This window comes from Terricaulis silvestris, assembly GCF_009792355.1.
In the GTDB taxonomy this organism is placed as follows: domain Bacteria; phylum Pseudomonadota; class Alphaproteobacteria; order Caulobacterales; family Aquidulcibacteraceae; genus Vitreimonas; species Vitreimonas silvestris.
In genome coordinates, this window is sequence record NZ_CP047045.1 from 3,005,702 (window position 1) to 3,060,835 (window position 55,134).

The 55,134-nt window shown below is 63.8% G+C and carries 56 protein-coding genes (2 of these 56 only partly in view); 33 read left to right on the plus strand and 23 right to left on the minus strand.

Features of this window, described 5'->3' with window-relative positions:
* The 4 genes from DSM104635_RS15370 to DSM104635_RS15385 all read left to right on the plus strand — a co-directional run.
* A protein-coding gene (locus DSM104635_RS15370) for an efflux RND transporter periplasmic adaptor subunit (protein ID WP_158767051.1) crosses the window boundary here: on the plus strand, positions 1-661 show its 3' portion. It extends 458 nt beyond the left edge of the window; only the last 661 of its 1,119 coding nucleotides appear in the window; its start codon lies off the left edge, out of view; it ends in the stop codon at positions 659-661.
* Positions 661-3,831: an efflux RND transporter permease subunit gene (locus DSM104635_RS15375; protein WP_158767052.1), complete on the plus strand. Its 3,171-nt coding sequence runs from the start codon at positions 661-663 to the stop codon at positions 3,829-3,831. Before DSM104635_RS15370 ends, DSM104635_RS15375 begins: the two co-directional genes overlap by 1 nt.
* Positions 3,828-5,216, plus strand: coding sequence for an efflux transporter outer membrane subunit (locus DSM104635_RS15380; protein WP_158767053.1), 1,389 nt, complete (start codon positions 3,828-3,830; stop codon positions 5,214-5,216). The genes DSM104635_RS15375 and DSM104635_RS15380 overlap by 4 nt, the downstream gene beginning before the upstream one ends.
* A 176-nt stretch (positions 5,217-5,392) precedes the next feature.
* Positions 5,393-6,160, plus strand: coding sequence for a sterol desaturase family protein (locus DSM104635_RS15385; protein WP_158767054.1), 768 nt, complete (start codon positions 5,393-5,395; stop codon positions 6,158-6,160).
* A gap of 12 nt (positions 6,161-6,172) precedes the next feature.
* Here DSM104635_RS15385 and DSM104635_RS15390 read toward each other — a convergent pair whose 3' ends face one another.
* Together DSM104635_RS15390 and DSM104635_RS15395 are read right to left on the minus strand one after the other, a co-directional pair.
* The gene (locus tag DSM104635_RS15390) at positions 6,173-6,943 is read right to left on the minus strand and encodes a hypothetical protein (protein ID WP_158767055.1); all 771 of its coding nucleotides are present in this window, start codon (positions 6,941-6,943) and stop codon (positions 6,173-6,175) included.
* Positions 6,944-8,431, minus strand: a complete 1,488-nt coding sequence (locus DSM104635_RS15395; RefSeq protein ID WP_158767056.1) for a hypothetical protein — start codon at positions 8,429-8,431, stop codon at positions 6,944-6,946. It lies immediately after the preceding gene.
* Positions 8,432-8,640: 209 nt separating this feature from the next.
* On the opposite strand from DSM104635_RS15395, the gene DSM104635_RS15400 reads away from it, so the two are divergent.
* Positions 8,641-8,808, plus strand: coding sequence for a hypothetical protein (locus DSM104635_RS15400; RefSeq protein WP_158767057.1), 168 nt, complete (start codon positions 8,641-8,643; stop codon positions 8,806-8,808).
* Position 8,809: 1 nt separating this feature from the next.
* A complete protein-coding gene (msrC, locus tag DSM104635_RS15405) occupies positions 8,810-9,310 on the plus strand; it encodes a free L-methionine (R)-S-oxide reductase MsrC (RefSeq protein ID WP_158767058.1) in 501 nt (166 codons plus the stop codon).
* Here the strand turns inward: msrC and DSM104635_RS15410 are convergent, their stop codons facing one another.
* Entirely contained in the window at positions 9,311-11,530 is a 2,220-nt protein-coding gene (locus DSM104635_RS15410; RefSeq protein ID WP_158767059.1) for a prolyl oligopeptidase family serine peptidase, read from the minus strand.
* 161 nt (positions 11,531-11,691) lie between these two features.
* On the opposite strand from DSM104635_RS15410, the gene carA reads away from it, so the two are divergent.
* The 3 genes from carA to DSM104635_RS15425 all read left to right on the plus strand — a co-directional run bounded on the left by carA (position 11,692) and on the right by DSM104635_RS15425 (position 14,226).
* Positions 11,692-12,870, plus strand: a complete 1,179-nt coding sequence (gene carA, locus DSM104635_RS15415) for a glutamine-hydrolyzing carbamoyl-phosphate synthase small subunit (RefSeq protein ID WP_158767060.1) — start codon at positions 11,692-11,694, stop codon at positions 12,868-12,870.
* 158 nt (positions 12,871-13,028) lie between these two features.
* Positions 13,029-13,931: a 2-hydroxyacid dehydrogenase gene (locus DSM104635_RS15420; RefSeq protein WP_158767061.1), complete on the plus strand. Its 903-nt coding sequence runs from the start codon at positions 13,029-13,031 to the stop codon at positions 13,929-13,931.
* Between the two features lie 67 nt (positions 13,932-13,998).
* A complete protein-coding gene (locus tag DSM104635_RS15425; protein ID WP_158767062.1) occupies positions 13,999-14,226 on the plus strand; it encodes a hypothetical protein in 228 nt (75 codons plus the stop codon).
* Positions 14,227-14,264: 38 nt separating this feature from the next.
* On the opposite strand, the gene DSM104635_RS15430 is transcribed toward DSM104635_RS15425, so the two are convergent.
* Both DSM104635_RS15430 and DSM104635_RS15435 read right to left on the minus strand, forming a co-directional pair.
* Positions 14,265-14,999 (minus strand): SIMPL domain-containing protein, encoded by a 735-nt coding sequence (locus DSM104635_RS15430; protein ID WP_158767063.1) that lies wholly within the window; start codon positions 14,997-14,999, stop codon positions 14,265-14,267.
* A gap of 154 nt (positions 15,000-15,153) precedes the next feature.
* Positions 15,154-15,876, minus strand: a complete 723-nt coding sequence (locus DSM104635_RS15435) for an SIMPL domain-containing protein (RefSeq protein WP_158767064.1) — start codon at positions 15,874-15,876, stop codon at positions 15,154-15,156.
* Positions 15,877-16,031: 155 nt separating this feature from the next.
* Here DSM104635_RS15435 and DSM104635_RS15440 point away from each other — a divergent pair, with 155 nt between their 5' ends.
* Entirely contained in the window at positions 16,032-16,205 is a 174-nt protein-coding gene (locus tag DSM104635_RS15440; protein ID WP_158767065.1) for a hypothetical protein, read from the plus strand.
* Between the two features lie 14 nt (positions 16,206-16,219).
* Here the strand turns inward: DSM104635_RS15440 and DSM104635_RS15445 are convergent, their stop codons facing one another.
* A complete protein-coding gene (locus tag DSM104635_RS15445) occupies positions 16,220-16,486 on the minus strand; it encodes a hypothetical protein (RefSeq protein ID WP_228445719.1) in 267 nt (88 codons plus the stop codon).
* A gap of 352 nt (positions 16,487-16,838) precedes the next feature.
* Between DSM104635_RS15445 and dnaG the strand changes: the two genes are divergently transcribed.
* The 7 genes from dnaG (at position 16,839) to DSM104635_RS15485 (ending at position 24,393) form a co-directional block, all read left to right on the plus strand.
* The gene (gene dnaG / locus DSM104635_RS15455) at positions 16,839-18,743 is read left to right on the plus strand and encodes a DNA primase (RefSeq protein ID WP_158767068.1); all 1,905 of its coding nucleotides are present in this window, start codon (positions 16,839-16,841) and stop codon (positions 18,741-18,743) included.
* A gap of 18 nt (positions 18,744-18,761) precedes the next feature.
* On the plus strand, positions 18,762-20,852 hold the full coding sequence (gene rpoD, locus DSM104635_RS15460) for an RNA polymerase sigma factor RpoD (protein ID WP_407703493.1): 2,091 nt from the start codon (positions 18,762-18,764) through the stop codon (positions 20,850-20,852).
* Between the two features lie 5 nt (positions 20,853-20,857).
* Positions 20,858-22,297, plus strand: coding sequence for an ATP-binding protein (locus tag DSM104635_RS15465; protein ID WP_158767069.1), 1,440 nt, complete (start codon positions 20,858-20,860; stop codon positions 22,295-22,297).
* 52 nt (positions 22,298-22,349) lie between these two features.
* Positions 22,350-22,643 carry a hypothetical protein gene (locus DSM104635_RS15470; RefSeq protein ID WP_158767070.1) on the plus strand — a complete coding sequence of 98 codons (294 nt, stop codon included), beginning with the start codon at positions 22,350-22,352 and terminating at the stop codon, positions 22,641-22,643.
* Positions 22,644-22,649: 6 nt separating this feature from the next.
* On the plus strand, positions 22,650-22,931 hold the full coding sequence (locus DSM104635_RS15475) for a type II toxin-antitoxin system RelE/ParE family toxin (RefSeq protein WP_158767071.1): 282 nt from the start codon (positions 22,650-22,652) through the stop codon (positions 22,929-22,931).
* A 76-nt stretch (positions 22,932-23,007) separates the two neighbouring features.
* On the plus strand, positions 23,008-23,658 hold the full coding sequence (locus DSM104635_RS15480; RefSeq protein WP_158767072.1) for a hypothetical protein: 651 nt from the start codon (positions 23,008-23,010) through the stop codon (positions 23,656-23,658).
* A 48-nt stretch (positions 23,659-23,706) separates the two neighbouring features.
* Positions 23,707-24,393, plus strand: a complete 687-nt coding sequence (locus DSM104635_RS15485; protein WP_158767073.1) for a hypothetical protein — start codon at positions 23,707-23,709, stop codon at positions 24,391-24,393.
* On the opposite strand, the gene DSM104635_RS15490 is transcribed toward DSM104635_RS15485, so the two are convergent.
* On the minus strand, positions 24,394-24,645 hold the full coding sequence (locus tag DSM104635_RS15490; protein ID WP_158767074.1) for a hypothetical protein: 252 nt from the start codon (positions 24,643-24,645) through the stop codon (positions 24,394-24,396).
* Positions 24,646-24,730: 85 nt separating this feature from the next.
* Between DSM104635_RS15490 and DSM104635_RS15495 the strand changes: the two genes are divergently transcribed.
* The gene (locus DSM104635_RS15495) at positions 24,731-24,931 is read left to right on the plus strand and encodes a DUF2905 domain-containing protein (protein ID WP_158767075.1); all 201 of its coding nucleotides are present in this window, start codon (positions 24,731-24,733) and stop codon (positions 24,929-24,931) included.
* Here the strand turns inward: DSM104635_RS15495 and DSM104635_RS15500 are convergent.
* Positions 24,928-25,527 carry a TIGR02466 family protein gene (locus tag DSM104635_RS15500; protein ID WP_158767076.1) on the minus strand — a complete coding sequence of 200 codons (600 nt, stop codon included), beginning with the start codon at positions 25,525-25,527 and terminating at the stop codon, positions 24,928-24,930. The two genes, DSM104635_RS15495 and DSM104635_RS15500, sit on opposite strands and share 4 nt — an antisense overlap.
* 132 nt (positions 25,528-25,659) lie before the next feature.
* Positions 25,660-25,977: a hypothetical protein gene (locus DSM104635_RS15505; protein ID WP_158767077.1), complete on the minus strand. Its 318-nt coding sequence runs from the start codon at positions 25,975-25,977 to the stop codon at positions 25,660-25,662.
* Between the two features lie 102 nt (positions 25,978-26,079).
* Between DSM104635_RS15505 and DSM104635_RS15510 the strand changes: the two genes are divergently transcribed.
* The gene (locus DSM104635_RS15510) at positions 26,080-26,661 is read left to right on the plus strand and encodes a TetR/AcrR family transcriptional regulator (RefSeq protein ID WP_158767078.1); all 582 of its coding nucleotides are present in this window, start codon (positions 26,080-26,082) and stop codon (positions 26,659-26,661) included.
* Here the strand turns inward: DSM104635_RS15510 and DSM104635_RS15515 are convergent.
* Positions 26,658-27,122 (minus strand): DUF1203 domain-containing protein, encoded by a 465-nt coding sequence (locus DSM104635_RS15515; RefSeq protein ID WP_158767079.1) that lies wholly within the window; start codon positions 27,120-27,122, stop codon positions 26,658-26,660. The genes DSM104635_RS15510 and DSM104635_RS15515 overlap by 4 nt on opposite strands.
* A gap of 69 nt (positions 27,123-27,191) precedes the next feature.
* On the opposite strand from DSM104635_RS15515, the gene DSM104635_RS15520 reads away from it, so the two are divergent.
* Positions 27,192-27,827, plus strand: coding sequence for a VOC family protein (locus tag DSM104635_RS15520; protein ID WP_228445720.1), 636 nt, complete (start codon positions 27,192-27,194; stop codon positions 27,825-27,827).
* Here DSM104635_RS15520 and DSM104635_RS15525 read toward each other — a convergent pair.
* Together DSM104635_RS15525 and DSM104635_RS15530 are read right to left on the minus strand one after the other, a co-directional pair.
* Complete coding sequence (locus DSM104635_RS15525; protein ID WP_158767081.1) at positions 27,824-28,306, minus strand: hypothetical protein; 483 nt, start codon at positions 28,304-28,306, stop codon at positions 27,824-27,826. The genes DSM104635_RS15520 and DSM104635_RS15525 overlap by 4 nt on opposite strands.
* Positions 28,307-28,326: 20 nt before the next feature.
* Positions 28,327-29,502, minus strand: coding sequence for a hypothetical protein (locus DSM104635_RS15530; protein WP_158767082.1), 1,176 nt, complete (start codon positions 29,500-29,502; stop codon positions 28,327-28,329).
* 110 nt (positions 29,503-29,612) lie between these two features.
* Here DSM104635_RS15530 and DSM104635_RS15535 point away from each other — a divergent pair, with 110 nt between their 5' ends.
* Both DSM104635_RS15535 and DSM104635_RS15540 read left to right on the plus strand, forming a co-directional pair.
* The gene (locus tag DSM104635_RS15535; protein WP_158767083.1) at positions 29,613-30,221 is read left to right on the plus strand and encodes a carbonic anhydrase; all 609 of its coding nucleotides are present in this window, start codon (positions 29,613-29,615) and stop codon (positions 30,219-30,221) included.
* Between the two features lie 105 nt (positions 30,222-30,326).
* Positions 30,327-31,943 carry a hypothetical protein gene (locus tag DSM104635_RS15540; protein WP_158767084.1) on the plus strand — a complete coding sequence of 539 codons (1,617 nt, stop codon included), beginning with the start codon at positions 30,327-30,329 and terminating at the stop codon, positions 31,941-31,943.
* A gap of 16 nt (positions 31,944-31,959) precedes the next feature.
* On the opposite strand, the gene DSM104635_RS15545 is transcribed toward DSM104635_RS15540, so the two are convergent.
* Positions 31,960-33,801: a TadE/TadG family type IV pilus assembly protein gene (locus tag DSM104635_RS15545; protein ID WP_158767085.1), complete on the minus strand. Its 1,842-nt coding sequence runs from the start codon at positions 33,799-33,801 to the stop codon at positions 31,960-31,962.
* A gap of 156 nt (positions 33,802-33,957) precedes the next feature.
* Here DSM104635_RS15545 and DSM104635_RS15550 point away from each other — a divergent pair, with 156 nt between their 5' ends.
* From DSM104635_RS15550 to DSM104635_RS15570, 5 genes are all read left to right on the plus strand, one after another.
* Positions 33,958-34,848, plus strand: coding sequence for an SPFH domain-containing protein (locus DSM104635_RS15550; RefSeq protein WP_158767086.1), 891 nt, complete (start codon positions 33,958-33,960; stop codon positions 34,846-34,848).
* 6 nt (positions 34,849-34,854) lie between these two features.
* A complete protein-coding gene (locus DSM104635_RS15555; protein WP_158767087.1) occupies positions 34,855-35,043 on the plus strand; it encodes a type II toxin-antitoxin system antitoxin in 189 nt (62 codons plus the stop codon).
* Positions 35,044-35,169: 126 nt separating this feature from the next.
* A complete protein-coding gene (gene carB / locus DSM104635_RS15560; RefSeq protein WP_158767088.1) occupies positions 35,170-38,463 on the plus strand; it encodes a carbamoyl-phosphate synthase large subunit in 3,294 nt (1,097 codons plus the stop codon).
* Between the two features lie 206 nt (positions 38,464-38,669).
* Positions 38,670-39,143 carry a transcription elongation factor GreA gene (greA, locus tag DSM104635_RS15565; RefSeq protein ID WP_158767089.1) on the plus strand — a complete coding sequence of 158 codons (474 nt, stop codon included), beginning with the start codon at positions 38,670-38,672 and terminating at the stop codon, positions 39,141-39,143.
* A gap of 22 nt (positions 39,144-39,165) precedes the next feature.
* Positions 39,166-40,170: a mitochondrial fission ELM1 family protein gene (locus DSM104635_RS15570; RefSeq protein ID WP_158767090.1), complete on the plus strand. Its 1,005-nt coding sequence runs from the start codon at positions 39,166-39,168 to the stop codon at positions 40,168-40,170.
* Here the strand turns inward: DSM104635_RS15570 and DSM104635_RS15575 are convergent.
* Positions 40,167-40,526: a response regulator gene (locus DSM104635_RS15575; protein WP_158767091.1), complete on the minus strand. Its 360-nt coding sequence runs from the start codon at positions 40,524-40,526 to the stop codon at positions 40,167-40,169. The two genes, DSM104635_RS15570 and DSM104635_RS15575, sit on opposite strands and share 4 nt — an antisense overlap.
* A gap of 156 nt (positions 40,527-40,682) precedes the next feature.
* Here DSM104635_RS15575 and trxB point away from each other — a divergent pair, with 156 nt between their 5' ends.
* Positions 40,683-41,669, plus strand: a complete 987-nt coding sequence (gene trxB, locus DSM104635_RS15580) for a thioredoxin-disulfide reductase (RefSeq protein ID WP_158767092.1) — start codon at positions 40,683-40,685, stop codon at positions 41,667-41,669.
* Here the strand turns inward: trxB and DSM104635_RS15585 are convergent.
* Positions 41,666-42,688 (minus strand): mechanosensitive ion channel family protein, encoded by a 1,023-nt coding sequence (locus DSM104635_RS15585; RefSeq protein WP_158767093.1) that lies wholly within the window; start codon positions 42,686-42,688, stop codon positions 41,666-41,668. The genes trxB and DSM104635_RS15585 overlap by 4 nt on opposite strands.
* Before the next feature lie 101 nt (positions 42,689-42,789).
* Between DSM104635_RS15585 and DSM104635_RS15590 the strand changes: the two genes are divergently transcribed.
* Positions 42,790-43,680, plus strand: coding sequence for a LysR family transcriptional regulator (locus DSM104635_RS15590; protein ID WP_158767094.1), 891 nt, complete (start codon positions 42,790-42,792; stop codon positions 43,678-43,680).
* Positions 43,681-43,707: 27 nt separating this feature from the next.
* On the opposite strand, the gene DSM104635_RS15595 is transcribed toward DSM104635_RS15590, so the two are convergent.
* From DSM104635_RS15595 to DSM104635_RS15615, 5 genes are all read right to left on the minus strand, one after another.
* Positions 43,708-44,088 (minus strand): four helix bundle protein, encoded by a 381-nt coding sequence (locus tag DSM104635_RS15595; RefSeq protein WP_158767095.1) that lies wholly within the window; start codon positions 44,086-44,088, stop codon positions 43,708-43,710.
* Between the two features lie 33 nt (positions 44,089-44,121).
* Positions 44,122-45,027, minus strand: coding sequence for a KPN_02809 family neutral zinc metallopeptidase (gene ypfJ / locus DSM104635_RS15600; protein ID WP_158767096.1), 906 nt, complete (start codon positions 45,025-45,027; stop codon positions 44,122-44,124).
* A 29-nt stretch (positions 45,028-45,056) separates the two neighbouring features.
* Positions 45,057-46,304, minus strand: a complete 1,248-nt coding sequence (locus DSM104635_RS15605; RefSeq protein ID WP_158767097.1) for a TCR/Tet family MFS transporter — start codon at positions 46,302-46,304, stop codon at positions 45,057-45,059.
* Positions 46,305-46,348: 44 nt separating this feature from the next.
* On the minus strand, positions 46,349-46,654 hold the full coding sequence (locus DSM104635_RS15610; protein WP_407703494.1) for a four helix bundle protein: 306 nt from the start codon (positions 46,652-46,654) through the stop codon (positions 46,349-46,351).
* 65 nt (positions 46,655-46,719) lie between these two features.
* On the minus strand, positions 46,720-47,889 hold the full coding sequence (locus DSM104635_RS15615) for a PA0069 family radical SAM protein (RefSeq protein ID WP_158767099.1): 1,170 nt from the start codon (positions 47,887-47,889) through the stop codon (positions 46,720-46,722).
* A gap of 564 nt (positions 47,890-48,453) precedes the next feature.
* On the opposite strand from DSM104635_RS15615, the gene DSM104635_RS15620 reads away from it, so the two are divergent.
* Together DSM104635_RS15620 and DSM104635_RS15625 are read left to right on the plus strand one after the other, a co-directional pair.
* A complete protein-coding gene (locus DSM104635_RS15620; protein ID WP_158767100.1) occupies positions 48,454-48,834 on the plus strand; it encodes a dihydroneopterin aldolase in 381 nt (126 codons plus the stop codon).
* Positions 48,831-49,580, plus strand: a complete 750-nt coding sequence (locus DSM104635_RS15625; protein ID WP_158767101.1) for an SDR family oxidoreductase — start codon at positions 48,831-48,833, stop codon at positions 49,578-49,580. The genes DSM104635_RS15620 and DSM104635_RS15625 overlap by 4 nt, the downstream gene beginning before the upstream one ends.
* On the opposite strand, the gene DSM104635_RS15630 is transcribed toward DSM104635_RS15625, so the two are convergent.
* Both DSM104635_RS15630 and DSM104635_RS15635 read right to left on the minus strand, forming a co-directional pair.
* Positions 49,577-49,939, minus strand: coding sequence for a dihydroneopterin aldolase (locus DSM104635_RS15630; protein WP_158767102.1), 363 nt, complete (start codon positions 49,937-49,939; stop codon positions 49,577-49,579). The genes DSM104635_RS15625 and DSM104635_RS15630 overlap by 4 nt on opposite strands.
* A gap of 14 nt (positions 49,940-49,953) precedes the next feature.
* Positions 49,954-50,787, minus strand: coding sequence for an EamA family transporter (locus tag DSM104635_RS15635; protein WP_158767103.1), 834 nt, complete (start codon positions 50,785-50,787; stop codon positions 49,954-49,956).
* A 256-nt stretch (positions 50,788-51,043) separates the two neighbouring features.
* Here DSM104635_RS15635 and DSM104635_RS15640 point away from each other — a divergent pair, with 256 nt between their 5' ends.
* Complete coding sequence (locus DSM104635_RS15640) at positions 51,044-52,303, plus strand: saccharopine dehydrogenase family protein (RefSeq protein WP_158767104.1); 1,260 nt, start codon at positions 51,044-51,046, stop codon at positions 52,301-52,303.
* On the opposite strand, the gene DSM104635_RS15645 is transcribed toward DSM104635_RS15640, so the two are convergent.
* The gene (locus DSM104635_RS15645) at positions 52,300-53,502 is read right to left on the minus strand and encodes a pyridoxal phosphate-dependent aminotransferase (protein ID WP_158767105.1); all 1,203 of its coding nucleotides are present in this window, start codon (positions 53,500-53,502) and stop codon (positions 52,300-52,302) included. The two genes, DSM104635_RS15640 and DSM104635_RS15645, sit on opposite strands and share 4 nt — an antisense overlap.
* A 214-nt stretch (positions 53,503-53,716) precedes the next feature.
* Here DSM104635_RS15645 and DSM104635_RS15650 point away from each other — a divergent pair, with 214 nt between their 5' ends.
* A protein-coding gene (locus DSM104635_RS15650) for a TonB-dependent receptor plug domain-containing protein (protein WP_158767106.1) crosses the window boundary here: on the plus strand, positions 53,717-55,134 show its 5' portion. The gene runs 757 nt beyond the window's last position; the window shows 1,418 of its 2,175 coding nt (coding positions 1-1,418); its start codon is at positions 53,717-53,719; its stop codon lies beyond the right edge, outside the window.

The following is a 55,134-nucleotide window of genomic DNA, read 5'->3' on the forward strand; positions in this document are numbered from 1 at the left end:
CCTCGGCTACACGCGCGTCACCGCTCCGATCAGCGGCGTCATCGGCGCCTCGACGGTGACGCCAGGCGCGCTGGCCACGCCGTCGCAAGCCGAGCCTTTCGCGGTGATCCAGCAGATCGATCGCGTTTACGTCGACATGACGCGCTCTGCCTCGGAGCTGCTGCAGTTGCGCGGCACGGCCGCAAGCCCGCGCGCTCGCGTGCGCATCATCCTGCCCGGCGGCGAGTACTACCCGACCGACGGCGAGCTCCAATTCTCCGACGTCACCGTGAACGAATCCACCGGCGCGGTTCGCCTGCGCGCGCTCTTCCGCAATCCGAACCGCACGCTGTTGCCCGGCATGTTCGTCAACGCCGAGGTTTCGCAAGCCGTGCAGCAGGACGCGATCCTGGCGCCACAGCGTGGCGTGACGCGCAATGCCCGCGGCGAAGCCACAGCGCTTGTCGTCAATGCGCAAAACGTCGTCGAGGAGCGCACCCTGGAAACCGGCCCGACCGCCGGCGATCAATGGGTTGTGCTCTCCGGCCTCAACCCCGGTGACCGCGTCATCATCGAAGGCGTGCAACGCGCGCAAGCAGGCGCAACCGTGAACCCGGTGCCAGCGGGCTCGACGACGCCGCCGCCTGAAGGCCCACCGCAACAGGGCGGCGGTGGTCACTGATGCTACCGCGCTTTTTTATCGACCGGCCGATCTTCGCATGGGTGATCGCTATCGTGATCGCGCTCGCGGGCGCGCTCTCGATTTTGCGTTTGCCGGTGGCGCAGTATCCGCAGATCGCGCCACCGAGCGTTACGATTACCGCGATATATCCCGGCGCCTCTGCACAAACGGTTGAAGACACGGTCACGCAAGTGATCGAGCGGCAGATGACCGGCCTCGACGACATGCTCTACATGAGCGCGTCGAGCGATTCCTCCGGCTCATCCACCATCACCATCACGTTCGAGCAAGGCGCCGATCCCGACGTCGCGCAGGTGCAAGTTCAGAACAAACTCGCCAACGCACTGCCGGCGCTGCCGCAAGTGGTCCAGCAGCAAGGCGTCAACGTCGCCAAATCGACCGGCAACTTCCTGCTCATCGTCGGCCTTCTCTCCGACAACCCCGACGTCACCGCCAACGACATGTCGGATTTCGCGTCCGCCACGCTGCTTGATCAACTGAGCCGTGTCGAAGGCGTAGGCCAGGTGCAATTGTTTGGCGCCGCGTACGCGATGCGGATCTGGCTCGATCCCAACCGGCTGCAGGGCTTTTCACTCACGCCCGGCGATGTCATTGCCGCCATCCGTGCGCAGAACGCCGAAGTTTCCGCCGGCCAGATCGGCGCTCAGCCTTACGTCGAAGGCCAACAGCTCAACGCGACAGTCTCAGCGCAATCGCTGCTGGAGACGCCCGAAGAATTCCAAAACATCCTGCTGCGCACGTTGCCCGATGGATCGACCGTGCGCCTGCAAGACGTTGCCCGCGTCGAACTCGGCGCCGAGTCCTACGGCTTCGACAGCCGCTTCAACGGCCAACCGGCCACGGGTCTCGCCGTGTCACTCGCCTCCGGCGCCAACGCCGTGGACACCGCCGCGCGCGTCCGCCAGCGCATCAACGACCTCTCGCCATCCTTCCCCGATGGCATTCGCGCCAACTTTCCCTACGACACCACACCGTTCGTGGCGAAGTCGATCGAAGAAGTCGTCAAGACGCTGATCGAAGCCGTCGTGCTCGTCTTCCTGGTTATGTTCCTGTTTCTGCAGAGCTGGCGCGCGACCATCATCCCGACCATCACCGTGCCGATCGTTCTGCTCGGCACGTTCGGCGCGCTCGCCATGTTCGGCTTTAGCATCAACACGCTCACCATGTTCGCCATGGTGCTGGCGATCGGCATGCTGGTCGATGACGCCATCGTCGTGGTCGAGAACGTCGAACGCGTGATGCGCGAGGAAGGGCTCGACGCCAGAGAAGCCACGCGAAAATCGATGGACCAGATTACCGGCGCGTTGATCGGCGTCGCACTGGTGCTCGCGGCGGTGTTCGTGCCGATGGCGTTCTTCCCGGGATCGACCGGCGTCATCTACCAGCAGTTCTCCATCACCATTGTCGCGGCCATGTCGCTATCAGTGCTGATGGCGCTGACACTGACGCCCGCACTCACTGCTGCATTGTTGCGTCACGAGCCGCCACGCCGCGAAGGCTCACGCGTCGGCGCTGTGTTCAACCGTTTCAATGCCGGCCTCGCCTGGGTCTCCACGCGCTACCAGGGCATTCTCGGCCGCACACTGGCGCCGAAGCGCGGCAGCCGCATGCTCGGCATCTACGTGATTATCTGCGTCGCGCTCGGCTTGCTGTTCGCGCGCCTGCCCTCTGCGTTCTTCCCGGATGAGGACCAAGGTTTCTTCATCACCGTGGTGCAGCTGCCGCCTGGCGCTTCCGCAGATCGCACCTCCGCCGTGCTTCGCCAAGTCGAGGATTATTACCGCGAGAACGAAAGCGAGACGATTGAATCGTATTTCGCCGTGCAAGGCTTCGGCTTCGCCGGCGCTGGCCAGAACCAAGGCCTCATGTTCGTTCAGCTGAAGCCATGGGAAGAGCGACGCGGCGCCGGCCAGCGCGTCGATGCAATTGTCGGCCGCGCTTTCGGCGCGCTCAGCCAAATCCGCGACGGCTCAGTCTTCCCGGTGCAACCACCGGCCGTGGTTGAACTCGGCTTCTCCGGCGGCTTCGACATGCAGCTCGTGAACGTCGCGGGGCTATCACGCGAGCAGTTCACCGATGCGCGCAATCAATTGCTCGGGCTCGCCGGCCAGAACCAACGCCTAAGCCAAGTGCGCCCCAACGGCCAGGATGACACGCCCCAACTGCAGCTCGACATCGATCAGCATGCGGCCGCCGCGCTGGGCGTCTCCATCCCCGACATCAACACCACGCTGGCGGGCGCGTGGGGCGGCGTCTACGTCAACGACTTCATCGATCGCGGCCGCATCAAGCGCGTCTTCCTGCAAGGCGATGCGCCATTCCGCATGGCGCCTGAAGACATTGGCCAATGGCACGTGCGCACAGAATCCGGCGAGATGGCCCCCTTCTCCGCGTTCGCGACATCGCGCTGGATCTCCGCGTCACCGCGGCTTGAGCGCTTCAACGGCGCGCCATCGTTCAACATCCAAGGCGCCGGCGGCCAAGGCGTCAGCTCCGGCGCGGCCATGATCGAAATGGAATCGCTCATTGACCAACTCCCCGCTGGCGTCGCCGCCAACTGGACCGGATCGTCCTACGAAGAGCGCCAGTCCGGCGCGCAGGCGCCCGCGCTTTACGCGCTCTCGTTGCTGGTCGTGTTCTTGTGTCTCGCTGCGCTCTACGAGAGTTGGACCATCCCTCTCGCGGTGCTGATCGTGGTGCCGCTTGGTCTGCTCGGCGCGGCGCTGGCAGCAAACCTGCGCGGGCTTTCCAACGACATCTACTTCCAAGTCGGCTTGCTGGCGACCATGGGTCTCGCGGCGAAGAACGCGATCCTAATCGTCGAGTTCGCGCGCAACTTGGCCGAGCAAGGCCGCTCGTGGGGGGAAGCGGCAATGGAAGCGGCGCGCATCCGCATGCGTCCCATTCTGATGACGTCGTTCGCGTTCGTGTTCGGCGTAATGCCCATGGCGCTCGCATCCGGCGCCGGCTCCGGTGCGCAGAACGCAATCGGCACCGCGGTGATAGGCGGCATGCTGGCGGCCACCATTCTAGTGCCGTTGCTCACGCCGTTCTTCTTCGTCGAGGTCCACAAACTGTTCGAGCGCGACTGGTTCAAACGCCGCGAACCGGCGACTGAGCCGCCAGCATTGTCGGGGCCAGCCGAATGATCCAGCGCCTCGCCCTCCTACCCGCGCTCGCACTGCTCAGCGCGTGCGCCGTGCTCGAACCCCGATACGAGCGTCCCGCCCTGCCGGTTCCGGGTCAATGGCCCGCCGCAAGCCTGCCGGCGCAAGGCAAGCCGACGCTGCCTGAATGGCAGGCTTTCTATGCCGACGACAAGTTGCGCGCGCTCATCACACTCGCGCTCGAAGAAAACCGCGACCTCCGCGTCGCCGCCATCAACATCGAACGCGCCCGCGCGCTTTATCGCATCCAACGCGCCGAGCGTTTGCCGGCGATCGACGCCGCCGCCGCCGGCAACATCCAGGGTGTGACGCCGCGCGGCGGTGATGAAAGCGTCGAGCGCACCTACACCGCCGGTCTCAATCTAGCGGCGTTCGAGATCGACTTTTTCGGCCGCGTCCGCGGCCTCAGCCGCAGCGCGCTACAGCAATATCTCGCCACCGAAGACGCCCGCGATAGCGCCCAGATCAGCCTCATCTCCGAAGTCGCCGCCGCCTACATCACCTATGCCGGCGACCTTGAACTCCTCGCGCTGGCCCAACGCACGCTCGACGCCCAAGACCAATCGCTCACGCTGACGCAGCGCCGCTTCGAGGAAGGCGTATCCTCTCAGCTCGACGTCTATCGCGCGCAAACCATCGTCGAAACCGCGCGCGCCGACGCCGCCCGCTACACCCGCTTCGTGGCGCAAGACGAGAACGCGCTGGCGCTGCTGCTCGGCGCACCCGTGCCTGAAGAACTACGTCCCACAACGATTGACGCTGTCACCTTCGGCGTCGCCGAACTGCCGCCCGGCCTACCGTCGGACGTGCTGCTCGACCGCCCAGACATTCGCCAGAGCGAACACCTGCTCCGCTCCGCCAATGCCGATGTCGGCGCCGCGCGCGCCGCGTTCTTTCCGAGCGTCACCATCGCGGGCTTCGCCGGCGAAACCGATAGCCAGTTCGAGAACCTGTTCGCCGGCGTCTCAGGCCAGTTCTGGAACTTCACGCCGCAACTCAATCTGCCGATCTTCCGCGGTGGCGCGCTGCGCGGCCAACTCGGCGCCGCCAACGCCGACCGCGACATCGCCGTGGCCCAGTACGAACGCGCCATCCAAGTCGCCTTCCGCGAAGTCGCCGACGCGCTTGCCGCGCGCGCCACGCTAGGCGACGAACTCGCCGCGCGCCAATCGCTCGCCAATGCCGCCGGCGGCAGCTACCAAATCTCCGAAGCGCGCTACCGCGAAGGCGTCGATTCCTATCTCGGCCTACTCGACGCCCAGCGCGAGCTCTACACCGCGCAACAAGGCCTGGTCACCGCCCGCGTCGCCCGCGCCACCAACTTCGTCACGCTCTACAAAGTGCTAGGCGGCGGCGCTCAAGAGTAGACATCTCGTCAGTGATGCGCGTGAGCCACGTCAGCACGCTGGCCTCGCCACGGAACGCGCCTCGTCCGCAACTCTATTCGATGCGCTAACCCGCACAAGGGTTCCCAAGTCGAGAAAACGTCCCAGCGATCGGAACCAACAAGCATCAACGCGCATCTATCCAGCAGACGATAGCAATGCTGACTCTGTTCCTATTCCTGATCGGCGCTGCCGCCGCGCTCCTCGAAGCCTCAGCGCGCGCCTACCCGAACCGCGCCGAATGGCGGCGCGAAGCGCGCATCAGCCTCATCCTCGGCGCCTGCGCTGTGCTGGTCGAAATGGTCATGCCCGATCACGGCGCCAAACATGCGCCCGGCATCACCGTCGCGCTCGCCCTTGCCGTCTTCCTGGCTGACGATCTGCTCTACTATTGCACGCACCGCCTCGCACATCGCGTCGCGTTGTTTTGGGCTTCACACGCGGTGCACCACTCGCCCAGCCGCTACAATTTCTTCACCGGCCTCCGTCAGCCGCCAACGTGGCTGCTCACCCCCGCCGCGGTGGCGCCGCTCGTGCTGATCGCCGTTGGTGCGCCCGTGGCGCTCGTCGCCGCATCGGCCGCCGTGCGGGGCGTGCATCACTTCCTCGTTCACACCGAGCGCGTGCGCCGCTTGCCAGTTTGGGTCGAGTTCATTTTCAACACGCCCTCGCACCACCGCGTCCACCACGCCACCGAACCCGGCTGCATCGACCGCAATTTCGGCGGCGTCCTCATCATCTGGGACCGCCTGTTCGGCACCTACGCGCGCGAGCCGACGGCGGGCGTCCACCGCTACGGCCTGCTTCATCCCACGCGCCCCAGCGCGCTCCACACCGCGCTCGACCCTTGGATAGCTTTGATCGGCTCTGCGCGCCGCGCGCCGACACTGCGTCGCCGGCTCGGCACGTTGCTCGGGCCGCCTTAGTCCGCGACAAAGCTAGTTGATCTGACGCCAGTCGTAGGTCGCGTTGATCTGCTGGAATGCGCCATCCCACGCCGTACGCACATCGTCCTCGCTGACGTTGTGATCCTGGCCATGCGCGATGAAGTACACATCGAACCGCACGCCTTGCGCCGCCGGGCCAAACTGATGCTGCACCACCTCTGCCAAATCCTGCCCGTCTCGCGCATTATAGATGCTGTAAAGCGGCGAGTTCTGCCGCATGTCCGACACCAGGATCAGCCGGCGATTATCAATCGACGCATTAAAATCGTCGCCACCCAACCAGCGATGCACATACTCGACGATTGGGCTAGTCGCGGCCTGTGATGGTTCGCGGATCTGCTCCACGACATGATCTGCCGCGCCGACGAAACGATCCTCGAAATCCCGCTGCGTGTAGCGCCGGCCGCGATAGAGGTCGGACCAAAAGCTCGGTGCCCCCGGATTGCAAACCGAAAACAACGGCCGCACCGAGTTTTCAGCGTCCAGCGCAACGATTGAGAACTTCTGGTACTGCTGCGTCTCGCGCTGCGCGTTCTCGACAATCTCAGTCAACGTCGCCCCAATCGACGGGGACCAGATATCGGTGCGATCGACGATCACCACCGTGTGCCCCTCGATTGGCCGATTGGTCGGACACAAGGTCGCCTCATCGAGCGTCGCCGGCCGCAGCAGAAACACCGTGAGGCTAATCGCCAACAGACCGCCGATCACCGCGCCTGTGCCGATGGCATAGCGGCGGTTGGCGCTATCACGTTCCCGCATTTAACGCTGGCCCCGCAGACGCTTGAACGATAACGGCCCACGCGACGGCTCCTCCGGCGGCTCGTCGCTCACCGGCTCTTCGACACGCGGCGCGGCGCGCTTGGCGGCCGGGCCATCGTCGAACTCGCTGCGCACGTTCACGGTGGCGTTGTTCTCGATGTTCTTCAGGAACGGCGTCAGCTCGTCATCGTAGAACGAATGATACTCCGCCTCGAGCTGCGCCCGCGCGCCCGCGAGCTGGCTCTTGCACGCGGTGATGTTGTTGGTGGCCCGCGCAAACGCCGTCTGCAGGCTCTCCAGGATTTCCGCGCTGCTCGGCGGCTCGACGTCTTCGAATGCGTCCGTATCGAAATAGCTCGGCGCCTTGCCCGACCGAGCCTCGCGGTTGGCGTCGCGATAAATCTCGATCGCGTCGCGGCCCTCGCTCAGGATTTGCAGGACCTGGAAGTCCCAGATCGGCGCATTGTCCTGCGTGCGCGCAATGGCCTGACGCAAAGCACCAACCGACGCCGTGCTGCGCTGCGCAATCTCAGCCAGCGCCTGATCCGCGTCCTGCTTGGCCTCGTCCACTTCCTGCGACAAACCCAGCGCCAATTCCTGCGCCCGCTCACGCGCGCCTTCCATGCGCCGGTGACGCGGACCGTAACCAGGATACGGATCATCCCAATGCGCACCACGCGCCACCGCGAAAATCCCGATCAGCAGCGCGATGATAAACAGCAACAGCGATTCCATCTGCTGGAACGGCTGGAACGGCGCGCTCGCGATCGAACTCAGAATGTTGTCCGGCGCCGGCGAATCCAAATCGCTGTGCGATAGCGCGTAGCGATAGTGCGCGATGTAAAACGCAAACAGCAGCAGCAACAGCCCGCCGATCACAACGGACGGCACGGCCCACAACCGGTGCACCGCGCCGTTCCCGTCAGCGCCACGATAATTGAGATAGCGCCACGGCCCCGCACCGATGAGCGATCCCGTCAGCACCACCAGCACCGAGATCATCAACGCCGTCGTCCAGCCTTGCACTAAACCGCCGGGGCTCGCTTGCCCGATGATCCAGCCATTCGCCGCGACTTCCACCGTGAACAGCAACGCCAAGAAGAACACCTTGCGCCAGAACACCGTGTCGTAGCTCGGCTCGGTTTCGGTCAGCTGATGCTGAATGCGGAACGCGCGATAGTCGCGATAAGCGCGCGCGAAATCGGAGTGCGTGTTGTTGAGCTCCAGGCCCACCGCGCTCTGCGCACGCGCCTTCTTGGCGCGAAACTGCGTGAGGATCGTCTGCGGCTCGCCCGCAAGCGTCTCCAGATCCTGCGGCAGCGTCGTAAAATCTTGCCCCGACCCAACGCCGAGAATTTCGTTCGAGCGCTGGCCGATGACGCCGTCAATGCGGCTCACCACCATCGCCTCCACCGCAGACAATTGATCATCGCCGGATGCCGGCAAATTCTTGCGACCGTCGGCGGCGCCGCGTTCGCTAAGCTTCAACTCGCTGTCGAGTTGGTCTGCGGTGAGATTTGAAATGGCGCGCCCTCCCACTGGCGACGGAACAGAACCACGGTGCGGATCAGTTGAGTCGTGCGGTAGCTAAGACGTTCATAAGGCGGATTCTTGGCGCGCGCAGCCAGTGAAAAGTTCCCAATGCCCTGGCCAAGCCTGGGCCGGAACCTTAGATGTGATGCTCGGAGGCAGACTGTATGTTTTGGGTTTGGATCGTAATTTTGGTGGCGGTCATCGTCGGACTCTCGGTCCTCGTCGGCCGCAATCTGAGCAAACCGGCGCAACGGCCACTGTCGCGCGAGGAGCGCATGACAGCTCTCAAGGCCTCCGGCGCGCTGCGCCACCGCAAGTCGAACCGCAACTAGAATGGCGGAACCCGCCCGCGCAGCACTCCCGGCCGACAAAGCCGAGCGCTACGCCACGCTCCGCGCTGAGATCGCCGCCGTCATCGCCGGCGAGCCAAACATCACTGCGCGCTATGCCACCGCCTCATCGCTGTTGGCGCAAGCCTTTCCCGATCGCTTCTTCTGGACCGGCTTCTACGTCGTTGATCCACAGAAAGATCGCGAACTCGTCGTTGGCCCATATCAGGGGACGCTGGGCTGCCTGCGCATCCCGTTCGGCGAAGGCGTCTGTGGCGCCGCCGCCGCGCAGCGCGAAACCATCATCGTGCCTGACGTGCACGCCTTCCCAGGCCACATCGCCTGCGATAGCCGCTCAAACTCTGAGATCGTCGTCCCGGTGTTCGACAAAGCCGGCGCACTCGCCGCCGTACTCGACGTCGACTCCACACAATTCAACGCCTTCGACGGCCTGGACCAAGCCGGCCTCGAAGCCATCTGCGCCGATCTGCTGACGCTACCCTGACTACTGCTCTGGCGGTTGCGGCGGCGAGGGAGAACGCGGCGTGATTTCGCGCGCGACCGGATCGGCCGGCGCCGCTGATGTCGCCACTGGCCCGCCAGCGCCATCATCCGCCACAGGCAACGCCTCTTCCGCCGGCGGCGGCGTCGGCACCACAGCGCGCCGCGCAAACGCCGAGAGTCCCGGCACGCTCGTCGCGCCATCGTAAGCAATCATCTCCGCGCCTTCGAGCGAGGCGCCCGCGGGCTCAGCGCGACCGCCCAAGCAATCCGACAGGAAGTGCTCAAGCACCGCGTAATACGCGAGCCGGTTCTGCGGCCGCACCAACTCAGCGCCCTCTTCCGGAAACACCAACGACGTCAGCCCAACACGCCGCGCCCGCAGCGATTGCGCGATCACGTCGAACTCACCGCGCGTCGCCGCGCTATCGCGCGCGCCCATCGCCAACAGCAGCGGTCGCGTGATCTGCCCCGCGCGTTGCAGTGGGGATCGCGCCCGCAGCGCCGAACGGCCCTCCGCACTACGCACATCGCCCACGCGCAGATACCAAGCGTCGCGCGAAGCTGCGGGCGAACCTTCCACCAACGCACTCAAATTCGCCGGCGCGCCGTACGACGCCGCGCACCGAAACTGATCCGGCGAGAACGTCAAACCCGCCAACGCCGCGTAACCACCAAAGCCCTGACCCACGATCGCGACACGATCCGCCTGCGCGATGCCGTTCGTCACTGCCCATTGCACCGCGTCGAGCAAGTCTTCCTGCATACGCCCGCCCCATTCGCGATTGCCCGCATTGAGGAAGGCTTCGCCGAACCCGGTCGAACCACGGAAGTTCACGCTCATCACTGCGTAACCGCGATTGGCCAACCACTGATGCATTGCGTTGAAGCCATACGCATCGCGCGACCATGGACCCCCATGCGGCACGATCACCAACGGCACAGCGCTCTCGGGCCGCGCGTCGCCATTGGCATCAGCGCCGATCGGCAGCGTCAGATACGAGACCAGCGTCAGCCCATCGCGCGCTTCAATTTCCACCGGCGTCATCGCCTGCAGCGGCGCCTGATCCAAGCCAGGCCTATGCCTGAACAAAAGCGAAAGTCTGCGATTGGCGCGGTCGCCGCGATCGTAGAGATACGACCGCGCCGCAACCGTCGGCCCTTCTTCGACGACAATCCACCGCGCATCATCCGCACTGCGCGACACCACGCTAAAGTCACCGGTCAGCTGCCGATCGAGATAATCAATATCCGCCTGCGCATCCTGATCGAGCGCGCGCCACTCCGGACGCAGATAGTTCGCCGCGAACGCCTCCGGCGCATTGGTCGCCGGATCGAGCCATACGTCGGAAACATCCGCGCGCGCGCTTTCACCCAGCACGCTCTTTGCCGCCGTGTACGCATCCACCCGCACCAACGCCGCGCGGTCGCGCCCGGTGGAATCCAACATCAAGAACGAGCGCCCATCCGCGTCGAACGCTAGCGGCTGCGACGACAGCGCGTCTTCGAACGGAATGGTGAGCAAGCTGTACCAGCGCGCATTCGCGTCTCGCGCAAACACTTCAACACTGCCATCAGCCAGGGTCTTCAGGCCCAGCCGCAACCGGTTCTGGCGATCGAGCACGAAGCGCGAGAACCCACGCACCGCCGCCGTATTCGCATTACGCACCAAACGCGTCTGCGCGCCCGTCGCCAACTCAACGCGGAAAAGATCCGGCCAAGCCGCGTCGCGCTGGTTCAACGACACCACAACGCCGCCCGGATCGGCGGCGCTCAGCCCCACGATCTCCGCCCGCGCGCGCGCCGGCGTCAGCGCCCGCGCTTCGCTAGCGCCACCCGCGTCCACCGCATAGAGCCGCAGATTGCCGTCGCCCTGGTCGTCCAACTGGTAGAGCAGCGTCGCGCCATCCGCCGCCCACGCGAACGCCCGCACGCCCCGCGCCCGGTCGTCCGTCACCGCCCGCGCCTCATCCATGGCGCCAACCGACATCACCCAGAGGTTCGTCACCCCATCCCGCGGCGCCAAAAACGCGACCCGATCGCCACGCGGCGAAAGCTGCGCGCCGAAACGAACCGGTTCGCCAAACAGATCAGCCCGTGCGATCGTCGGCGGCGCAACGGGCGCGGCGGCAGGCGCGCGCTCGCGCTGCCCGCACGCGGCAGTTCCCAGGAGCCCGAGAGCGGCAAGCGCCCCGGCCCAAACTCTGATCCTCTTCGTCCCCACGCCGAAACCTTACAAGGCCGTCATCCCCCGGCCAACTGACATGGCTGACAGGGAGTTCACCTTTACGGCAGGGATTGGGCAGTGGCTGTGACGCGAACCCCAATAGGTGGTGACTGGGCGGTTTTGACACCCCGCCCGGCGCGCCTTATCTCCCGTGCGCTTTGGCACAACCGACTCGTCCCCCGCCCACCGGCGCGCTCGTCCTCGCCGATGGAACCGTTTTCCTGGGCGAAGGCCTGGGCGCTGTTGGCGCCGCCGAGGGCGAAGTCTGCTTCAACACCTCGATGACGGGCTACCAGGAGATCCTCACGGACCCCTCCTACGCCGCCCAGATCGTCGCCTTCACCTTCCCGCACATCGGCAACGTCGGGACCAACAACCAAGACATCGAAACCTCGTCGCCCGCCGCCGCAGCTGCCGCACGCGGCGCTGTCTTCCGCACGCGCCCGACACAATCATCGAACTGGCGCAGCGATGACGAACTCTCCGCCTGGCTCGCCAAGCGCAACGTCATCGCTCTCGCCGGCCTCGACACCCGCGCGCTCACCAAGCGCATCCGCGAACACGGCATGCCGAACGCCGTTATCGCGCACGCACCCGACGGCAAGTTCGATCTCAAGAAACTACACAAGCAAGCGCAAGCCTGGTCCGGCCTCGACGGCCTCGATCTCGCGAAAGACGTCACCACCGCGCAAAGCTACGTCGTCAACGAAAAGCGCTGGCAATGGCCGCTGGGCGTCGCGCCCGTGACCAAACCCAAATTCACCGTCGTCGTCATCGACTACGGGGTGAAGCGCAACATCCTGCGCGCCCTCGGCGACATCGGCGCCAAAACCATCGTGCTTCCCGCCACCGCAACGGCGGAAGAAGTGCTCGCGCACAAGCCCGACGGCGTGCTGCTCTCAAACGGTCCAGGCGACCCGGCCGCCACCGGTAAGTACGCGGCGCCGCAAATCAAAAAGATCGTGGATTCTGGCACGCCGACAATGGGCGTCTGCCTTGGCCACCAAATGCTCGGCCTCGCCCTCGGCGCCAAGACCATGAAGATGGCGCAAGGCCATCATGGCGCGAACCATCCGGTGCAAGACAAGTCGAACGGCAAAGTCGAGATCGTCTCGATGAACCACGGCTTCGCCATCGATCCAAAGACGCTGCCGAAGGGCGTGAAAGAAACCCACGTCTCGCTGTTCGACGGCTCCAATTGCGGCATCGAACTCGACGGCAAGCCCGTCTTCTCAGTGCAATACCACCCCGAAGCGTCCCCCGGCCCGCAAGACAGCCACTACCTCTTCGAACGCTTCGCCAAGCTCATGGCGAAGAAAGCCAAGAACGCGGCTTAACTCCCCTCGCCCCGCGAAGTGGGGGAGGGGTTGGGGGCGGGGGACATGCCTGTCCCTCCGAGTTGAATCACTGTCCCCCTCCCGTCGCTTCGCGACACCCTCCCCCGCTTTGCGGGGCGAGGGTTGATTGTGCGCGGTGATCGCCGTCACATTGCGCCATGACCAAGCCCGCGCTTCTGATCCACCCGCCCCTCGGCCTCTTCGAAATGCGCCTCGCCGACTACGACGTCGTGCATTGGCCAACCGACCGCAAAGACGTCCGCGCCGCCGTCACCATCGGCTCCGTTGGCATCTCCAACGCCATGATCGACGCGCTGCCCGAACTCGGCGCCATCGTCTGCTTCGGCGTCGGCGTGGACGGCATCGATCTCGCCTACGCCGCCAAGCGCAACATCGCCGTCACGCACGGCCGCGAGATCAACCACGAAGACGTCGCCGACGTCGCCATCGGCCTCATGATCGCCGTCTGCCGCGGCTTCACCGAAGGTGAGCGCGTGCTGCGCGAGAACCGCTGGGCGCCGCCGCTCGCCATCCCGCCGCAACGCCGCTTGCGCGGCCGTAAACTGGGCGTCGTCGGATACGGCGCGATCGGCCAAAGCATCGCGCATCGCGCTGAAGCGTTCGGCCTTGAGATCAAATGGTTCGGCCCACGCGCAAAGCCGGAGGCCCAACACGCCTACGAACCCGATCTCCCCAAGCTCGCCGAATGGTCCGACATTCTCGCCATCGCCGCCCGTGGCGACCAAGGCCGCATCATCACCGCTGACATCATCAAAGCCCTCGGCAGCGACGGCATCCTCATCAACATTTCGCGCGGCAGCCTGGTAGACGAAGACGCGCTGATCGCCGCGCTCAAATCCGGCGCGCTCGGCGGCGCTGGCCTTGACGTGTTCCAGGAAGAACCAACCCCCGCCGTCCGATGGGAGAACGTCCCCAACACCACGCTCACGCCCCACCTCGGCGGCGGCACCCGCGAAGCGCTCTACGCCGGCTCACAGAACGTGATGGAAAATCTCCGCCGCTTCTACGCCGGCGAGCCGCTGCTGACGCCTGTCGCCTAACGCGCCGGGAACCGCAGCGCCCAGCCCCATGTTTACCAGCCAGGGCGTGACCCTGGAGGATTGGAACATGGCAGAGAGAGAAGGCGGCGGCTCGTCGTGGCTCGCGTTTCTGTGCGGTATCGTTCTCGTGGCGATCGTTGCCGTCGGCATCGTCGCCTATAATGGCGGTATGCAACCGCGCGAAACGGCTTCGCTCGAACTCAACGTGCCCGACGTAAACATCAACCCACCGGACGTCGATCTCCCGGAAGCGCCACCGATTCCGGTGCCCGAGGCCGAAACGCCCGCGCAATAAGTAGTAGAGGGCGGCGGATCGCGCCGCCGCCCCCACGTTCAGCGCAACTCGTACGACACGCTGACAAACGCCCGCGTCTCCAGCTCACCTGGCGCAATCGGCGTCGGGGATGAGCCGCCTCCAGCGCGGCTCGCCGTCACCACGATTTCTTCGCCGAGCGAAACCGGCGCCGCGGCCCCAGCCTCGCTGACGGAAATCACCCGCACCACGCGCAGCCCGAGCGCATCCGCGTAAAGCTCCGCCCGCTCGCGCGCGACCCTGATCGCATCGCGCCGCGCACGGTTGACGTGAACCTCCGGCTCCTGAAATCCGAACGAGACGCCGTTCACCTGATTGCCGCCTGCCTGCACCGTTGCGTCGATCACCCGCCCCGTCGCATCGATGTCGCGCACTTTCGCCCGTACCGAATTCTGCGCCTCGTAGCCGTTGATCAGCGGCGACTGATCGGCCCTATACTGATACCGCGGACTGACGCGGACGTACGAGGTCTGGATATCGCGCTCCGCAACGCCCGCACGGCGCAGCGCTGCCGTGAGCGCCGTCATCCGCCGCGCGTTCTCGGCCCGCGCCCCTTCTGCGCTCTGGCCCATCGTGAGGACGCCGACATTGATCGTCGCCATATCCGGCCGCGCCTCGACTATGCCGTACGCATTCACGCTGAGCGCCGTCGCGCGCGGCGCATCTTCGCGCTGCGGCTCCGGCCGCGGCTGCGCCGTCGCCGGCGCGATCAGAACCAAAACCACGGCCACAGCCGCCAATGTCGTCAAACGCATGATGTGTCCTCCCTCATCTGCACCACCACGCTAGGCACGGCCGGCGCACAACCGCAGGACACATTCGCGCGAGCCACGGGCGCTCCGCAAAAAGTGAAGGCGGCGGATCGCTCCGCCGCCTCCTCTCGGTTTAGTTTTTCGCGCGTTGAGCGTTTCAGCGCAGTTCGAACGTCACGCTCACACTGACGCGCGTTTCGATCTGGCCCGGCGAAATCGGCGTCGATTGTGCATCGGCGCCTTCCATCCGCGCCATCATCATCGGCATCGGCGGCGAGAACCCGCCGCCTTCCTGCACCGCAACGATGCGCACGACGCGCATATTCAGCGCGTTCGCATAAAGCTCCGCCCGCCGGCGCGCTTCAGCGATCGCGTCGCGACGCGCCACATCCAATTGCGCGTCCGGATCCTGATACGTGAACGAGACCCCGTTCACCGTATTGCCGCCCGCGCCGACGGCCGCATCGATCACGCGCCCGGTATTATCGATCGCGCGCACTTTCGCCGTCACCGTGTTGTTGGCCTGGTAGCCCGTTATCCGCGGCTGTTGGCCTTCGACATATTGCTGTTGCGGATAGACCGAGACGTTCGACGTCTGGATATCGCGCTCGGCGATCCCAGCGCGCCGCAGCGCCGCCGTCAGCGCCGTCATGCGCCGCGCGTTTTCCGCGAGCGCGGCGGCGGCGGTTTGGCCTTCCGTCGTCACACCGAGATTGATGATCGCCATGTCGGGCCGGCCTTCCGACAGCCCTTCCGCACTCACGCTCAACAGCGTGCCTTGCGTGCTTGGCGCCACGACCTGCGGCGTCTGCGCCGAAGCCATCGGCGCTGCTGCCGCCGCCATAACGGCGAAGGCCGCCGCAGCTCTACTCAAACTCATCTGGAAACTCCTGGTCGTCCCTTGCGGGCGCGAGATTGGAATGGAGGGCGCCCGAATTGCGGCGGAGTCACGCACTCCCGCCCCGTTCCCAAGAAAGTGAGCGCGGCAACCTTTGTTCCCCGCCGCGCGTTGAATCCGGGACACAGGAGTCCCTCATGCCCCACAAAGACACCCACGCTCCGAAGAAAACCGAGACCCCGCCGCCAAAGCCCAAAAAGGTCCGCGACGCCGGCCCCGACGCGATGGCCAATCCACCAAAGAAGTGGAACGACACCGACGAAGCCAGCGACGAAAGCTTCCCCGCCAGCGATCCGCCGGGGAAGTACTAGCGTCGACGCTTCGATCATTGATTGAGATGCGCGCGTTCTCGATTGCGAGCTAAGTCGCGCTTGCCGATTTTTATCGTGATGGTGCCATGCTCGTTCACGGCGACTGAGCTGTGCTTGTCGATGGAAGAGCCGGAATTGCGGCGTTTGCGCCAAAAACGCGTCAAGTAGTAGGCGACACCAATCGTCGCCAACACGAACGCAAAGGCTATCATCCCGGGACCCGCCTCGGGATACATCAAGGCAGATCCAGCCAAGGCTAGATCAACCGCCCAAAAGAGCATGTGAGGCGCGAGACGTGGCACCGCGCAATCGTATCTGAGTCGTCTCGGCTAAGGGTTACTTCCAACCTGGCCTTGCTCGACCTGCCTGTTGTGCCCAACTTGAGCATATGCCGAGTTCGCGCGCCCCCATCCCCGCCGACATCCCCGAAGTCCGCGACGCCGGCCCCGACGCCATGGAAAATCCGCCCAATTCCTGGGACGAAGTGGACGAAACCTCCGACGAGTCCTTCCCCGCCTCGGACCCACCCGCCCACGGCGGCCACGTCGACTAAAAACCCCAGCTAAATCAGCGCATCCGAATCGTTTCGGCGAATCGCTGTATAATAGGCCCAGCGTCTCACTTCAGGTTTTCATGCGGTTCACCGACACCTTGCTACGAGAGGTGCGCGACCGGGTTTCGATTGCCGACTACGCCGGCAAGCGTCTGACCTGGGATAAGCGCAAAACCCGCCCTTCGGCGGGTGACTTCTGGGCGTGCTGTCCGTTCCACCAAGAGAAGACGTCCTCGTTCCACGTCCTCGACCAGAAGGGCATCTTCAACTGCTTCGGCTGCGCCGAAAAAGGCGACGTGTTCGGCCTGTGCATGAAGCTCGAAGGCCTCTCCTTCCCCGAAGCCGTCGAACGTCTCGCCGAATACGCCGGCGTGCCGCTGCCCAAGGATGACTACGCCGATCGCGGCCAAGACGATCGCAGGAAGCGCCTGCTCTCGATCACCGCCCGCACCGCGAAACTCTACGCCGACGCGCTGCGCTCCTCGGGCGGCGCCGACGCGCGCAAGTATCTGCAAGGCCGCGGCATCGGCGCGGACGTCATCGAGCAATTCGGCATCGGCCTCGCGCCCGACGAATGGACCTGGGCGCTCGACAAACTCAAACTCGAAGGCTTCACCGCCGAAGAAATCGTCGCCGCCGGCGTCGCGCGCGAAGGCGATGAAGGCAAGCGCGCCATCGACACTTTCCGCGGCCGCATCACCTTCGAAATCCACGATCCAAGCGGAAAAGTGATCGGCTTCGGCGGCCGTGCGTTGGCCAAGGACGCCAAAGCCAAATACATCAACAGCCCCGAAAGCCCGCTCTATTCCAAGAGCCGCGTGCTCTATCGCTTAAAGCAAGCTCGCGAATTGCTGGCGCGCACCAAGGCCAACGGGCTCGTGGTCGGCGAAGGCTATCTCGATGTCATCGCCTTCGAACGCGCCGGCATCGCCGCGGTCGCCCCGTGCGGCACCGCGCTCACCGAAGACCAACTGCAACTGCTCTGGCGCTCCGGCGGCGAGCCGATCTTCTGCTATGACGGCGACACCGCAGGCCGTCGCGCCGCCGACAAAGCCATCGATCTCGCCATTCCGCATTTGGCGCCGAGCCACACGCTCAAGATCGCCTACGCCCCCGAAGGCCAAGACCCCGACGACATCTTCCGCGCCGGCGGCGCCGATGCACTCAACGCGCTGCTTGAAGCTGCCGCCCCCGCCTCCACGGCGTTGTTCGATCGCGAACACGCCCGCCACGGCCTCGCGACACCCGAAGCCCGCGCCGCGCTCCAAGCCGCGCTCAAGGAAGCCGCCGGCAAGATCGCCGACCGCGACACATCCCGCGCCTACTTCAGCGATCTCCTCCAGCGCTACAACGCCCTCATCCGCGCCCAGCGCCCAGCCTGGACCCCGCCCCAACCCGGCCAACGCTGGGGCCGCAACGCGCCCCCACCCGGCGCCACCACCGAACTCAAGGCTCAAGCCCCAGCGCGCGCCCGTCCCGCCGCCGAAAACTTCCTGCGCGCCGCGGTGGATCATCCCGAAGTCCTCGCCCGCTACGCCGACTGGCTCGACCGCCTCGCTGTCGCCGACCCCGAACTGGCCGCCATCCGCGACACCCTGGTGGGTCTGGCGGATGCCCATGAGGCGTCTGGGGCCATTGACCGGGAGGTCTTGAGCCTCCATCTCACCCGATCGGGTCAAGAACGCGCCGCGGCGCGCGTTTTGCGCTGGAAACACGATGCGAAGCCGCCAGGGACCTCGAAGCCGCCAACCGGCTACGAGGCCCGCCCAGAAGAATGGGCCGCCCTGGCTTCACTCCACGTCGTGCTTCCCGCGATCAGGGAGGAACTCGCCGAGCTAAAACGGGCGGCGGCCGAAGGCGACGATGACGCTTTCGCCCGCTTTCAGGCTTTGAACAAAGAGGCGTTGGCCATCGAGATCCGCGCCCGTGAAGCCAAGCTTGATGATGACGTGCAGCAAGACGATGCCGGCGACCTAGTCGCCTAGAGAGAAATGCCTATTTCGATGAGCAAGAGCAAAGTTTCGATGGCGAAGACCGAAGACACAACGACCGAGGAAAAGGAAGCGCCGGAAGGCCCGATCCTCGATCTCTCGGATGCCGCCGTAAAGAAGATGATCAAGGCCGCGAAGACGCGCGGCTTCGTCACCCACGAAGAGCTCAACAAGGTTCTGCCCAGCGACGAGTTCGATTCTGAAGCCATCGAGAACGTGATGGCGCAGTTGAACGAGATGGGCATCAACGTCGTCGACAACGAAGAAGAAGGCGAAGCCGCCGAGGAAGAAACCTCCAAGGCCGTCGCCACGCGCGAAGAAGCCACCACCAAGGTCGCCGTCACCAACACCCGCGAAGACGCCGACCGCACCGACGATCCAGTGCGGATGTATCTGCGCGAAATGGGCACCGTCGAGTTGCTCAGCCGCGAAGGCGAAATCGCCATCGCCAAGCGCATCGAAGCCGGCCGCGACGCCATGATCCGCGGCCTCTGCGAAAGCCCGCTCACGTTCGAAGCCATCATGGTGTGGCGCGACGAATTGCGTGAGCAGAAGATCCTGCTGCGCGACATCATCGATCTCGAAGCCACCTACGGCGCCGAGATGGGCATCGTCCCGCAATCCGCCCCCGGCGTGAACGCCGACGGCTTGGTCGATCCCGAAGCCGCGAAAATCGAAATCGCCGAGACCGAGCGCAAGAAGGCCGAAGCCATGGCCGCGCGCATGGCCCCCAAACCCGCCGCTGCAGCGCCGTCGGGTGAAGAAGGCGAAGAGAAAGATCCGGCCGAAGCCGCCGCTGAAGCCGATTCCGATTCAGAGTTCGACGACGAACAGGCGATCTCGATGTCGGCAATGGAAGCCGAACTCAAAGAAGGCGTGATGTCGACGCTCGACAACATCGCCGAAGCCTTCGGTCAATTCCGCAAGCTGCAGGAAAAGCGCATCGAGCTGCGCCTGCAAGGCAAGGCGCTCCCCGGCGCCAAGGCCGAGGCCTATGACACCGCGCAGAACACCATCATCGAAGAGCTGAAGAAGCTGAAGCTCAACAACGCGCGGATCGAAAGCCTGGTCGAGCAGCTCTACGCCATCAACCGCAAGCTCATTCAGCTTGAAGGCAAGCTGATGCGCCTCGCCGAATCCAACGGCGTGCCGCGCACCGAATTCCTCACCCAATACCAAGGCCACGAACTCGATCCGAAATGGACCGAGAAGATGATGGTCCAAAAGCACAAGGCCTGGGCCAAGTTCGTCACCGCCGAAGTCGACGACATCGCCGACATCCGCGGCGAGATCGGCGTGCTCGCGCAAGAAACCGGCGTCCCGATCGACGAATACCGCCGCATCGTTCACGCCGTGCAAAAGGGCGAACGCGAAGCGCGTCAAGCCAAGAAGGAAATGGTCGAAGCGAACCTCCGCCTCGTCATCTCCATCGCCAAGAAGTACACCAACCGCGGCCTGCAATTCCTGGATCTGATCCAGGAAGGCAATATCGGTCTGATGAAGGCCGTCGATAAGTTCGAGTATCGCCGCGGCTACAAATTCAGCACCTACGCGACGTGGTGGATTCGCCAAGCCATCACCCGCTCGATCGCCGACCAGGCGCGCACCATCCGCATCCCGGTGCACATGATCGAGACGATCAACAAGCTCGTCCGCACCAGCCGTCAGATGCTGCACGAAATCGGCCGCGAACCGACGCCCGAAGAACTCGCCGAGAAACTCGGCCTGCCGCTCGAAAAAGTCCGCAAGGTGATGAAGATCGCCAAGGAGCCGATCAGCCTTGAAACGCCGATCGGCGACGAAGAGGACTCACACCTCGGCGACTTCATCGAGGATAAGTCCGCCATCCTCCCCGTCGACGCCGCGATCCAATCCAACCTCCGCGAAACCACAACGCGCGTCTTAGCGTCGTTGACCCCACGCGAAGAACGCGTCCTCCGCATGCGCTTCGGCATCGGCATGAACACCGACCACACCCTCGAAGAAGTCGGCCAACAATTCAGCGTCACCCGCGAACGGATCAGACAGATTGAAGCGAAGGCACTGCGGAAGTTGAAGCACCCGTCCCGCTCACGGAAGCTGCGGAGCTTCTTGGATAACTGAGACGCATGGCTGGCCCGAGCATCGATCAGCGCCGCCTCGACGAGTTGGTTGCCCAACCGTCCGAGACATTGAATGTCGAGCTGAAAAGCTGGCTCGACCTCTCTGATGCACACGGAGCAGCGAAGGTCGCCCGCGCGGCGTTGGCCATTCGCAATCGCAACGGCGGATTCATCGTCATCGGGTTCGACGACAAGACGCTCAAGCCGCTACCGGTGCCCGTCGGCATGGACGTGGTGAGCGCGTTTCACGTCGACACCGTGCAAGGCATTGTTTCGCAGTTCGCGTTCGAAAAGTTTGAAGTGACCGTTGGGTTTGGCGTGCGTGACGGAGTTCAGCACCCGATCATCTCGATCCCAGAGGGCGTCAAAACACCAGTCGCGGCGAAAGCCGACCTGTTTAATCCCACGGACCCAAAGAAACGTGTGATCGCCCGCGGCGACGTATTTTTTCGCACGCTGGAATCCAACGGCACTCCCAGCACGGCTGTCGCAAGACCGGAGGACTGGAAAGATATTGTCGAGATTTGCTTCGACAACCGCGAAGCAGATCTCGGAAGATTTCTTCGGCGTCAACTGGCATCACATAGCGCCGCCGAACTCTTGAATGCCCTTCAGGGTGGACCCGGTGGCGGCGAACCGGAAAAAAAAAGAATCTCCTTGAAGGAAGCTAGTTCAGCCGTCCTGGAACGAGGCTATCAACGCTACCTTGAGGCCATTGGCGGCCGTTCGCTATCGGACGAGGAAAAAGCACTCCTTGACCACGGCACGTGGAGTGTTGGCCTTCAATTCGAACCTGCGAGAGAAGGCGAGGTTGCAGACGAAGCATTCTTCTCGACCGTCACATCAAGCAACCCGGGGTACACTGGGTGGCCAGTTTGGCTCGACTCTCGCGGCTTCCGAAACACTGCCGATCAGCCCTACGTCTCTTCGAACGGATGGGAAGCGCTGATCGTATCCGCTGAAAGCGGCTGGATGTCTTCGACCCATTTCGATTTCATGCGATTTGAACCCAACGGGGCGTTTTACCTTCGCCGCGTCCTTCAAGACGATACAACACCGAACAAGATCACGCCCAACGAGGCCTTTGATCCACTTCTCATGATCTATCGCGTCGCCGAAGTGGTTGCGGTTGCGCTCGCTATTGGAAAGGGGCTGAAGTTCGATCAACAGCAAACCCGACTGGGGCTTACTTTTTACTGGACGGGTCTAAGGGGCAGAAAGCTGGTCCGATGGGCCGACGATTTTCGCATGACTTTGTCCTATGACGTATGCCGCGAGGACACGATCACCACATTTATCGACTTGCCGCTGGATACTGCACCCAACGCTATCGCACCGACAGTTGATGCAGCGACCAAACCACTTATCGCGGCGTTCGGTGGGAAGCGCATTCCGGCAGAGGATATTGAGGCGCACGTTGCGAAGCTGCTTGAACGTCGCCTTTGACCTCACCTAGGTCTATATGACGAACCACGAGCATTCTGCTAGAATGCAACCCATGCCCGCCGACACGCTCACCATCTCCATCCCCGGCCCGCTTGCGGACGAAGTCCGCGCGGCGGCGGAGGCGCGCGGCGTCTCGCCGGAAGAATACGTGCGCCAGCAACTCGCCTGGGACATCGCCATGGACGGCGATCCCATCGAGCAAGCTGGCGTCGAAGAAGATGAGGCGGCGCTGGCGGACTTTGAGGTCACGGGCATGGGTGTCCCGTGGGAAGAAGTCCGCGACTGGATGAAATCGTGGGGCACCGCCAACGAGCTTCCGCGGCCTCAACCGCGCAAACTCCGCTAGCGACGCTTGCACCGCGTACTTTTCACCGAGCGCGCACGCGCCGATCTCGACAGACTTCACGCCTTCCTCGACGCTAAGAGCCCGCGTGCAGCCAAGCGCGCTGTTCAGCGCATCATCGAAGGCATCGACCTACTGGCGCTCTTTCCACGCTCCGGCGTGATCGTGAAAGGCGACCTCCGTAACGCCTTTATCCGCTTCGGCCACAGCCGCTACGTCGTGCGCTACAAGATCGATGCGGACACCGTGCTGATCACGCGCATCTGGCATGGCAAGGAAGCGCGCAAGTAATCCGCCCGAAAAATACGAGGATAACCCGCCCCCAATCCGACCGACCCCACCACCGGCGTAAACTCCACGCCGACAAATGCAGACAGCCACACTCCCCCGCACCGCGCCGCTCGCGCTTTGGCGCATCGCGGAAGCGTTTCTGCACGTCCTGCATTCGCTCTTCGGCGCGCCTGAAGACGTCGCGCGCGAACACACGCTAACGCGCCGCGCTCACACGCTCATGCTCTCCTGGCTGCGCGTCGGCGAAGCGCTGCTGCGCCGGCTTCTCCTCATCGAAGCCGCGGCGTTCCCCCAAACCATCACGCCCCAACGCGCACGCCACCCGCGCCAACGCGCACGCAAACTCATGAGCTTCACCCCCGAAAATCCGGAGGATTGGCGCGTCGCCTTCCGCTGCTTTGTGAACCTATCCTCCCCCGCTCGCGGGGGAGGTGGTCGCGAAGCGATCGGAGGGGGCGCAAACGCGCCAATGTCAAACGTCTGCGCCTCCGATCGCCCCGCCGGCTTCCGCTCCGCCTGGCCCCTCGCCGAACGCTACGAAGCCCTGCTCCGCGTCTTCAACGCGCCGCACGCGTTCGCACGCCGTCTAGCCAAGCGCCTCCACGCCCAACCGCAACGCCTCAGCGCCGTGCTCGAAGCGCCCGACGATTATTTCCATCGCGTCGATCAAGCCGAAGAACTCACCGCCGCCGCCAAGAGCGCGTGGCGAAAGCCCGACACCAGTTGACCTCGCACTTTCGCGCCCTCTAAGTTTCGGCACTAGGGGATGTCCAACATGATCCGAATTCTCGCAGCAGCACTGTTCAGCGCAGCGCTTTGCGCCTGCGCGTCCGTGCCGGAAAACCTGACGCTCGACGCCACTTCAAATCGCGGACTCATCATCGTCGAAGCGACGCCAAGCCTGACTGGGGTCGCCATGCCGGACTTCAGCCTCAACATCGCGCGCTATTCCGACGCGGAAAATCGCCTCGACGCCAATTCCTTCGGCGGCTGGGCCGGTGTGAACGACGCGACACGCGGACCGAATGGGCGCTACTGGATTGCCGCACAAGCCGAGCCCGGTCGGTACGTCATCACCGGCCTCACCCACCAGAGCTTCTGGGTCTCGTGTTTCAACTCCGGCACGCGCGCCTTCGATGTGCGCCCAGGCGAAGTTGTCTTCCTGGGCCGCCTCGATCCTCTGCCTGCCCTGCTAACAATGGCGCGCACACTGCCACCGTCGACGAGCACCTACGTATTCGCGATGGATCAGCGCATCTCGATTGTCGGCCCGGATCGAATTCCTGATTGGCAACCCACCGTCGATGCCTACGTGCGCGGCGCGTTTCCCAATGTCACCGCTCCCGTCACCGCCGGCGGCTCGGATCAAGTCACGTTCAACACCGGCTGGGATATGACGCGCAGCAAGCGTGTATGCGGCGGCTATTACGCGCCCTCAGGCGCACAGCCGCAGGCGAACTAGCTACGGCGTCGGCGTCCGGATCGGATCCGTCGCGCCAATCGGCCGGCCATTCTCATCGACCGCATCGTCCTGCTTCTCAGCCGCCGGCTCGCCTTCGTTACGCGGAACAGTCGTCGACGTCTCACCGCCACCCGGCGTCGCACTCACATCATTCGCCGGCGCAGCAACGCTGTCGCCGGTGTCAGCGCCCGTGCACGCCGCCAGCGCCACGAACGAGCCAATGGCCAGCACCTGATAAATCCGCATCGCCATCTCCGTCGCCCTGACAAAGCCCAGAGCCGCGAAAGCGTTCCGGCGGGAACTTTCGCACAAAGATGTCCCGCGCTACGTTCACATCATGGCGCGCGCACTCATCATCGCCGGCATCGTGCTCTTAGCGCTCGGCTTGCTGTGGCCGTGGCTGTCGAAATTGGGACTAGGCCGTCTCCCCGGCGACATCGTGGTCCGCCGCGAAAATTTCAGCCTCTACTTCCCGATCGTCACCAGCCTGATCGCCAGCGCCGTACTCACGCTGCTGTTCTGGCTGTTCCGCCGCTAAGCGTAGTTGAAGCTCACACTGACGCGCGCCTTCTTCGCGGCATTCGCCGGCACTTCGTGACGCACAAAGCTCTCCCACATCAGCACCTCGCCCGCTTTCGGCGTCACATACACAAACGTCCGCTCACTCTCCGGCGCATCCTCGCCGCGCGTCGGCGCCGCCATCATCATCGCGAGCCGAGGATCTTCCAGCTTCAGCGCCGAGGCGCCAGCAGGCACATCGACATAGAACGTCCCACTCAACACCGAATGCGGATGGATGTGCCCCGAATGCGCGCCACCGGGCTCGAGCACGTTGATCCAAATCGAATCCAACTTCAGCTTCCGCGTGCTCGCAAAGTTCAGCTCCCGCGCGAAAGCGGCAGCATGCTTATCCAACAGCTTCGCTAGCGTGCTAAACTCGGGATTGCGTTGTGGCAGATCGTTGAGCGACGCATACGAGGTGTACCCGCGATAGCCCTTCTCCTTGCTCCACGCCTTCCCCGCTTCATCCTCCGCCGCGATCATGCGGCACGACGCGAGCAGCGCGCGCAGGTCCACCCCCTCCACCGCGGCGCGGTAGAGCTTGGTCACGAACAGCGTCTTGATCTCGGCCATGGCGCCTTAAAGCGCGCGGTGCGCGCTTCCGCAATTCCATTCGCCCGACAAAAAAGCGCCCCCGCGAACGGGGGCGCTAGGCGGATCACGCATCACCGCGGGAGGCGAACGATGCGCTTGGGCAGAAAAGCGTTACTGCGCGACGGCGGCCGTCTGCAGCGTCGGCGTGATGGACGCGATCGCAAGTGGTTCGCCGCGGGTCACTTCGCAGCGGATGTTCTGGAGATCGCCATTGCGCCAATAGTCGAAATCGACGCGCACCAAGCGAGCGCGGACATTGACCTGATCCAAGCGGACCTGGCCGGTCTCGGCGCCTGTCTGGGCGACGACTTCAGCGCGGCAGAGCCGGATCGCGGCAGTCCGGTCGGCGACATTGTCACCAGCGAAAGCGGCGGTCGGGGACGCCAGGACGGCGGCGGCTAATACAGCGTAAGAAAAGAACTTTTTCATGGGTAGACCCTCCGGGGAAGAGACGAGCCGGTCATGTATGACGACCGGTCTATTTGTTGGATATCACTAGACCGGTCGTCATACAAGTGCTATTTTGCGGTCATGGCAAAAGTTTCATCGGCCCGTGAAGACATGCTCTCCGCCGCCGTCGAGCTCTTCCGCGCGCGCGGATATGAGGGCGTCGGCGTCGCTGAGTTATTGGAGAAATCTGGCGCGCCCCGCGGCTCGCTCTATTTCCATTTTCCAGGCGGCAAAGAGCAAATCGGCGCCGAAGTGGTCGAACGCGTCGGGGCGACAGTCGCCGGCCGCTTTCGCGAGCTACACGAAAGCGGTGTCGACATGCACACGTTCATCGAGCGCGTGTTCAAGACCACCGCCAAGGAATCCAAGTCGCGCGACTTCAAAGCGTCCTGCCCGATCTGCGCCATCGCAACGGGCTTTGCAGCCACGGACTTGAAGCTCACCGTGGCTGTGCGGCAGGTCTTCAATTCCTGGGAAGAAGAAATCCGCCTCGCCGCCGTTACGCGCGGTATGACGGAAGCCAACGCCAGCGTCTTCGCCTCCGCGTTTCTCTGCGCCATGGAAGGCGCGTTTGTGGTAGCGAAAGCGCAAGGCACGTCAGCGCCACACGTGAACGCCTCACGCGCGATCCAAGCACTCGCCGCCCAATTGCTGCCGAACTAAGCCCGATCGATTCGCGCCGCGAAGCAGCCGCGCCGCGCGTAGTGCGCATGGATGTAGGCGACGTTGGCATTGTCAAAAAAGCGATCGATCATCGCCTTTGCGTCGGCGCCTTCCACAACTTCGGCCTCGACCATCATGTGCCCCGCATCAAACCCACGCAGCGAAAGCGTCCGCCGCGTTAGCGCCGCCGGAATCGCATCTACGCCGTCGAATCGCACGCGGGTCTCGCGGACGAAGATCGGCCCCTGCTGACGATAGGGCGTATCAGCGGGTTGATGATCAAAGCTCAACAGCAGCACCGGTTCGCCGATCTCCGCGTCGTCCAACGAAATCCTGCATGGCGCACCGGGCTTCTCATCGACACGGACGCGTTCGATGCCCTTCGCCGTCAGCTGCTCATCGCTCAGCGACTGCAGATCTGCGAACAGCTCAGGATCGAGACCCTGGATACGAAAGCTCATTCAATCTCTCCTACAGCGGCCATCGTGCGCTAAAGTAGCGAACCGTGCTCGCCGCAATCGGACCTTCGGATGCCCATGCGCCTCAACCAAGTGACCGCCGCCACAACCGATCTCGACGCCTCGATCGCGTTCTACCGGCTGCTCGGCCTCAAGCTCATAGTGAAGAGTACGCACTACGCGCGCTTCGAGTTACCGCGCGGCGAGGCGACGTTTTCGCTGCACCTCACCGAGGGCCCGATCCCGCGCGAAAACGCACCGCAGCTTTATTTCGAAGTGCTCGATGTCGATTTCGAAATTCGCCGCTTGAAGCTCGCCGGTGTCGCTATCAAGCGCGAAGCCATGGCGCAGAGCTGGCTCTGGTACGAAGCCTGGCTGCGCGACCCCGCCGGCAACGCGATCTGCATCTATCACGCCGGTGACGCGCGCCGGTATCCGCCCTGGCGCATCGACGCGCCGCCAAGCGAAAACACGCTGCACCTCGTCATCCGCGACGGTGAGAAATGGGCGCTGGTGAAGCACGAGGGCGGCGCCGAGACCTGGCGCGCACTGCAGGACCGCTATGGCGATTACAACGCCTCGCTCGGCCCGTTCGATCTCTTCAGCTTGCTTGCGATGCTCGAAACCGAATGGCCCGACCTCTTCCTCGCGCACGACCAAGCCATCCGCGCCTTCGCCGTCAGCGATGCAACTGAGCTGGAGCTCTAGAAGTCCATCGGCCCAAGGCCGTGCCACGCGGCAGCGAAGCCCATCGTGCCGAAGAAGGCGACGATCGCCAGGAGGATGAGCACGCCGAGGATCAACAGCACCAGCGCGCCGATCCAGGCAATGCGGTTCAGCAACAGCGCCGTGTCGTCGTGGTCGCGCTGCGCCTGGCTGGCGCCGACAACGCCGAGCACGAACGCCGCAACCGTCGGCAAGAACGGAATGATGAAGCCGACCACCAGGCACGCGACGCCGATCCAGCCCAGCACGCGCGAGCTCGATTGCGGCATGCCAGCCGCTGTCATGCCCGGCACGGCGAACACGCTTTTCGCCTGCCCGCCCTCTTCGACGAAATCGACGATCTGCCCAGCCATCGGCGGACCGGCCGAACGCCAATCGCTCATGGCGAATTCGAGCCTTTGATCGTTTGGTCCAAGCAGGACGCCGCGTCCTTCGTGGACGCCGAGAATGGTTCCGCGCATGCGCTTGCGTTACGCGGTGATCACTCCGCGATCAAGCGGCTGGGCGCCCGGATCGCATCCGGCGATTGGTTCAACGCCAAGATTTCCGCGATCAGCGACAGCACCGAAGACGAGCGATCGCCTTCCTCCGCCGTGTCCTGGCAGCGTCCTTCTCCGCTCGCGGCGCCGCATGAGCGTCCGATCGCGGGGCCGGCGTAATAGCGTTGTCCGCCATAGACCACCGAAGCTGCATAGATATCAGCATCCGCCGCGCCTTCCGGCACGACGCGAAACAGTGGCACGCCTTGCCCGCCTCCACGCAGACCGGCGGCGCGTACGTTAAGCTGCGCTTCAATCGGCGCGCCCTCTTCGGCAACCATTGCGCCGGCGCGCATCAGCTCTCCGACATAATAGACCATGTCGTCCAACGATCGCAGACGCAGGCGCACCAACGTCGAGCCAATCGGAAACACCGGATCGCAATCCAACCCTTCGCGCGGCGGCATCGGCCGCACCGGCGTTGTCGGCGCATAGGTTTCCACCACGCCGCACAACGGCCGACCATGCGCCATGTCGATGCCGCTCTCGTTCGGCCGCCCGCTGGTGGAGATCAGAAATTCACGCAGCTCACGCACGAACGCGCACCCATTGGTGTCCACGTTCGGCGCGCAATCCTCGAAGATCGTATTGGCTTCATTGACGTAGGAATGGCGCACACCTTCGGCGTCCGTCTTCTCGATCCCCTCCACCATCACCAGCAACAGCAAATCGCGCGGCCAGCCGCTGCGCCAATAATGCTCGAACACATAGGGCGCAGTCGGTTCGAACGCCGTTCGCGTCAGCGTTTCCGCGCTGAACGGCTGCACTGCATACGATGGCCGCGTCTGGGTTTGGCGCTCAACGCCCACATTCCCGAAACCCCAAGGCGACCCGCTTTCACCGAGCGGAATACCGCCGATGGAGCCGCTTTGAGTCATGCTCCAGGACGGGCTGTCGGAGATGCCCGTCATCGCCAAGTAGTAACGCGGCAGCCGGTCCCGCGAGCGCAAGATGTTCAGCAGGATTTGCGCCGACACCGCTTGACCATAGGCGTCGTTGAACGCGGCAGCATCGTCGGCAATTTGGCGTGTCAGACGTTCGCGGCGGACATCCGCCGGCGCCGTCGCGCACGCGGTCAAGAACGCGCACGCCGCGATCAAACCAAGCCAAGCCTTCATCCGGTCTTCTCCCCGTGCGCGAGAATGCCGCGCGGCCGGAGCGGTCGCCAAGCGACTTCTCCTGACCGGAAGCGCTTGCTCTTCGCCGCCATCGGCGCTTGAAGGACGCCATGGAGCACCTGATCGAAGGTTATCGCGTCTATCGCGAGAAACGCTGGCCGGAACTTCGCGCGCTGCACCGCAGCCTCGCGCAGCGGGGGCAAGCGCCACAAACCTTGGTGATCGCCTGCGCCGATAGCCGCGTCGATCCCGCCACCATCTTCAACGCCGATCCGGGCGAGCTCTTCGTGGTCCGCAACGTCGCCAACTTGGCGCCGCCGTTCGAGGAAGCGCCTGGTTTTCATGGCGTCAGCGCCGCGATCGAGTTCGCGGTCACACAACTCCAGGTGCAAACCATCGTGGTCATGGGCCACGCCCAATGCGGCGGCGTGGCCGCAGCACTCGACGATCATGTGCGCGATCCGCACTCTTTCCTGGACGCCTGGATCGGTCTGCTCGACACCGCCAAGGAGCGCGTTATTCACCTCGACGGCGATCGGCACTCGGCGCTCGAGTACGAGTCCATTCGCGTCACGCTAGAAAATCTCGCCACCTTTCCATTCATTCAGAAAGCGATGCGCGAGCGCGATTTGAAGCTGGTCGGCATGCACTACGGCGTGGCCGACGGCAGCCTCGAACTGCTCGACACTGAGACTGGGGACTTTAACCCTGTCCTTTGATGCGTTTTCATCACGTGCAACGTCCGATCCCCTGTTTGCACTGGTATGTTCCATGCTATGGCCTGAAGGCCGCACGGGGACCTGGGGAGGGACGCAGGAGACGGCATGTCGGACGTTCTGATTGTCTGTGTTCGCGAGGACGAACCTCAAGCGAAGGCGCTTGCGGAGATGTTCGAGGCTGCGGGCTTCTCGATCGGCGGCGCGCCGTCGAGCGACGGCGCCCTGCGTTCAAGCGGCGCCGGCCTCGTGGTCTGGTCGCAAGCCTCCATCCGATCGCGTCCGTTTCTCGACGCCGCCCAGCGTGTGATCAATGCTGAAAAGGCAGTCGTCGCGAGCCTGATTGAGCCGCCGCCGCCGTCCAGCATCGGCGACTCTCCGGTGTTCGATCTCTCCCGCTGGGACGGCGATCCCAACGATCCTTCACTCGACCCGCTGTTCTTCGCCGTCGACCGCATGGTGAATTCCGCGCGCGCCGCTGTCGGCGCCAGCGCAGTGCAAGAGCCTTCGCGCTATGAGGCGCCGCCGCAGCGCGAAGCGCCGCGCGCGCCGAAGCCGTCTTCTGCGCCACCGCAGGCCTCGTATTCCCGCCCCGCATCCGACCCACTCGGCTCAGAAGCCGAGCATTGGCGCGCAATTCGCGACAGCCGCAATCCGTCGGACTTCATGGATTACCTGGCGCGCTATGGTCCCGAGGGCGCGTTCTCCGAAGTCGCCGAACTGCGCTTAAAACAACTGACCTCGCACTCGGACCGCCCCATGTCGGCCAGCGCACGCCCTGCCGTTGGCGCGCCACGCACCGCTCCGGCCACGCCGTCGCGGCCAATGTTGCCGCCGCGCGCGGACGCGCCGCGCCGGGACGTTCCACCGATCCTGCGCCGGCCTGAACCATCACGCCGCCCCCCGCCGGAACGCGGTTTCGATCGCGGCGATCTGCGTGAACCGCCGAAAGGCGAAGGCGGCCCGCTGCGGGCCTTCATCCTTATTGCGCTGCTCGGGGGCGCCGCTCTGATTGGCGGCCTCTACTTTGGCGGCGGTATGCCGAACTTCGGCGGCGCGCCCCAGGAAGAACAGATCGCCGACGCCGGCCCGCCGCCGGGGTCTTACGACGAACCCGCCGACGCCTCGACGCTCGACGAGCCGACAGGTGTGCCAATTGAGGACATCGCCACGCCGGCGCGCCGCACCGAAACGGCAGCGCGGCGGGAAACGCCCGAACCGGCGCGTCGCGAGGAGCGCCCGCGCCGTGAAGAAGCCGCGCCGCCGCCGCCCGTCACGTCTTGGAGCGGCGCCAATGGCCAGCCGGCCGGCGGCCCGACTTCGCTTTCGCCCGGAAGCACCGGCGCGCCGTCCACGGTCGCTCCGCCGGCGCTGACGGCGAGCGTGCCGACGCCAACTACCACTATCTCGCGCTCGACGACGACAATCCGCCAAGGCAGCGTGGTGTGGGCCCAGCGCCCGACGGCGCGGCGCATCAGCGAACTCTATCCCGAGCGCGCCGGCCGCGATGGCGTCGGCGGCCGGGTCGAGCTCGACTGCAGCGTGCGCACAAACATGTCGCTGGCGTGCTCGGTGGCGAGTGAATCCCCGGCGGGCGTTGGCTTCGGCCGAGCCGCGCTAAGCGCGGCCGCTACCTATCGCTCCCGCGGCGCTCTGAGCGACGGCGCGGACGCAACTGGCGCCCGGACCCGCATCGTGGTGCAGTTCCAGGCGCCGACGAACTAACCTCCCTACGTTCGCGTTAGTGCGTCAGGCGCAGCTGGCCGATGCCTGAACCGATCGCATCGAATGCTTCCGAGAGTTCCTGCGCGTTGTCGGCGCGGAAGAAGTTCTCGTCGCTCGAAGCGCAATTGCGCATCAAGGTCTCGGTTGCCTGGTCGGTCTCCCGGAAAATCACCGTGTAGATTTCGATGCCCGCATTCTTGATGTTCGTGCAGAGCGTGGCTTCGCGTTGGTTCACGTAACTCACGTAGCTTGTCGAGGACGAGATGTTGCGCCGGTATTGCGGGGCCAGGATGCCACGCACAATGCCGCCGATCAGCTGACCCAACAGGCCGCCATCGGCCAGGTCGGTCCACACGCCCAAATGGTTGTAGGCCGAGTAGTCGCTGTCGAGCACGGGATCGGAACCGACATTGGTGTTTTCGCCGTCAGACATCAGCACGATTACCTTGCGCACGTTCGGACCGTAGGCCGCGCCTTCGCTGAACGGAGCGTTCGGTGAAAGCACGCGCCAGCCCCAGGCCAGGCCTTCCGCCTGGTTGGTGCCGCCGCCCGACCAATGACGCATCGCGGCGACGTTGGTCTGAAGTAGGTTCTCGTTGGTGGTCAGCGGCACGATCGGAGTCGGGCAGCCACGGTTCGGACCGCGCGTGTCCGGCGGCGAGGCGTCGATCGAAGCGCTGTTATTGCGATACTTGAACACGTTGAACATACGCGCTTGCAGACCGTCGTCATCATTGGCGGTGCCGCTGCCGCTGGACATGCGCGAGCTCATCGTCGCGCTCGTGATGTTGCCTTGGCTGTCAGTGATGTAGGAGTTCGAAGAGGTCACGCCGTTATCGACGGTGTCCAGCCAAAAGAACGGAACGAACATGGTGTCAGGCGTACCGATATTCGGCGCTGCATCGGTGACGTCGTACGGTTCAGGGCGGGCTTCGACGCAGCCCTTCCAGTCATCATTCGGCAGCAAGTCGAACAAGGTAAGATAATTGATCCCATCGGACGGCGTCCACGCGTAGCAACGATTGGCCTGTCCGCCGGACGAGCCCAAGAGCCCGCCAAGCAAAGAGGCGTCGCCACGGCGCCACGTGATGCGGTACGAGCCCGGATAGCCCGTGAACGGCAGCGTCGAGATGTTTTGGCAGTTGTTGCCCGTGTTGCCAGTGCCGCTCGTCGTGCGCGCGCGGTATGCGATCGAACGATCTTCGAGAATTTCGCCGTTGTAAGCGGCCTGGCCAGCCTGATCCATCCAGGCCAGGTGCGAGGCTTCGTTGCCGATGTTCACCTGCGCCACAAACGGCACCAGCGCCACCCTCACAGTGTCGCCATCGATCGACAGCAGATCGCCCACGAGATCCGAAGCCGCGCTGCGAAGGCCGTCCATGTCGGCCGACATCGAGCCGGTGTTGTCGAGCACGAGCGCGACTTCGATCGGCGGGCTGGCGTTAGCTTCAGCCACGGCCTGGACCGCGATGTCCCAATCCTGGTTCTTGATGACGCGCGCGAGGCTGAGCGGCATTGGCATCGACGCCGACGCCATGTGCCCACCGTCGTCGAGGTGCGTAATCGTGAATGTCGCGCCCGTGGCCAGATCGCCCATTTCGGCGTCGAAGAACGCCTCGGCCGCCGCTTGGCGCTGGGCCAGGGTGAGGTTGGAGCTTCGTTCAGCCACCAGAGCCGCGCCATCGACCGCGTTCTGCATCTGGTTGCGCAGCGCCTGCGCGCGCGTGAAATCCACGGTGATGCCGATCAGGCCCACCAGGACGGCCCCCATCAGGCCCCACATCATGGCCACGTTGCCCCGGCGATCGCGCCCAAAGGCGCGAGCCGATCGCTCGCCGATGAATTCCTGGGTAACCATTTTCCGCCTCAAAATCGGACCCTTAGAACCCTCTGAGGTACCAGAAGGCGCTTAATTTCCGATTTGGAAGGGTCCTTAACGCCGGCTTATTCGCTTGCGTGGCGACCGAATTTGCTATTATGATGATATCATCTTGATGGCATGAGAGGGTAGATCATGACCGCAGCCGCACTGAATCGAACGCACGAGCGCAAAGCCAACACCAACAATGGCGGCTTGATGCTACTCCTGAACTTCGTGGTTTTGGGAGCCGCGATTTGGGCGCTGACCCAGACCATAGCCTACGACGACGGCTCGTTCGCGCTGCTGATGGCCTTCCTGGTCGTGCTCTTTGTTTTCATCCTCGTCGGCTTCTATTCGCTGCAGCCCAACGAGGCCGCCGCGATCACGCTGTTCGGCAATTACAAAGGCACTGACCGCACACCCGGCCTCCGCTGGGTGCTGCCTTGGTACAAGCGCACCAAGATCAGCCTCCGCGTCCGCAACGTCACCGGCGAGAAGCTCAAGGTGAACGACAAGCGGGGCAACCCGATCGAGATCGCCGCTGTCGTAGTCTGGCGCGTCACCGACACCGCCCGCGCGCTGTTCGACGTCGATCACTACCAAACCTTCGTCGACATCCAGATCGAAACCGCGGTCCGCGAGATCGCCTCGCACTTCGCCTACGACCACGCCGAGGAAGGTGAAGCCACGCTCCGAGGCGACGCCGATCAAGTCTCCGCCCTGTTGCGCGAAAAGCTGCAAGAGCGCACGTCGGTCGCTGGCGTCGTGGTCGATGAAACCAAGCTCAGCCACCTCGCCTACGCGCCGGAAATCGCCGGCGCCATGCTGCGCCGCCAGCAAGCCGAAGCCGTGCTCGCGGCGCGGCGCTTCATCGTGCAAGGCGCCGTCGAAATGGTGCAGCACGCGCTGGAGCAGCTCAGCGAGCGTGACATCGTCAAGCTCGACGACGAACGCCGCGCGGCGATGGTGTCGAACCTGCTGGTCGTGCTGTGCGGCGATCGCGACGCCCAGCCTGTCGTCAACACAGGAACGCTCTACCAGTAGGCGCCCATGCCCGCCGATCGCAAAGCCTTCGCGCTACGCCTCGATCCCGCTCTCTACGAGTGCGTGGCGCGCTTGGCCGCGAACGATCTGCGCAGCGTGAATGCCGAGATCGAATGTTTGCTGCGCGAAGCGTTGAAAGCGCGGGGCATCAAGCTCGATGCGCCCGCGGCCGACGCCCCGGAGAACCCTGGCTAGGCCGGATCGGTCCCGCGACGATCTGGCTTGGGCAGGGCGGCCCTTGCACCACCGTCCCCCGGCTTATATGCAGGCGCGATCCGCTGAATGGATCGATTCTAGCCGCATGAACGCGGGCGGAGACGCATGCCAAAACGCACCGACATCAAGTCGATCCTGATCATCGGCGCTGGGCCCATCATTATCGGCCAGGCCTGCGAGTTCGATTATTCCGGCGTGCAAGCTGTGAAGGCGCTGAAGGCCGAGGGCTATCGCGTCATTCTCGTCAACTCGAACCCCGCCACGATCATGACCGATCCGGACCTGGCGGATGCGACCTACATCGAACCGATCACACCGGAGATGGTCGAGAAAATAATCGCGGTGGAAAAGCCCGACGCGCTGTTGCCGACCATGGGCGGACAAACCGCGCTCAACTGCGCGCTGACGCTGGAACGCACCGGCGTGTTGAAGAAGTACGGCGTTGAGATGATCGGCGCCAATGCCGACGTCATCGAGAAGGCCGAGCACCGGATGAAGTTCCGCGATGCGATGGACAAGATCGGGTTGGAGTCCCCGCGTTCGCGTTTGTGCAACACGATGGAAGAAGCGCTGGCGGCGCTCGAGTACGTGCAACTGCCTTCGATTATTCGCCCTTCGCTGACGCTTGGCGGCCTGGGCGGCGGCGTCGCTTACAATGTCGAAGAGTTCAAGGAGATCATCGAGCGCGGCCTGATGCACTCGCCGATCACCGAAGTGCTGGTGGAAGAAAGCATCATCGGTTGGAAAGAGTACGAGATGGAGGTCGTCCGCGACAAAGCGGACAACTGCATCATCATCTGCTCGATCGAAAACATCGATCCGATGGGCGTTCACACCGGCGACAGCATCACTGTGGCGCCTGCGCTGACGCTGACCGACCGCGAATACCAGATCATGCGCAACGCCAGCATCGCTGTGCTGCGCGAGATCGGCGTCGAGACCGGCGGCTCCAACGTCCAGTTTGCGGTGAACCCGCAGACCGGGCGCATGGTCGTCATCGAAATGAACCCGCGCGTTTCGCGCTCCTCGGCGCTGGCGTCGAAGGCCACCGGATTCCCAATTGCCAAAGTCGCCGCCAAATGCGCTGTCGGCTACACGCTCGATGAAATCGCCAACGACATCACTGGCGGCGCGATGCCCGCGAGCTTCGAGCCGACCATCGACTACGTCGTCACCAAGATCCCGCGCTTCGCCTTCGAACGCTTCCAAGGCGCCGACACCACACTTACCACGTCGATGAAGAGCGTCGGCGAAGCCATGGCGGTTGGGCGCACGTTCAAAGAGTCATTGCAGAAGGCGCTGCGCTCGCTCGACACCGGCCTGATGGGCCTGGACGAAATCCAAATCGAGGGCGCGTCGGACGAAGACCAGGGCCGCGCCGCCGTGCGCGCGCGCCTCGTCACGCCGAAAGCCGATCGCCTGCTCGTGTGCGCCGAAGCGTTGCGCCGCGGCTTGAGCGTCGAGGATATCTGCGCCGCGTCGCACTACGATCCGTGGTTCGTGCGCCAGATCGCGGAAATCATAGCAACAGAAGCTGAAATCCGCGCTGGAGGCTTGCCAAAGGACGCGGCGTCGTTCCGCGACCTCAAAGCCCAAGGCTTCTCCGACGCGCGCCTGGCCAAGCTCACCGGCCAGCGCGAACGCGACGTGCGCGCGGCGCGTCGCAAGCTCGGCGTGCGTCCGCAATTCAAGCGCATCGACAGCTGCGCCGCCGAATTCCGCGCGACGACGCCGTACATGTATTCGACCTACGAGACCGGCCTCTACAATCTCGCCGGCGAACAAGCCGCGCCTGAGTGCGAAGCCGAACCCACCGACCGCAACAAGATCATCATCCTCGGCGGCGGCCCCAACCGCATCGGTCAGGGCATCGAGTTCGACTATTGCTGCTGCCACGCCGCGTTCGCGTGCGCGGAGATCGGCGTCGAGTCGATCATGGTCAACTGCAACCCGGAAACGGTGTCGACGGACTACGACACCTCGGATCGCCTCTACTTCGAGCCGCTGACGACTGAAGATGTGCTCGAAATCTTTGAGACGGAAAAAGCACGAGGCACGGTTCAGGGCCTGATCGTGCAATTCGGCGGGCAAACACCGCTGAAGCTTGCGCAACCGCTCGCCGATGAAGGCGCGCCAATCCTCGGCACCAGCGTCGATGCGATCGATCTGGCCGAAGACCGCGACCGTTTCCAAGCCTTGCTGCGCAAGATCGGCTTGAAACAGCCGGACAACACCATCGCTGGCTCACCGGACGCCGCGCGCGCGGGCGCAGAGCGTATCGGCTATCCGGTCATGCTGCGCCCCAGCTACGTGCTCGGCGGCCTCGCGATGCAGATCGTGCACAATGCGGGCGAGCTGGATGAGTACATCGCCCGCATCTCGCGCGCGCTGGGCGGCCCATCCGAGTTCGCCGTCTCTGACAAGCGCCCGCTGCTGGTCGATCGTTATTTGCGCGACGCCATCGAAGTCGATGTCGACGCCATCTGCGACGGCGAAGACGTGTTCGTCGCCGGCGTGATGGAGCACATCGAGGAAGCCGGCGTGCACTCGGGCGATAGCGCCTGCGCGCTGCCGCCATACTCGTTGTCGAAGGAAATCGTCGCCGAGATCGAGGCGCAGACGCGCAAGCTCGCGCTCGCGCTCGAAGTCAAAGGCCTGATGAACATCCAATTCGCGGTGAAGGATGGCGACATCTACATCCTCGAAGCCAACCCGCGCGCCTCGCGGACGGCGCCCTTCGTCGCGAAAGCCATCAACCGCCCGATCGCTGCCGCCGCCGCCAAGGTGATGGCTGGCATGAAGCTCTCCGAATTGAAACTCGATCGCCCGTCAAAGGATCACGTCGCGGTGAAGGAAGCGGTCTTCCCGTTCGCACGCTTCCCAGGCGTCGATCCCGTGCTTGGCCCGGAGATGCGGTCGACCGGCGAGGTCATGGGGCTCGACACCAATTTCGAAGCCGCCTTCGCCAAGAGCCAGATCGCCTCGGGCATCAATCTGCCGACGGAAGGCTGCGTCTTCATCTCGGTCAAGAACGGCGACAAAGTGCAGTTGCCGCAAATCGTGCGCGACTTGCACGCGATCGGCTTCAGCATCGTCGCCACCGGCGGCACGGTGGACTTCCTCAAAGAGCAAGGCATCGACGTGAAGCGCGTCAACAAGGTCGCAGATGGGCGGCCGCACATTGTCGATGCGATGAAGAACGGCGAAATCCAGCTCGTCTTCAACACCACCGAAGGCGCGCAATCCTACCGGGACAGCTACTCGATCCGCCGCACCGCGCTGACGCAGAACATCCCCTATTACACCACCATGTCCGGCGCCCGCGCCTCGATCCAGGCGATCCGCCGGCTGAAGAGCGGCGCACCCCTGGGCGTGCGGGCGCTTCAGTCGTACGCCTGAAATCGTCCACGGATAGGGACGAGGTCTTCCGAGGCTCCTGGCCAGACCGCCCAGTGCGGATTCCGGTCGCCAGCCGGCGGCGGTCGCCTGGGCGCGGCTGAAAATCGCGGCCCCCTAGGAAAAACCGCCTTTTCGGCCTATCCTTGACGACTGGCCGGACCGGGTACATTTTTACCTCTCCTAGACGGACTAAATTACACACCCCCATGGAAAAAATACCAATGACCGCCGAGGGTTATGCAGCCCTCGACGTAGAAATGAAGCGTCTTAAGACGGTGGAGCGCCCGGCGGTAATCCAGGCGATCTCGGAAGCGCGCGCCCACGGCGACCTCTCCGAAAACGCCGAATATCACGCCGCCAAGGATCGCCAGTCCTTCATCGAGGGCCGCTTGGCCGAGCTCGAGGACAAGATCGCGCGCGCCCAGATCATCGACGTCTCGAAGCTCTCGGGCAAACAGATCAAGTTCGGCGCAACCGTGAACCTCCTCGACGAAGATTCCGGTGAGAAATCAAAGTACAAAATCGTCGGCGAAGACGAGTCCGACGTGAAGGGCGGCAAGATCTCCGTCACCTCCCCGATCGCGCGCGCGCTTATCGGCAAGGAAGAGGGCGACGTCGTCGAGGTCATGGCTCCGGGCGGCGCCAAGTCGTACGAAATCGTCAAGGTGAAGTACCTCTGACGCCTCACGCGGAGCTGGTCTGATGCGCAGCGTCGGCTACCAGCCCGCGGAAGCCCTCACCGTCTGGGCCGTCAGCGACGGCCGCGCCGGCATCGAGAACCAAGCTCTGGGGCTGGCTGAAGCGCTGGGCCGCCGGACGCCGATTAAGCTGATCACCAAGCGCGTCAATCTCCGCACGCCGTGGAGCTGGATGCCGCCCGGGTTCGTCCCGGCGCCGCGCAATGCGCTGACCCTCGACTCTGACGCCATCGAGCCGAGCTGGCCGGATATCTTCGTCGGCTGCGGTCGCGCCTCGATCCCGTTCGCGCTTGGCATCCGCGAGTGGTCGCGCGGCAAGACCTTCGTGGTGCAACTGCAAGACCCGCGCGTGAATCCGCGCGAGTTCGACGTGGTGATTCCACCGATCCATGACGGTCTCGAAGGCCAGAACGTGCTGCCGATCGTCGGCGCCTGCCACCGCGTTACGCCGGAGAAGGTCGACGAAGCCGTGCTCTCCTATCCGGCAGCGCTCGAAGACATGGCCTCGCCGCGCTTTGCCGTGCTGGTCGGCGGGAAGTCGAAGCGCCAGGACATTTCCGCAAAACGCGCCCGCGCCATTGCGGATTCGTTGGTGACGCTGCAACGCGAAACCGGCGGCACGCTGCTGGTCACGCTCTCACGCCGCACCGGCGACGCCGCGCGCATGATCTTCCGCACTTGGCTCGCGCCGCATTGCGCGATCTTCTACGAGGGCGAGGGCGTCAATCCCTACTTCGCCCTGCTCGGCGCAGCCGACCACATCTTCGTCACCGCAGACAGCGTGAACATGGCGACAGAAGCCGCCGCCACGGCGAAGCCAATCCACATCCTCGCTGTCGATGGCCAAGCTGGAAAACTCGCGCGCTTTCACCAGAGCTTGGCGCGACGGGGTTGCGCGCGGCCCTTCATTGGCAGGCTCGAAACCTGGTCATACCCGCCACTTCTGGAAACAGATCGCGCCGCGGCCGCTGTGCTCACCGCCTGGACCGCGCGCGCCAAGGCGCGCTAGCCGCCGAAGAGCTTTTTTACGCCAGCGACTAAGTCGGCTTCACTAATCGGCTTGGTCAGGATCGGTGTGTTGGCCAATTCCGGCGGCGCGTCTTTGATCTGGTCGTAGCCTGTGCAAAACGCGAGCGGCACGCCCATACCGGCAAGCTTCACACCGATCGGCACGCTGGAGACGCCGGCCAGATTGGCGTCCAGCAGGGCGGCGTCCGGACGCGTTTCAGCGATGACACGCTCGGCGTCCTCCACGGTCGCGACCGGCCCCAGGACCTCGTAGCCGAGCTCCTGCAGGCGCTCCTCAAGCTCCATCGCAATAAGTGCGTCGTCCTCGACAACGAGGATTTTCAATCGCCCCGACATTGTCCGCCCAATCAAGTCCCCGGCGGGACCATAACCGCCTAGGATTTAAGCGCAATTCCAGCCAACACCAGCATGGCAGCACCCCGCCAGCGCGCCTTTCGAACCAGCGGCAGCGCCGCCATATTGGGCAAACGCGAATCCCTGCAAGGCCAGTCCATGACCGAACCCGTCGCCCGCCACGCGCCCATTATCATCATCGGCTCCGGCCCGGCCGGCTACACCGCCGCCATCTACGCCGCGCGAGCGATGCGCAAGCCGATGCTGATCGCGGGCCTCCAGCCCGGCGGCCAGCTCACCATCACCACCGACGTCGAGAACTATCCGGGTTTCGCCGACGTGATCCAAGGCCCGTGGCTGATGGAGCAGATGCGCGCGCAAGCGAAGCACGTCGGCACCGAACTGGTCGACGACATCATTGTCAAAGCCGAACTTGGCCAGCGTCCGTTCAAGCTCACGGGCGACAGCGGCCAAGTCTATCTCGCTGACTCGGTTATCATCGCCACCGGGGCGCAAGCGAAATGGCTGGGCTTGCCCAAGGAGCAGCATTTCGGCGGACATGGTGTTAGCGCCTGTGCGACGTGCGACGGCTTTTTCTATCGCGGTAAGGACGTCGCTGTAATCGGCGGCGGCAACAGCGCCGTCGAAGAAGCGCTTTACCTCGCTCACCTCGCGCGCAAGGTCACGGTGATCCACCGCCGCGACAGCTTCAAAGCAGAAAAGATCCTCCAGGAGCGGCTCTTCAATCACCCATCGATCGAAGTGATTTGGGACAATGTGCTCGAAGACATCGAAGGCACGGAAGACCCAAAGAGCGTTACCGGCATCGTCATCCGCAACGTGAAAACCGGCCAGCGCGAAGAGCGCAAGCTCGATGGCGTGTTCATCGCCATCGGCCATTCGCCGGCGACGGAGATTTTCAAAGGCCAAGTCGAAATGCGCGACAACGGCTACATCAACGTCAAACCCGGCACGACCGAAACCAACATCCCCGGCGTCTACGCCGCCGGTGACGTCGCCGACGACACCTACCGCCAAGCTGTCACCGCCGCAGGCCTCGGCTGCATGGCCGCGCTGGAAGCCGAGAAATTCCTCGCCGTCCAAGAACTCGATCACGCCCGAACGAAAGCCGGCGCAGCGGCCTAACGTTCGGCGCGACGCGCTTCCACGTCATCGGCCTGTGTTTCTTCCGGCGCTTCCGGGCGCGACACTTCATCGGCCGCATCGTTGATCGTCGCGGGCGCGGGAATACTCGGCGCGTGTTGGACGCGTTCCATATTGAGCGCCTGCAGCGCGTCCTCGCCTTCTTCGCCGAAGAAGGCCCGCAAGCGGATGTCGCGTTGCGGATACGGAATCTCGATGCCGGACTTGCACAGCGCGTCGTCGATCGCCCACGTGTAAGCGGCGTTCATCGCCTTTGGCCGCTTCACGGCTTCAAGCGTCGGCCACACGATGAGCTCGAAGTTAAGCGCGCTATCGCCGTAGCCGACGAGCCAAACTTGCGTGCGATGCTGATCTGTATCGGGCAGCGTGAACGGCACGTCGCGCGCCGCTTCGATCACCGCCGCGCGCACCTTCTCTTTGTCCGTTCCAATAGCGACTTGGAATGGCACGTGGATACGCCGCGTCTCGCCCTTCAGCGTCCAGTTAATCACGGTGTTTTCGATCAGCTTCGAATTCGGCACCAGCAGATAGACATTGTCGTTGTTGCGGATGCGTGTCGCGCGCGGGCCAATCTCCTGCACAATGCCGCGCGTGCCGTCCTGCATCTCGACGTAGTCGCCGATGTGAATGGCCCGGTCGAAGATCAGCACCAGGCCGGAGACGAATTCCTTCACCACGCCCTGCAGGCCGAGCCCCAAGCCGATGCCAAGGCCGCCGGCGAACACGGCGATCGAGGACAGGTTGAGCCCGAGCGTTGAGAGACCGGCGAAGATTCCGAACAGCACCAAGCCGTAGCTCAGCAGCTTCTCGAACAGGTAGAGCGCGCCGGTGCCTTCGCGCAGCCGCATCCGCACGCGCTTCAGCGCGTTGCCGATTAGCCAGGCGCCGAGCATGAACAAAGTCGTCAGCGCGATTGCCGCTCCGAGCCCGCCCACGGTCACGACCGAGTCCCCGATCGTGAGCAGCGGGATGTGGGCGATGTCCTGGAAGCCGTCGAACATGAGAATCCCTGGAAACGCTTCCTCTATCGACCCGCCCGCGGAGCTATGCAATATTGCAACGCGCGAGGACGCCAAATGGGCGCCTGCGGGGCGTCGTGGTGATGGACTGGGACAAACTCAAAACTTTTCACTTCGCCGCCGAGACCGGCAGCCTGACGGCGGCGGCGGAGAAACTTGGCGTCAGCCAGTCCTCAGTGAGCCGCCAGATTGCTGCGCTGGAAAACGACATGGGCGTGCCGCTGTTCCAGCGTCACGCGCGCGGGCTGCTGCTGACCGGCCCCGGCATGGCGCTCCGGGAGTTCACGCGGGAAATGGCCGGCGCCGCGATCATCGCCGAATCGACGTTGAAAGACGCACGCGAAAAGGTCATCGGCGACCTGACGGTGACGGCGCCCGTTGCATTTGGCTCGACTTGGCTGGCGCCGCGCCTCGGCAACTTCGCCGACACCTATCCCGAGACGCGGCTCAAGATCATGCTCGACGACCGCGAGTACGATCTCTTGAAGCTTGAAGCCGAGTGCGCAATCCGCCTCTGGGCCGCGACGCACGCCGACCTGATCCAGCGCAAGCTCCTGGAAGTGCACGTCAGCCTCTACGCGTCGGCGAGCTACCTGCAACGCCACGGCACGCCGAAGAAGGTCGAGGACCTCGATCATCACCGCATCATCGCCTACCAGGCCGGCGTGCCGACGCCGATGCGCGAACTGGATTGGGCGCAACGCGCCGGCCGCGAAGATGCCAAGCCGCGTACGCCGCTTCTGGAGATCAACAACGTTTACGGCATGCTGCGCGCGGTGGAGTCCGGCTTCGGCATCGCCAGCGTGCCCGACTACATGGCGCGCGAAAATCCGACGCTGGTGAAAGTGCTGCCCGACTTGCCGGGTCCGAGCTTCGAAGTCTATTTCATCTACCCAAGCGACCTGAAGCGCTCCAAGCGCATCGCGGCTTTCCGGCAGTTCCTGATCGATCAGGCGGCGGGCTGGGAGGCGTGACAGGTGTCAGGTATCGGGTGTCAGGTATCACTTTAGCTTGGCAATGAGGCCGTTGAGCATCTTCGCTATCTCAACGTACTGCCCGCTGAGCTTCTGAAATTGATCCTCGGTGAGATATCCCAAATCCTTGGCGAATCTGCACCACAACGCGGATTCATCGGTGCTTCCGAGAGCGATCAACGCGAACCTTCTGAATTCAGCCGTTGAGCCCTGTTGTCTTGCTCGCCCTTCCGCCAAGTTGGCGCAAATGGACTTGCTCGAACGGCGGAGTTGGCTAGCCAACTCATACTGCTCGTGCTTCGGAAACGTTTGCGCAATTCGGTGGATTTCGAGCGCTGCGGCGTAGGCCTTCTGGAACACGATCATGTCCCAAACCGAAGTCGCTACGCCGACGCGCCCGTCAGCCATTCTGACACCTGATACCCGGCACCTGACACCTACTCAGAGCTGAGCTTGGCTCACCGCGAACGTATCGCACTGGCGCGCATCGCCGCTATCAAACCCGCGCCGGAACCAGCGCATGCGCTGCGCGCTCGTGCCGTGCGTGTACTGGCCAGCGTTGGCGCCCAGCGTATCGTCGCCGATCGCGTGCGCGGCGTTCAGTGCTTCACGCAGATCGGCTTCGTCGATCGCCAAAGATGCGCGCGCGGTATGGCCCCACACCCCGGCAAGGCAATCGGCCTGTAGTTCGACACGCACGGACGTCTGATTCTGGTTTTCACCGGAAACCGAGCGCTGCGTCGCGCCGATCAAATTCTGCACGTGGTGACCGACTTCGTGCGCGATCACGTAAGCCTGCGCGAAATCCCCCGGCGCGTTTAGCCGGCTCTGCATGACCTGATAGAAGCTCGGATCAATGTAGAGATTGGTGTCGGCCGGGCAGTAGAACGGTCCGACGTCCGCAGTCGCGTTGCCGCAACCGGTGGCGACGCCGCCCGAGAACACTACGAGCGTCGGCGCGCGATAGCTGCCGGCCTGCACGCTATAGTTCGGCAGCCGGTTCTGGCTAAACTGCGCGCTCCACACATCTTCGGTTGAGCCCAGCACCGCGCGCGAGAAATCGCAGGCTTGCGCTTCAGCTTCGCACACGCTGCCTTCGCCGCTGGTGGACTGGCTTTGGCCCGGCACGCCGCCAAGCAGTGCGCCGAAGACCATTTCCTTGATGTTGGCGGGCGCGAAGAACCAAATGCCCGCGAGCACGAGGCCCACGATCAGGATGCCGCGCAGGCCGATCCGGCGCAGGATCGCGAACAACGCGCCCGCCGCCAGGCCGCCGCCGACTGCACCGCCACCGCCACGGCCGCGATCTTCGAAATTGTCGGAACGGCGCTGGTTGTCTGTGCGCATCTGGCGTCTCCCTGGGGTCGGAGGCGACCTTAGCTCGCCCCGCCTGCCTCGGGCAACGCGGAAGCGGGCTGACGGGCGCCAACGCGAAGAAAGATGATCAGCGACAGGATGGCCAATCCACCGGAAAGCAGGAACACCGCGCCTGGAAAGTAGATTTGCGCGTCGGCGCGCGAGAAATGGCCGAGCGTTTGCGTCAGCAGCAACGGCCCGATGATGGTCGTGAGGCTCATCATGCTGGCGACGCCGCCCTGTAGCTCACCCTGTTGATCCGGCGGCGCCTGCTTCGACATTATCGCGTTCATCGCGGGATAGGCGAGCCCCTGCACCGCACCCGCAGCCAGAGCGATGTAAACCCACGACGTCGTCGTCGCGAACGCCAGCATCAGCATGCTCGCCGTGCCAGACATGACGCCGATGATCGCCGCGCGATATTCGCCGATCTTCGGCACCACGCGGCCAACCAAATAGCCCTGCGTGAAAATCATGCACACGCCGACGAACCCGAGCGACAACCCGATCTCGAACTCCGACCAGTTGAGATTGATCTTGGCAAAGAACGACCACGTGCTCGGGTAAACCTGGTGCGCCAGCTGCCATAGGAACACCGCGCCCGCGATGGCGAGGATCGCCGGGAATTTGCTAAATGCTGTGAACGTGCCGATCACATTGGCGCGCTTCCAATCAAAGGCGCGCCGCCGCTCCTTCGGCAAACTCTCCGGCAGCACAAACAGGCCGTATAAGAAGTTGAGCGCGCCCAGCGCCGCCGCCGCGAAGAATGGAGCACGTGGGCCAAGCTCGCCCAGGAAGCCGCCAATGGTCGGGCCGACGATGAAACCGATCCCAAACGCCGCGCCGATCAAGCCGAAGCTCTGCGCACGCTTCTCCGGCGGCGTGACGTCGGCGATGTAGGCCATCGACGGCGAGTACACGGCGCCCGCAATGCCCGCGATGGCGCGCCCGATGAACAGCAACGCCACCGTCGGCGCGAAACCCATCAGCATGTAATCGAGCGCGAACGCGGCCAGCGAAAACAGCAATACCGGCCTGCGTCCGAACCGATCGCTGAGATTGCCCAGGATCGGACCGCACACGAATTGCAGCACCGCGTATGTCGTTAAGAGGAAGCCGGCGAGGATCGTCACATCCGAAAGCGACTGCCCGGTGATCTCCACCAACAGCTGCGGCATCACCGGCATGACGATGCCGAACCCGATCGTGTCGATCAGGATGGTGAGAAAGATAAACGCTAAGGCGTGCTTGCTTGGTCCGCGCGACATCATTCGGCTCCGCCCGGCAGTCGGCAATCGGCAATCGGCAATCGCTACTCCTGAAGTGACTTGATAAGGCCACGGAGCATCTTTCCAACGGTCTCGGACTGTTCCAGCACCTTCGCGCCATCAACGCCGAGGACACGCTCCGAAAGCATCACGTGAGTTTCAAGCTCTTTGCATGAACCCTGGGCGATCCGCAAAAACTGAATATACGAGCCTGTGCTTTCTCGCCCGTATCCCTCCGCGATGTTTGCCGCGATCGAAACCGAGGCACGGCGCGTTTGTGAGGTTAATCCATACAGCTCGTCGCGGGGAAAATCTCTGGTGAGACCATAACACATCTCCGCGAGCGTCATGGCCTCACGCCAAACTCGTAAGTCGCGATATGCTTGCAAGACCTCCATACCATCCCCCTGATAGACTACTGATCTGACTCACGAACCATGCCAGCACTAGGCGTGCGGTTGCTTTCGTATCGCACATCGGCTTGTTTTTCGCGATTGCCGACTGCCGATTGCCGACTGCCGCCATCAAACAAATCTGGCTGCCCGTTCGTTTCGAGCGGCCGGCGGAATTGCGTGTGATCCAGCGCCAGGCGCGGCTTGTCCAAGCCCAAACGCCGTGACGCTTTCGCAAACCGATCGGCGATCAGCTGTGCGTACGGCCCTTCGCCTTTCTGTCGCTTGCCCCATTCGGGATCGTAATCCAGCCCGTTACGCATCCCGCGCACCAAAGTCATCACCCGCGTCTTGCGATCCGGGAAGTGCTTGCTCAGCCATTCGCGGAACAGATCCTTGATCTCCAGCGGCAGCCGCAACACCACATAGCCGGCCGACGTCGCGCCCGCCTTCGCGCATTCTTCCAGAATCGCTTCGATCTCCCGATCGTTGATCGCCGGCACAATCGGCGCGACCATCACCGTCGTCGGCACACCGGCTTGCGCCAACATGCGTATCGTCTCGATGCGCCGGTGCGGCGCTGCCGCGCGCGGCTCCATCACGCGCGAAATACGACGCTCCAAAGTCGTGACCGAGATCGCCGCTTTCGCCAACCCGCGTTCCGCCAAACGCGCCAGAATATCGATGTCGCGCACCACGAGTTGGCTTTTGGTGATCAGCGCCACCGGGTGACGCCACCTCTCCATCACTTCAAGCAACGCGCGGGTGACGCCATATCCGCGCTCAATCGGCTGATAGATGTCGGTGACGCCGCCCAGCATGATGGTCTTCGGCTTGTAGCTCGGCTTGGAGAATTCCTTCTCCAACAACTCTGCCGCGTTCGCCTTCACGAACAGCTTGGTCTCGAAATCCAAGCCCGGCGACAAACCCACGTAGGCGTGGTTCGGCCGCGCGTAGCAATAGATGCAGCCGTGCTCGCAGCCCCGATACGGGTTGATCGACTGATCGAACGAGATGTCGGGGCTGGTGTTGGTGGAGATGATCGACTTCGCCAGCTCCGGCGTGACGATCGTCTCGAACGGCTGCAGCTCCTCCTCGGACCAGCCGTCATCGAAGGCTTCGCGGGCAAAGCGCTCGTACCGGCCGCTCGCATTGGTGCGCGCGCCCCTGCCGCTCAGAGGGTCCTTGGTCATGGCGGCTAGGAGTATAGTCCTACGTTAGAACAAATCAAGAACATGTTTGAATACGGCCTAAGTGCCGCCCTCATCGGCATCGTCATCATCACGGAAGACGCAGAGTGATCTGGATGATCGAAATTATCGAAGTAATTTCAGCCGTCTGTTCGATGGTGACCGCTGTTGCGACACTTCTCCTAGTGATCTGGAGACGCGGCGAGGACAAAAGGGACGATCTGAAGCGCGCAGCAAAAAGGGCTCCGGTCATCCGGAGCCCTTCAGCAGTTCTCGATTTTCATAGCGCTCTGCCTGTTTCTTGCGCCCTTTCGTGGGCTTGGGATCTCGGGCTAAAGCGCCTTACGAGACGATTTGCGCAGCTTGGTTCAGCGTGGCGAACGCGGCCGGGGCGAACACTGCCAGAGCGGCGACGAGGGCATAAAACTTGGTCATTGGTGGCTCCGTTTGGCTCTCGGATCACCATCGATCCGATACATAGAACCTAATCGGCCGTTAGCCCTATTGCCGTGACGGTGGTCACGCTCCGTGCTTGCGCTCTGTAACCACAGCACTTAGCCAATCCCCATGTCCGCCGACGCGCCCTCCACGGTCTCAATCGCCATGCGCGGCATCGATCTCAACGTGCGCATCGGCGAGCACGCCTGGGAGAAGGGTGAAGCGCAGCGGCTCACGCTCGACATCACGCTGACGTTCGCCTTCGCCGACTACACTGGCCGTCTCGGCGGCTATGTCGATTACGACCCGCTGCGCGATTTCCTGAAAGACTTGGAAAGCCGCCCGCACACTGAGCGCCTTGAAACACTCGCGCGCGATATCCTCACCGCATGCTTCGCACTCACGCCCGCCGCGCGCACGCAGCTCTCGATCCTGAAGCGCGATATCTTTCCAGAGATGGCCGGCGTCGGGTTGGAATACGACGTTGCACGCACGGACTTCGGCGCATGACGCGCGGCTGTGTTCTCGTCACCGGCGCCGGCAAGCGCGTGGGTAGCGCGATCGCGGCGCGTTTGGCGCGCGATGGCTGGGCAGTCGCGCTGCATTGCCACGAGTCACGCGACGGCGCCGACAAGCTCGCAGCCGAGATTCGCGCGAACGGCGGCAAGGCCGATGTAGTTCAAGCCAACCTCTCAGACGAAGGCGAAGCAAGCGCACTTTGCGATGCCCTCGCCGCACGGGGCGATTGGCTTGGTCTGATCAACAGCGCCGCGAGCTTCACGCCCGATGACATCGCTTCGTTCGCTTATGACGCCGCAGCCGCGCAGTTGCGCTTGAATCTGATTGCACCGGTGTATCTCGCGCGACGTCTTGCTTCCGCACTCCCCGCCAATGCGCGCGGCTTTGTCACCAGCATTGGCGATCAAAAAGTCATCAACCCGAACCCGGACTTCCTGTCCTACACCCTCTCCAAGCTCGGCCTCGCCAACGCCACTTCAACGCTCGCCATGGCGCTGGCGCCGCGGGTGCGGGTGAATTGCGTGTTGCCGGGGCTGATGCTGCCGAGCGGCGATCAAACAGCTGAAAACTTCCAGCGCGTGCACGACGCCAATCTGTTGAAGCGCGGCGCCACGCCGGAGGATGTGGCTGACGCCTGCGCCTATCTCGCCAGCGCCGAGGCCGTCACCGGCGCGACGATTGCCGTGGACGGCGGCCAGCATCTCGTGCCGTCAGCGCGCGATGTGATGTTCGACTAACGCTCGCGCCGGATTGAGACCGACACCAAGCCATCGCCAGAAAGCACCGACGGCTTTTTCACCGTCACCTCAACCCAGCGCGCCCGCTCGCTCAGCGACAAGCAATGCCCCGCGACGCGGTCGGCCAGCGTTTCGATCAAATGCGCGGGCGCGCCCAGGTCATCGCGGATGAAGTGCAAGATACGGTCGTAGTCCACCGTCGCGCCAATCCGATCGTGCTCCGGATAAGCCGGCGGATTGGCCAGCGCCATCGTCACGGAAATCCGTACTTCCTGCGGGTTCGCACGCTCGGGCTCCGGCACGCCGACGCGCACCAGCGCCTTGGCGTCCTCGATGCGGATAATCTGGAGATCGGCCATCGTGGCCCTTCTACTCAGGCAAACGCGATCAGGCCAGCGCCAGCGGCCACCACGACCGCGCCCAGCCACCGCCGCGACCCTAGATGCTCGCGCAGGAAGAGAAACGCGATGATCGCGCCGAACACCACGGACGTCTCCCGCAACGCCGTCACCTGCGCGATCGGCGCAAACGTCTGCGCCCACAGCACCAGACCGTAGCCGGCGAACGAAATCACGCCGATGAAAATGCCCTTCAACGGCTGCACGGCCGCATCCTTCAAGAGCTGCCGCCCGCGCCGCCAGAACGCGAACGCGATCATCGGCACGCCCATGATCCCGGAGGTCCACGCCACATAGATCAGCGCATCGCCGCCAGCGCGCGCGCCCAACGCGTCGATCAGCGAGTACGCGGCGATGCAAACGCCAATGCTCAGCGCCCACAGCGTCGCCTTCAGCGGCGCGCGCGGACTAAAGCCCACCAGCAGCACGCCGACCGACACCAAAGCCACGCCGATCATCTTTACCACGGGCGGAATCTCGTGCGCCGTGATCGCCGCGCCGAACGCCACCAGCATCGGCGCCGAACCGCGCGACAGCGTGTAGATGTGGCTCATGTCGCCGGCGTCGTAGGCGCTGAACAGCGTGTACCAATAAACCAGATGGATCAGCACCGAGGCGATCAGATACGGCCACGCTGCCGCAACGGGAGGCGGCAACAGCAGCGCAACCACGCCCCATGTCAGCATGCCGCCGACCGCAATCAGAAACGCATCGGCGATCCGATCCCCGCGCCCGCCCTTCAACGCCGCATTCCAGCTGGCGTGAATGAGCGCGGATGTCAGCGCGGCGGCGATGGCGAGAGGCGGCATGTTGTGCGCGAATGACTACAGCACGCCGACAGCTCGTAACATGCGACCCAACCTCCACCCATTCCCCGGGCGATGCGCAGCATCGAACCGGGGACCCATGAACACGGAGCGAGCCGCGAGAAGCGCGTCTGTGAGCCGTACTTGCCTTGAACCCGCCGGTGTTCATGGGTCCCCGGTTCTCGGCTAGCGCCGAGCCCGGGGAATGGGTGCGTGGGTGAAACGGCTGTGCTAATGCGGCTCACGCGGGAGGACGCGCATGAGCGCACAGGAATTCGACGTCATCGTCTATGGCGCGACCGGCTTCACGGGCCGCTTGGTCGCCGACTATCTGCTGAAGACGTACGGCGTTGGCGGTGAGGTACGCTGGGCCATGGCAGGCCGCGACCGCGAAAAGCTCAAAGCCGTCAGCATAGAACTCGGCGCACCGATGGATCTGCCGCTGATCACGGTCGCGAGCGGCGAACTCGACGCCCTGGCCAATCGCGCTCGCGTCATCATCACCACCGTCGGCCCCTATCAGCTCTACGGCGAAGGTCTGCTCGGCGCGTGCGTGAAAGCCGGCGTTGACTACATCGATCTCTGCGGCGAGCCGAACTGGATGGCGGCGATGATCGCCAAGTACGAAACGCAGGCCAAGCAAACCGGCTCGCGCATCGTGTTCTCCGGCGGCTTTGACTCGATCCCGTTCGATTGCGGCGTTTGGTATTTGCAAGGCAAAGCGCGCGAACGCTTCGGCCAACCGGCGCAACACGTGCGCGGCCGCGTGCGCAAGATGAAGGGCGGCGCGTCCGGCGGCACCATGGCGTCGATGCTCGCCACCTTCGAAGCCGTGCGCCGCGATCCTAGAATCGGCGAACAGATGCTCGATCCCTTTGCGCTTTCGCCCGAGCAACTCGTGCCGCAACCCTCCGGCGAAGGCGCCGTGAATGACGCGGATATCCCGACCTGGTCGGCGCCGTTCATCATGGCGACGATCAACACCAAGAACGTACACCGCACCAATGCGCTGACCAACTATGCCTATGGCCGCAATTTCACCTACGACGAAATGATGATGACCGGCGAAGGCGACGACGGCGAAAAACGCGCCAACGCCGCGGTGAAGTCATCCAACATGCAGCGCACATTGTTGGGTTTTGCGCCGACGCGCGCGTTGCTGAAGCAATTCGCGCTGCCGAAGCCCGGCCAAGGCCCATCGAAAGAAGAGCGCGAGAACGGTATGTTCGACGTGCTGTTCGTCGGCAAAACACCGGACGGCCGCTCGATCCGCACCAGCGTCTATGGCGAGAAAGATCCGGGCTACGGCTGTACGTCCAAGATGATCAGCGAAGCCGCACTCTGCTTGAACGACACGCCCCGCTCCACCACACCCGGCGGCATCTACACCCCCGCCGCCGCCATGGGCGACGCGCTGATCGACCGCCTGCAAGCCCGCGCCGTGCTGCGCTTTCAAGTGGAAGATGAAGTGAAGCAGGTGCGCGCCGGCCCGCTTCCGCCGGATTATCAGACGGCCTAGCTCAAGCTGCCGCAGAAGCGCTGGATGCGCTGGCACGCGTCTTCCAGACACTCCGTCGCTGTCGCGTACGAAATGCGGAAGTTTGGCGAGAGCCCGAACGCGCCGCCGTGCACGAGCGCCACGCCCTCCGCTTCCAGCAGCTCAATCGCAAACGCTTCATCGTTCTCGATCACCTTGCCGTTCGGCGCTTTCTTTCCGATCAGCCCAGCGCACGACGGGTACACGTAAAACGCGCCCTCTGGCGTCGGACACTTCAGGCCCTGCGCCTGGTTCAGCATCGACACGACCAGATCGCGCCGGCCCTGAAACAGCTTCTTGTTCTTCGGAATGAAGTCCTGCGTGCCGTTTAGCGCTTCGACCGCAGCCCATTGCGAGATCGAGCATGGGTTCGACGTCGTCTGCCCCATCACGTTCGACATCGCCTTGATCAGCCATTCCGGCCCACCGGCGTAACCGATGCGCCAGCCCGTCATTGAGTACGCTTTCGACACGCCGTTCATCGTCAGCGTACGGTCGTACAAACGCGGCTCGACTTGTGCGATCGTCGTAAACTCGAATTCGCCGTAAGTCAGATGCTCGTACATATCGTCGGTGATTATGAGCACGTTCGGGAAATCGAGCAGCACCGCCGCGATCGCTTTAAGCTCCGCCGCGGTGTAGGCCGCGCCCGACGGGTTAGACGGCGAGTTCAGCAGCACCCACTTCGTCTTCGCCGTCATCGCTTTGCGCAGCGCGTCGGGCCGCACCTTGAAGCTATCCTCCAGCGTCGTATCGACGACCACCGGCGTGCCGCCGCACATCAGCGCCATGTCGGGATAGCTCACCCAATACGGCGCCGGGATCACGACTTCGTCGCCAGGATTGAGCGTGGCTTTCCACGCGTTGAAGATCACCGGCTTGCCGCCGGGCGAGACGTTGATCTGCGTGCGCTTATACTCGAGCCCGTTCTCGCGCTTGAACTTGCCGACGATGGCGTCCTTCAGTTCCGGAATGCCATCGACATCGGTGTATTTGGTTTTGCCGTCTTGGATCGCCTTGATCGCGGCCGCCTTGATGTTGTCCGGCGTGTCGAAATCCGGCTCGCCTTGCGAAAGCGCAATGCAGTCGCGGCCCGCGGCTTTCAGCGCGCGCGCCTTGGCGCTCATGGCCATTGTGGCCGACGGTTTTACGCGCTTCAGGGCTTCAGAAACGTTGCTCATGATCTCGCTCGATTCGCACGAGCCGGACCTTAGGGCAATTCACGATTCAATGCAGGAAAGCCGTGGCAAAACGCCGTTTTTGCCGGGGCCGAGGGGCGCCGTCGCCGCGGTTTCGGCTTATTTTGGCATCTTCGACTGACGTTCGCCGCGCGACGCAGCCGCTTCGCAGAGCTGTTATTGCCGCCGTAACCGAACGCGCCGATCAGTTCCCCTCATGGGGATCGGACGACGCCTGACATGGCTCGCGACGGCATCGCTCGCGCTTAGCGCGGCGGGCCTTGCACACGCGCAACAAACGCCGCAGCCGCAGCCGGCCGCGCCGCCTGAAGCGGCGGAGGAAGAGATCGATGAGTCCGACGATATCGTCGTCCTCGCCGAACCTGGCGACCAGGTCCGCATCGATCGCCGCACCTACACGTTGCGCGACGATCCCGCCGCCCAAAGCACGGACATGTTCGAAGTGCTGGGCAAAGTGCCCGCGGTCAGCGTGGCGCCCTCGGGCGCGGTGACGCTCCTCGGCGCCGACAACGTCACAATTCAGATCAACGGCCAGCCGGTGCCGGGGCAAAACCTCGAACAAGTTCTGCGCGGCATTACCGGCGCCTCGGTCGAGCGCATCGAGGTCATCACCAACCCGTCCGCACAATACTCCGCCGCGGCGTCAGGCGGCATCATCAACATCATCACGCGCCAGCGCTTCGACACCGGATTCAGCGGCACGGTGCAAGCCAGCTACGACACATTGGACTCCTACCACGCCGGGTTCTCGCCGACGTGGTCGAAGGGGCCGTGGTCGATCAGCGGCAGCATCGGCGCCTTTGGCGGCACGCAAAACAGCCATTTCCTGCGCACCCGCGAAATCTTCGCCCCGGCGAATACCACCGTCGAAGAAGGCGCACAGAATATCGATTACAGCGGCTTCTACGCGAGCCGGCTGCAAGTCGGCTATCAGATCGATCCGCGCCGCCGCGTCAGCGTAGCGCTCGACGGTGTCAGCGCCGACAACGAAATCGAACGCGCGACCTCCACCAGCGATAGCGGCGGGCCACTGTCCGATCAGCTCACGCTGGTGGACAATGATTTCGACAACCGCCAGCTCATTTTCGACGCGCAGCAAACCGGCGAACAGCCGCGTCAGTCGGTGAAGTTCAACAGCGTGCTGCAGCGTATTACGTTCAGCTCGGGCCAAGACATCACCATCGAACCCGATGGCGGCCCCGTGCAGCACTTCCTCGCGAACTTCGAGACCGAGTCGGTCATCACCAATTCCAAGCTCGACTTCGAGCAACCCGTCGGCGAAGAGCGCTTCCTCACCTTCGGCGCCGCGTTCGACACCGCCGAGCAGGACATCGAAAACACGCGCGAGACGGTGGCTGGCCCGCCGGCAATTCCGGATTTCGACGCCCTGCTCGAAGGCGTGCAACAGACGGCGGCGCTCTACGGCACCTTCCAATTCCGCACCGGCGATTGGACCTGGCTGCCCGGCGTACGCGGCGAGAGCTACCGCCGCGAGGTGGTCTCCGGCGGAATCGAGAGCGACACCACGGACGAACGGATCTTCCCGAGCCTTCACATCCGCCGCAGCCTCGGGTCATCGGTCGAACTCGACGTCAGCTACACCCAGCGCATCCA

Coding starts and splice junctions, on each gene's coding strand:
- DSM104635_RS15590 (WP_158767094.1), top strand. CDS start 42,790: ATGGACTGGGACAAACTCAAAACTTTTCACTTCGCCGCCGAGACCGGC.
- DSM104635_RS15515 (WP_158767079.1), bottom strand. CDS start 27,122: ATGAGCTTTCGTATCCAGGGTCTCGATCCTGAGCTGTTCGCAGATCTG.
- DSM104635_RS15400 (WP_158767057.1), top strand. CDS start 8,641: ATGTTTTGGGTTTGGATCGTAATTTTGGTGGCGGTCATCGTCGGACTC.
- DSM104635_RS15490 (WP_158767074.1), bottom strand. CDS start 24,645: ATGGCGATGCGGATTTATCAGGTGCTGGCCATTGGCTCGTTCGTGGCG.
- DSM104635_RS15640 (WP_158767104.1), top strand. CDS start 51,044: ATGAGCGCACAGGAATTCGACGTCATCGTCTATGGCGCGACCGGCTTC.
- greA (WP_158767089.1), top strand. CDS start 38,670: ATGGAAAAAATACCAATGACCGCCGAGGGTTATGCAGCCCTCGACGTA.
- rpoD (WP_407703493.1), top strand. CDS start 18,762: ATGAGCAAGAGCAAAGTTTCGATGGCGAAGACCGAAGACACAACGACC.
- DSM104635_RS15430 (WP_158767063.1), bottom strand. CDS start 14,999: ATGCGTTTGACGACATTGGCGGCTGTGGCCGTGGTTTTGGTTCTGATC.
- DSM104635_RS15535 (WP_158767083.1), top strand. CDS start 29,613: ATGGAGCACCTGATCGAAGGTTATCGCGTCTATCGCGAGAAACGCTGG.
- trxB (WP_158767092.1), top strand. CDS start 40,683: ATGACCGAACCCGTCGCCCGCCACGCGCCCATTATCATCATCGGCTCC.
- DSM104635_RS15605 (WP_158767097.1), bottom strand. CDS start 46,304: ATGTCGCGCGGACCAAGCAAGCACGCCTTAGCGTTTATCTTTCTCACC.
- DSM104635_RS15470 (WP_158767070.1), top strand. CDS start 22,350: ATGCCCGCCGACACGCTCACCATCTCCATCCCCGGCCCGCTTGCGGAC.
- DSM104635_RS15420 (WP_158767061.1), top strand. CDS start 13,029: ATGACCAAGCCCGCGCTTCTGATCCACCCGCCCCTCGGCCTCTTCGAA.
- DSM104635_RS15550 (WP_158767086.1), top strand. CDS start 33,958: ATGACCGCAGCCGCACTGAATCGAACGCACGAGCGCAAAGCCAACACC.
- DSM104635_RS15630 (WP_158767102.1), bottom strand. CDS start 49,939: ATGGCCGATCTCCAGATTATCCGCATCGAGGACGCCAAGGCGCTGGTG.
- DSM104635_RS15575 (WP_158767091.1), bottom strand. CDS start 40,526: ATGTCGGGGCGATTGAAAATCCTCGTTGTCGAGGACGACGCACTTATT.
- DSM104635_RS15375 (WP_158767052.1), top strand. CDS start 661: ATGCTACCGCGCTTTTTTATCGACCGGCCGATCTTCGCATGGGTGATC.
- DSM104635_RS15480 (WP_158767072.1), top strand. CDS start 23,008: ATGCAGACAGCCACACTCCCCCGCACCGCGCCGCTCGCGCTTTGGCGC.
- DSM104635_RS15505 (WP_158767077.1), bottom strand. CDS start 25,977: ATGAAAAAGTTCTTTTCTTACGCTGTATTAGCCGCCGCCGTCCTGGCG.
- carB (WP_158767088.1), top strand. CDS start 35,170: ATGCCAAAACGCACCGACATCAAGTCGATCCTGATCATCGGCGCTGGG.
- DSM104635_RS15485 (WP_158767073.1), top strand. CDS start 23,707: ATGATCCGAATTCTCGCAGCAGCACTGTTCAGCGCAGCGCTTTGCGCC.
- DSM104635_RS15610 (WP_407703494.1), bottom strand. CDS start 46,654: ATGACGCTCGCGGAGATGTGTTATGGTCTCACCAGAGATTTTCCCCGC.
- DSM104635_RS15500 (WP_158767076.1), bottom strand. CDS start 25,527: ATGGCCGAGATCAAGACGCTGTTCGTGACCAAGCTCTACCGCGCCGCG.
- DSM104635_RS15595 (WP_158767095.1), bottom strand. CDS start 44,088: ATGGCTGACGGGCGCGTCGGCGTAGCGACTTCGGTTTGGGACATGATC.
- ypfJ (WP_158767096.1), bottom strand. CDS start 45,027: ATGCGCACAGACAACCAGCGCCGTTCCGACAATTTCGAAGATCGCGGC.
- DSM104635_RS15520 (WP_228445720.1), top strand. CDS start 27,192: ATGCCCATGCGCCTCAACCAAGTGACCGCCGCCACAACCGATCTCGAC.
- DSM104635_RS15385 (WP_158767054.1), top strand. CDS start 5,393: ATGCTGACTCTGTTCCTATTCCTGATCGGCGCTGCCGCCGCGCTCCTC.
- msrC (WP_158767058.1), top strand. CDS start 8,810: ATGGCGGAACCCGCCCGCGCAGCACTCCCGGCCGACAAAGCCGAGCGC.
- DSM104635_RS15635 (WP_158767103.1), bottom strand. CDS start 50,787: ATGCCGCCTCTCGCCATCGCCGCCGCGCTGACATCCGCGCTCATTCAC.
- DSM104635_RS15425 (WP_158767062.1), top strand. CDS start 13,999: ATGGCAGAGAGAGAAGGCGGCGGCTCGTCGTGGCTCGCGTTTCTGTGC.
- dnaG (WP_158767068.1), top strand. CDS start 16,839: ATGCGGTTCACCGACACCTTGCTACGAGAGGTGCGCGACCGGGTTTCG.
- DSM104635_RS15465 (WP_158767069.1), top strand. CDS start 20,858: ATGGCTGGCCCGAGCATCGATCAGCGCCGCCTCGACGAGTTGGTTGCC.
- DSM104635_RS15495 (WP_158767075.1), top strand. CDS start 24,731: ATGGCGCGCGCACTCATCATCGCCGGCATCGTGCTCTTAGCGCTCGGC.
- DSM104635_RS15435 (WP_158767064.1), bottom strand. CDS start 15,876: ATGAGTTTGAGTAGAGCTGCGGCGGCCTTCGCCGTTATGGCGGCGGCA.
- DSM104635_RS15555 (WP_158767087.1), top strand. CDS start 34,855: ATGCCCGCCGATCGCAAAGCCTTCGCGCTACGCCTCGATCCCGCTCTC.
- DSM104635_RS15510 (WP_158767078.1), top strand. CDS start 26,080: ATGGCAAAAGTTTCATCGGCCCGTGAAGACATGCTCTCCGCCGCCGTC.
- DSM104635_RS15545 (WP_158767085.1), bottom strand. CDS start 33,801: ATGGTTACCCAGGAATTCATCGGCGAGCGATCGGCTCGCGCCTTTGGG.
- DSM104635_RS15615 (WP_158767099.1), bottom strand. CDS start 47,889: ATGACCAAGGACCCTCTGAGCGGCAGGGGCGCGCGCACCAATGCGAGC.
- DSM104635_RS15570 (WP_158767090.1), top strand. CDS start 39,166: ATGCGCAGCGTCGGCTACCAGCCCGCGGAAGCCCTCACCGTCTGGGCC.
- DSM104635_RS15445 (WP_228445719.1), bottom strand. CDS start 16,486: ATGCTCTTTTGGGCGGTTGATCTAGCCTTGGCTGGATCTGCCTTGATG.
- DSM104635_RS15625 (WP_158767101.1), top strand. CDS start 48,831: ATGACGCGCGGCTGTGTTCTCGTCACCGGCGCCGGCAAGCGCGTGGGT.
- DSM104635_RS15390 (WP_158767055.1), bottom strand. CDS start 6,943: ATGCGGGAACGTGATAGCGCCAACCGCCGCTATGCCATCGGCACAGGC.
- DSM104635_RS15525 (WP_158767081.1), bottom strand. CDS start 28,306: ATGCGCGGAACCATTCTCGGCGTCCACGAAGGACGCGGCGTCCTGCTT.
- DSM104635_RS15380 (WP_158767053.1), top strand. CDS start 3,828: ATGATCCAGCGCCTCGCCCTCCTACCCGCGCTCGCACTGCTCAGCGCG.
- DSM104635_RS15540 (WP_158767084.1), top strand. CDS start 30,327: ATGTCGGACGTTCTGATTGTCTGTGTTCGCGAGGACGAACCTCAAGCG.
- DSM104635_RS15530 (WP_158767082.1), bottom strand. CDS start 29,502: ATGAAGGCTTGGCTTGGTTTGATCGCGGCGTGCGCGTTCTTGACCGCG.
- DSM104635_RS15645 (WP_158767105.1), bottom strand. CDS start 53,502: ATGAGCAACGTTTCTGAAGCCCTGAAGCGCGTAAAACCGTCGGCCACA.
- DSM104635_RS15585 (WP_158767093.1), bottom strand. CDS start 42,688: ATGTTCGACGGCTTCCAGGACATCGCCCACATCCCGCTGCTCACGATC.
- DSM104635_RS15620 (WP_158767100.1), top strand. CDS start 48,454: ATGTCCGCCGACGCGCCCTCCACGGTCTCAATCGCCATGCGCGGCATC.
- DSM104635_RS15440 (WP_158767065.1), top strand. CDS start 16,032: ATGCCCCACAAAGACACCCACGCTCCGAAGAAAACCGAGACCCCGCCG.